The sequence below is a fragment of the Arthrobacter methylotrophus genome (assembly GCF_039539965.1).
Classification (GTDB): Bacteria; Actinomycetota; Actinomycetes; order Actinomycetales; family Micrococcaceae; genus Arthrobacter; species Arthrobacter methylotrophus.
Map to the genome: position 1 here is coordinate 2579750 of NZ_BAABED010000001.1, position 57099 is coordinate 2636848.

A 57099-nucleotide genomic window follows, 5' to 3' on the forward strand; every position below is an offset into this window, starting at 1 on the left:
TCATCGGCACCGGTGCCAGCACCCTGCAGTTCGCTCCCGCCATCTCGAAGGTTGCCGAGAAGGTAACGATTTTCCAGCGCAGCGCCCCGTGGCTGCGTCCCACCCCGGTGCTGCGCCAGGAGATCGAAACCGGCGAACGCTGGATGCTGAACAACCTGAACCAGTACCGCGCCTACTACCGCTTCTCCATTTTCCTGCCCCGGCTCATCGGCAACCTGCCAGCCGCGACTGTGGACCCGGACTTCCCGCCGACGGAGGTCTCGGTCTCCGCCGCCAACGAGGAGCTGCGCCAGGAGCTGACCGCATACCTTGAGGAGCAGGCCGGGGACGACGAGGAACTGCGCAAGCAGATCATCCCCGATTACCCACCGGCCGCCAAGCGGGTCATCTGCGACGACGGAACCTGGGTGAAGACGCTCAAGCGGGACAACGTCCGCTTGGTCAGTCAGGGAGTGAACCGCATCGACTCCGACGGCGTGTGGCTTGGCGACGAGCACGTTCCGGCCGACATCATCCTGCTCGGCACCGGCTTCAAGGCCTCCGACTTCCTGCTGCCTATGTCCGTATCCGGCATCGGAGGCAAGGACCTGCACGAGACCTGGGGCATCGACGCGAGCGCCTACCTGGGAGTGACACTGCCTGGCTACCCGAACTTCTTCTGCATGTACGGGCCCAACACAAACACTGTTGTCCACGGGAACCTGGTGTTCTTCCTCGAATGCCAGGCCAACTACATCATCGATGCAGTGAAGACGCTGGCCGCCGGCGGCTACCGTGCGATGTCCCTGCGCCCCGACGTGTTTGCCGAGTACGACAAGGAAATCACCGAAGCCAGCGCCAAGCGCACCTGGGGCTGGTCCAAGACCCACAGCTGGTACATGAACGCCGAGGGCCGTTCCACCATCATGTGGCCGCTTCCGGCCCGCGAATACTTCGAACGCACCAGCCATGTGCGCAGCGAAGACTACAACTTCGGCTGACCAGCTCCCCCTTTTACTTCCACCATCCGACCCACCTCACCGGAGACTCAATTGCTCACCGAGACATCCTTGATCACCGAGGCCACGACGATCGTCGCCAACCTCGAAACCCGCTACCTTGCTGGAGGCCCCGACGACGGCGTCCCCGTGGTTTTCCTGCATGACGGTGCCTGGGGCGGTGCCTCCGACGTGACATGGAGTCGCGTCCTTCCGCTGGCCGCGGAGAAATTCCGCGTCATCGCACCCGACTTCCTCGGCTACGGCGGATCGGCCAAGTCGATCCGCGTGGACGTCTCGCCGTTCGCCTTCCGCATCCGCCACGTCTTCTCCCTGCTCGATTCCCTGGGCATCAACGGGCCGGTGCACCTGGTTGGAAACTCCTTCGGCGGATCGATCGGCCTGCGCGCGCTGGCCGATGAGACCTACCGCGGACGGATCGCCTCCGTCACCACGATCAACGGTACCGGCGGCCCGTGGAAGGCTCCGGACATGGCCAAGATCGGCGACTTCGACGGCACCCGGACCCGCCTTGAGGAGATCCTCGACATCCTCTGCGACCCTTCGGACGGCCGGGAAGCCCAGCTCGATGCCCGATTTGGCTGGGCGGCCGCGCCCGGGCACTTCACGGCCATGCGGGGACCACACATGCCGGTACCCGAGGCGCTCAAAGTTGAGCGCCCGGCCGATCCCTACCCCGCGCAGCTTCAGGGGGTCGCCACACCTGTCCTACTCGTGGAGTGCACCGGGGACACGCTGCTGGAAAGCGGCTGGTCCAAGAATCTCCAGGCCGCGCTGCCCAACGCACAGGCCGAACTACTGCCGTACAAGCACTGCCCCAACATCACCCACCCGCAGGAGACCTGGGACCTGATCGGCGGATTCCTCAAATCGACCATCGAAGGCGGCAAGTAATGACGGATAACGGCACGTTCCCGGCCTTGGTCCTCAGCGGCGGGTCCTCCGGCATCGGCGAGGCGTTGGCTGCGGACCTGCGGAACGATTGGGCGGTCACGTCCGTCTCCCGTTCCTTGCCCAGCAACCCGCTTGACGGGGTGAACTACGTCGCCGGCGACGTCGCCGGCGACGCTCCGCAGGCCGTGCGTGAATCCCTGGCGGCACAGGGCCGCACCAGCATCCACTCACTGGTCCACTGTGCGGGCATCGGGGTGTTCGGCCCGTTCATGGAGATGCCCAAGGCAGAGTGGGAGCGTGTGCTGCTGCTGAACCTGCACGGCACGCTGAACTTCGTCCAGGGCGTTGCGGACCTGGTGGAGGACGGCGGCAGGATTGTCCTCTTCTCCTCCGGCACCGTGTTCAAGGCTCCCGCGGGCGCGGCAGCCTATGCGGCCTCCAAGGCCGGCATCATCGGCTTCTCCCGGAGCCTCGCCGCGGAAATGGGCGCACGGAATATCACTGTCAACGTGATTGCCCCCGGCTTGGTCATGACCCCGCTGGCCACCCAGCTCGCCGGCGGTGAGGCAAAGAACATCGAGACCAGGGCCATCAAGCGAGCCTCGGTGGTCGAAGACTATGTCGGCCCCACCCGTTTCTTCCTCTCACCCGGCGCCGGGTTCGTGACCGGGCAGACCCTGGTGGTCGACGGCGGCTCGATCCGCCGCTGACCGCCAAGGTCCACACCATAGCCCGAGCGGCACCGGCGCAGACCGGCTCAATACTGCATTTGAAAGGTTCAAAGATGACCACAACGGCCGACCGTCGAACAGCTACCTCCGACTACTTCCAGCTGGATGATGACCTCAGCCAGGAGGAGATCGGCATCCGGGACAAGGTCCGGACGTTCGCCGAGAATCAAGTTTTGCCTGTCATCAACGAGTACTGGGAGAGGGCCGAGTTCCCCGCTGTGCTGCTGCCGCCGCTGGCCGAGTTGGGTATCATAGGCACGATCATCCAGGGTTACGGCTGCCCGGGCATGAGCCGCAAGGCCGCCGGCATGGTGGCCCGTGAGATGGCCCGCGCAGACGGCAGCCTGAACACCTTCCTGGGTGTGCACTCCAATCTGTGCATGGGAGCACTGAATATCCTCGGCAGCGAGCAGCAAAAAGAACGCTGGCTTCCTGCCCTGGCACGGATTGAAAAAACAGGAGCCTTCGCCCTGACCGAACCGGACCACGGCTCGGACTCCGTCGCGCTGGAAACCCACGCCCGGCGCGACGGGGACCAGTGGGTGATCAGCGGGCACAAGCGGTGGATCGGCAATGGACATGTCGCGGACGTTATTGTCCTGTTCGCCCGCAACACCGAGGACGGGAACGTCAACGCGTTCGTTGTCGAAAAGGACTACGACGGCTGCTACCCGGCGGGCTACTCCCCCACCGTGATCACCGGCAAGGTGGGCAAGCGGGCCATCCTGCAGGCCGACATCGTCATCGAGGAAATGCGCCTGCCCGCGGCCAACAGGCTCGAAGGTTGCCACTCCTTCCGCGACGTATCCCGGGTCCTGCAGGCGACCCGTGGCGGGGCTGCCTGGGAAGCCGTCGGACATGCCATGGCAGTTTTCGAGATTGCCGCCGATTACGCCCAGACCCGCCACCAGTTCGGCAAGCCGATCGCCTCCTTCCAGCTGGTTCAATCCCGGCTGGCGAACATGCTCAGCGAACTGACCACCATGCAGCTGCTGTGCACCCGGATGGCCGAACTCGCCGACCGCGGCCAGCTCACCAACGCCCAGGCGTCCATGGTCAAAATGGCCACCGCCCAAAAAGGCAAGTGGATCTGCAACGAGGCACGCGAGCTGCTCGGCGGCAACGGCCTGCTCCTGGAGAACCACGTCATCCGCCACATGACCGACATGGAAGTCGTCTCCACCTATGAGGGAACGGACTCGATGCAGGCGCTCATCGTGGGCCGCGACATCACCGGCATCTCCGCCTTCAACTGACGCCCTTCAACTAAACCCTCGACCCTTACCGGATCGGGACAGCACGACACAGACACGAACTTAAGGACTGAAAAAGATATGGCTGAGGCCTTCCTGATTGGTGGCGCCCGCACGCCCGTGGGCCGCTACGGCGGCTCCCTCTCGTCGATGCGCCCTGACGACCTTGCGGCACTCACCGTACGCGCCGCCGTCGAACGCGCCGGTATTGATCCGGCGGTTGTGGATGAGGTGATCCTCGGCAACGCCAACGGCGCCGGTGCGGAGAACCGCAACGTGGCCCGCATGGCCTGGCTCCTGAACGGCTACCCGGACAGCGTCCCGGGAATCACCGTCAACCGCCTCTGCGCCTCCGGCCTGTCCGCCATCATCATGGCCTCCCACATGGTCAAGGCCGGCGCCGCGGACATCGTGGTAGCTGGCGGTGTGGAGTCGATGAGCCGTGCCCCCTGGGTCATGGAAAAACCTGACAAGGCCTTCGCCAAGCCCGGAGCCGTCTTTGACACGTCGATCGGCTGGCGCTTCACCAACCCGGCGTTCCTCTCCGGGCCGAACTCCCGCGACGGCAAGGCCGCGTTCTCCATGCCCGAGACCGCCGAGGAAGTGGCCCGCGTATACGGCACGTCGCGGGAGGACTGCGACGCCTTTGCCGTCCGCTCCCATGAACGGGCCCTGGCGGCCATCAACGCCGGCCGGTTCGCCGATGAGATCGTGCCCGTGGGCATCACCGGACGCAAGGGCGCCACCACCCTCGTGGACACCGATGAGGGACCCCGGCCCGGGACCAGCCTGGAGGTCCTCGCCGCGCTCCGACCCGTCGTCAGGGGCGGCTCCGTGGTCACCGCCGGCAATGCCTCCACCCTCAACGACGGATCGTCCGCCATCATCGTCGCCTCCGAGGCCGCTATCCAGAAATACGGGCTGACGCCCCGCGCAAGGATCCTCGAGGGCAGCTCCGCGGGAGTGGCCCCTGAAGTGATGGGCATCGGTCCCGTCCCCGCAACCCGGAAGGTACTGGATCGCGCCGGCCTCTCGGTCAGTGACCTGGGCGCCGTCGAACTCAACGAGGCCTTCGCCTCCCAGTCGCTCGCCGTCATGCGGGAGCTCAAGCTGGAAGAGGACATTGTGAATTCCGACGGCGGCGCCATCGCCCTCGGCCACCCGCTCGGCTCCTCCGGGTCCCGGCTCGTCGTGACCCTGCTCGGACGCATGGAACGCGAACTCACCGGCAACGCCCGCAAGCTCGGCCTCGCGACCATGTGCGTCGGCGTCGGCCAGGGAACAGCCCTGCTCATCGAGGGCGTCTGATGACGGCGGTGGTGAACGACGCCGGAACCTCCCTGGACGCATCGTCCATCACGGCGCTGCTGATTGACGAACGCGGGGACCGTTTGGCGGTCCGGCTGCACAGGCCGGAGGTGCGCAATGCAATTGACCAGACCATTGTCGATGAGCTCCATGCAGTCTGCGCGCACCTTGAACGGACACCCAAAGTCCTGATTCTCTCCGGCACTCCCGGTGAGCCGGCCACCGGAACAACGGCCATTTTTGCCTCCGGTGCGGACATCGCCCAATTGCGCGGACGTCGTCGGGATGATGCCCTGGCCGGGATCAACTCCGGCGTCTTCGACCGGATCGCGAGGCTTCCCATGCCCGTCATCGCGGCACTGGACGGCTTCGCGCTGGGTGGCGGGGCGGAACTGGCCTACGCGGCCGATTTCCGTATCGGCACGCCGGGCCTGCGGATGGGCAACCCGGAAACCGGGCTGGGCATCATGGCCGCCGCCGGGGCAACATGGCGACTGCGCGAGCTCGTCGGGGAACCCTTGGCCAAGGAAATCCTCCTCGCCGGACGCACCCTGACAGGCCAGGAATGCCTCAGCGCCGGCCTGATCACAGAACTCGTTGAACCCGGGCACCTCCTGGATGCCGCCCACGCCCTGGCCGACCGCATTGCCCGGCAGGACACCCTCGCCGTGCGCCTGACAAAAACCGTCTTCCACTCGCCGCGGGAGGTCCATCCACTCATCGACAACCTGGCCCAAGGCATCCTCTTCGAATCCGCGGCCAAATTCGACCGCATGCAGCAGTTCCTGGACAGGAAGAAGCAGTAATGACAAACACCATCGAAGCATCCTTCGGCACTCCTGCCGGGCTCCTGCCAGCCACCCTCGGGGTACTGGGCGGCGGCCGCATGGGTGCCGGCATCGCCCATGCCTTCCTCCTCAACGGTTCGAAAGTGACCGTCGTCGAGCGCGACGACGACTCCGCCCGCGGCGCCCAGGAGCGCGTCGCTGCTTCCATCGCTGCGTCGTTTGACCGCGGTGCCCTGTCGGGGGATTGCGGTGAGGTCCTGAAGAGGTTCGAAACGAGCACCGACTACGCCGCCTTCGCCTCCTGCGACCTCGTGGTCGAGGCCGTTCCCGAGGACGGAAAGCTGAAGGCGACCGCACTCAGCGCCGTGGCGGAACACCTTTCCCCGCATGCCTATCTCGCGACCAACACCTCGTCCCTGTCGGTCAGCAGGCTCGCCGAGGCGCTGCCTAAGCCTGAGTCGTTCCTGGGCCTGCATTTCTTCAACCCTGTCCCCACCTCCACGCTCATCGAGGTTGTAGTCGGTGAAAAAACCTCCGAAGAGACTCTCGCCGCAGCAAAACAGTGGGTGTCTGGGCTGGGCAAAACCGCCGTCGTGGTCCAGGACGCGCCCGGCTTTGCCTCCTCCCGCCTTGGCGTCGCCATCGCACTGGAGGCGATGCGCATGGTCGAGGCAGGCGTCGCTTCTGCCGAGGACATCGACAACGCCATGGTTTTGGGCTACAAACACCCCACCGGACCCCTGAAGACAACCGACATTGTGGGTCTTGACGTGCGCCTCAGCATCGCCGAGTACCTGCATGCCACCCTCGGCGAGCGTTTCGCACCGCCGCAGATCCTGCACGACATGGTTGCTGCCGGTGATCTGGGGCGCAAGACCGGCAAGGGCTTCTACAACTGGAACTGATCGGGCGGCGGGGCGCAGCGGCGCCGCTCCGCCCTCGTTCCCGGAACACCCGACCACCACCATGAAAGGCCCACAGATGTCTGACATCAGTGATTTGATTGACTTCGATTCCTTGCTCACCGCGGAAGAGCGTACGCTGCGCGATTCCGTGCGGTCCTTCGTTGACAGCGAGATCAAGCCGAACATCGCAGGCTGGTACGAAAATGGCCACTTCCCGGTGGAGATCGTCCCGGAACTGGCCAAGCTCGGCCTACTGGGCATGCACCTGAAAGGCTACGGCTGCGCCGGCCGTTCCGCCGTGGACTACGGCCTGGCGGGTGCGGAGCTGGAAGCCGGCGACTCGGGGACGCGGACCCTTGTTTCTGTGCAGGGATCGCTGGCCATGAGCGCCATCTACAAGCACGGCTCCGACGAGCAGAAGCAGGAATGGCTGCCGGCAATGGCCAAAGGCGAGGTGATCGGCTGCTTCGGCCTGACCGAACCCACTGCCGGATCGGATCCGGGCAGCATGACTACTTTCGCCCGCTGCGACGGCGGCGACTGGGTGCTCAACGGCGCCAAGCGCTGGATCGGATTGGCGTCCGTGGCCCAGATCGCCATCATCTGGGCCCAGACCGACGGCGGGGTGCGCGGCTTCCTGGTGCCCACTTCGACCCCGGGATTCACGGCCACGCCGATCGGAGCGAAGCTGTCCATGCGCTCCTCCATCCAGTGCGACATAGAACTCACAGACGTTCGCCTGCCCGAATCCGCGGTATTGCCGAACGTCGTCGGGCTCAAGGGCCCGTTCTCCTGCCTGAATGAGGCCCGCTACGGCATCATCTGGGGCGCCATGGGAGCGGCCCGCGACTCCTTCGAGGCCGCCCTGGACTATTCCAAGGGCCGTATGCAGTTCGGCAGACCACTGGCCGGCTACCAGCTGACCCAGCAGAAGCTGGTGGACATGGCTTTAGAGATCAACAAGGGCTTCCTGCTCGCCCTGCACCTGGGCCGGAAGAAGGACGCCGGAACGCTGCAGCCGGACCAGATCTCGGTTGGTAAACTGAACAATTGCCGTGAGGCCATCAAAATTGCCCGCGAAGCCCGCACCATCCTCGGGGGCAATGGCATCACCTTGGACTACTCACCGTTGCGGCACGCGAACAACCTCGAATCCGTGCGCACCTACGAGGGCACCGACGAAGTCCACACCCTCATTCTGGGCCAGCGACTCACCGGCGTCGCTGCCTTCCGCTAAACCCGGAGCAGCAGCACTTGATCCAAAAATTAGGTCCCTTGGGTAACAGCGACGTTACCGGGACCCACGCGAAGGAACTCGATTCATGCAAACGTTGAGGCGAAATAGACCGTATCTGATGACGCGGTGGAAGTACCTGTGGCGTGGGGAGTTCGTCGGGCTGCGCCGGGAGGGGCGGGAAATAGACTCCGGCTGGGTCGATGACGTCAGCCCTGATGGCACCATCATGTGGATCCACCTGACAAAAGGAAGAGGCCGCATGATGGTTCACGTCAGCGACGGACTCGACGTCTGGCGAGTGGATACCCGGATATTGCTGTTGGGCGACGGTGGGAACACTAGAAGGGTAATGACATGTCCAAAGTGACCACACGGCAGGCAGTGCCAGAAATGATGACGCCACCGGGTCAAGAGTCACGCGCAAAGGCGTGGGGCCTGACGTCAGTACTGGTTTTGCTGTACACCGTCAACTACAGCGACAAGATCCTGCTCGGACTTGTCGCCCAACCCCTCAAAGACGAATTCGGGCTCACGTCAGCTCAAATCGGGCTGGCCGCGAGCGTGTTCTTCTTCGCGTTCTCGGCCGGGGGGTTCTTTGCCGGACTCATCAACAAGTGGGCCACTCTTAAATGGTCCCTGATGGCATTGGCCGTCATTTGGGCGGCCTGCATGGTCCCCATGATCGTCGCAGGCAGCTTCGTGGTTCTCCTGGTCAGCCGATTCCTGCTCGGCCTGACAGAAGGCCCATCGGGTGCGCTCATCCATACGGCCGCGTATTCATGGCACCCCATCGAAAAGCGCTCCATGCCCGGGGCGTTCATCGCCTCTTCAAGTTCGCTGGCAAAGATCGCCGCCGCACCGGCATTGGCCTTCCTCATCGTGCAATTCGGCTGGCATTCGGCCTTCGTTGCCATGCTCGTCGTCGGCCTGGGCTGGTGCGCGCTGTGGTACTTCACCTGGCGTCCGGGACCCTACGGCGAAGTCCGGATCCCGGGTGTCAAGGGTTCGGCCACTACTCCAGCTCCCGCCGTTCCGTGGATGTCGATCTTCCGCACGCGGACCTTCCTGGGTGCACTTGCGGCCGTTATCCCCATGTACGCCCTGCTGACCGCTGTCCTCACGTGGTTGCCGTCGTACTTCGAAGTCGGACTGGGTTTCACCCGCTTCCAGGCCGGAGCCATGTTCGGGTTCCCCAGCATCGCGGCAATGCTCGCAATGTTCTCCAGCACGTACCTCAGTGACAAGTTCATGAGCCGGGGCGTGAGCTCGAGGATCATGAGGGGAATCGTCCCGGCAGCAGGACTCCTTGTGTGCGGCGTATCGATGGCGGTGCTGCCCTACATCGGCACACCGATCGTCGTCGTAGTAGTTGTCTCAATCGGCTACGGAATCGGCTGCATCCTCGCCCCGATCATGAACGCAGCCATTTCCCAGATCTGTCCCAAGAATCAAGTAGCTGGTTCATTGGGCATGTTCCTTGCCTTGATGGCCCTTGGTGGCATCGTCGCCCCGCCATTGACCGGAATGATCGTGGACCAGGCAGTTTCACCTGCCGTCGGGTACGCACAATCCTTCCAAATATTCGGCATTGTTTCGATCGTCGGCGCGATTTTGGCCATGATCCTGGTGGATCCCGACCGTGACTCGGCGCGAGTGATGGCACAGCTTAAGACTGCTGCCTGAGGAGAACCCGACCGTGACCACCGCTGTTGCAAGATCCGCCACCCCGGGCCTGATGCGCCTCGGCGTGGTCCTGACCCTGGCCACGGGAATCGGCCCGCTGCTCACCACGGGTGTGAGTGCCCTGGGTCCTTTGCTGGCACGTGACCTCCACCTGACGCGCCTGGAGTTTGGCTCCTTCGCCGTGGTGGCTTGTGTTTCCGCGGCGATCCTGTCCACACCGCTCGGCTGGGCTGCCGACCGGTTGTCACAACGCACCGGGATCCTGATGCTCCATGGCTTCGGCCTGTGCGCCATGGTCGCGGCAGCCTTGTCCCAGTCCATGGCCGGCCTGTGGGTCAGTGCTGTCTTCGGCGGCGCAGCCCTTGGCCTGGCCAATCCGCTGACCAATGGCATGGTGGCGTTGCGGGTGGAGCCGGGCCGCCGCGGCATGTTGGTGGGCGTGAAACAAACGGGCGTCCAGCTCATCCAGGTGTTCACCAGCCTGGCCTACCCGCTGGCTGCCACGCTGGTGTCCTGGCAAGCAGGGTTCCTGGTGGGCGCCGCGGTCACCCTCCTGTCGCTCTGGGTGGCCCTGCACTACCTCCACGTCCGTCCCCAATGCACCGCTCCACCACGCGCATCCCGGAACGGGCCGCGCCGCGTCAAGGCGATAGGACTCGCGTGGCTCGTGGCCTACGCTTTCCTGTCTGGCGTCCAGTACCAGACCTTGGCCACTTACCTGCCGCTCTTCGCCTTCGAGGGCCTCCACCTGCGGGCCGAAATCGCAGCCCTGTGCGGTGTGGTGCTGGGGGTGAGCGGCCTGGTGTCACGGTTGGTCTGGGGCCGGCTGACGGAACGGTTCAGGGCCCCCGGGGTGCCGCTGGCCTTGATTGCGGTCTTCAGCGCTGTGGCCGTAGGGCTGGTAGCCGGTTCATCGCTCTGGGGAACGCAAGTCCTCATGTGGACAGGAACCGCGCTCTATGGTTTGTCCGGGAACGCCGCCATGGTGATCCTGCTCACGGTGGTTATGCGCCTGGTCCCGGGGTCCCAGGCCGGCGCAGCGACGGGACGGATCTCCATGGGGTTGTTCGCCGGCTTCGCCGCAGGTCCGGTGCTTTTCGGACTGCTGACCGACCACAGTGGCTACGCCGCGGGTTGGGTAAGCCTGCTCGCGGCAAGCGTGATGATGATCCTGGCACCGCTTGGCCTGCGCAGGCTGGCTGTTCCCGATCAACCCAAAAAGCAGACTGCCACGGATCTACGGCCGGCTGATACCCACTGAGGTACCCGCCGGGCAATCCCGGCCTCGGAACCCCCGAAGCCGGCCCGGGCGCTCTACGGGTTGTGCAAGCATCCTGCTGGCACCCCGATAGCCAACGAGGGATGGTTCCCGACCGCCACGTTGGCTACGGTCGGGACTGTGAGTGTTCTCTATTTGGTCCGGCACGGACAAGCATCATTCGGCACCGAGGACTACGACCGGCTGTCAACACGCGGCAAAGACCAGAGTCACGCGCTCGGCACCTACATGATGCGGGCCGGGACAACTCCAACCCGCATCGTCAGCGGCGGTATGAAACGCCAGCGCCAGACGGCACAGGGACTCATCGAGGCTGCCGGCTGGGACACGACCCCCGTCGTCGATCCGGGCTGGGACGAATTCAACGCATCCGAGCTGCTGGACGCTTATCCGGAAGAAGACCCGAGCGCCAAAACCGACTCGCGAGCCTTCCAGCGACTGCTCGAGAAAGCCTCTGCCCGCTGGGCCTCCAACAACCACGACGCCGACTATCTGGAGTCGTTCTCCGCGTTCACCCAGCGGATCGACACGGCCCTGGATAGCGCCGTCGAAGGGCTCGGATCGGGTCAGGACGCAGTGGTCGTCTCAAGCTCAGGCGCCATCGCCTGGGCAGTGGCCCGGCTTGTCAACGGCGGCTTTCCACAATGGCTTGCACTAAACCGGGTCACCGTGAATTCAGGTGTCACCAAGATCGTCACGGGTTCATCCGGGAAGACGATGGTGACATTCAACGACCATGGCCACCTTCCGCGCTCCTGGGTCACGTACCGCTAGGCGGCCCGGGACAGGCACCGACTTCACCCAAGAGTAAGGAAACAGGATTCATCATGACTGAACAACAACGCACGGCACTGGTCACCGGAGCAGGCCGCGGCATCGGCGCCGAAATTGCCCGGCGCTTGGCGTCCGACGGATTCAACATCGCAGCGCTCGACCTCGACAAGGCAGGGCTTGAAGCCCTCACCGCCGAGCTGACCGCAGCCGGTCACCGGGCCGTCGGCATCGTCGCGGACATCTCGGACGAGACGGCGGTCGAGGCCGCCGTCGCCCGCACGGCAGACGAGCTTGGCCCTCCTGTCGTGGTGGTCAACAACGCAGGCATCATCCGTGACAACTTGCTCTTCAAGATGACTGTCTCCGACTGGGACCTGGTCATGAACGTGCACCTGCGCGGATCCTTCCTCGTCGCCCGCGCCGCCCAGAAGCACATGGTCGAGGCCAAGTGGGGCCGCATCGTCAACCTCTCCAGTACCTCGGCCCTGGGCAACCGTGGCCAGGCCAACTACTCGGCGGCCAAGGCCGGGCTGCAGGGCTTCACCAAGACCCTTGCCCTGGAACTGGGCCCGTTCGGCGTGACGGCCAACGCGATCGCCCCCGGCTTCATCGAAACCGAGATGACCGCCTCCACGGCCGAGCGGATGGGCATCACCTTCGAGGACTTCACTGCCAAGGCAGCCGCGGCGATTCCGGTCCGGCGCACGGGAAAGCCCGCGGACATCGCCAACGCCGTGTCCTTCTTCGCCTCCGAGAACGCAGGGTTCGTTTCCGGCCAGGTGCTGTACGTGGCAGGCGGCCCGAAGGCATGAGGATCTTCAACGGCATCGACGACTTCGCACAGCGTGTGGGGGAAGAAATCGGCGTCACAGAATGGCGCACCATCACCCAAGAAGACATCAATGCCTTCGCCAAGGTGACCAACGACTACCAGTGGATCCACGTCGACACCGAGCGTGCCGCCTCGGGCCCGTTTGGCACCACGCTGGTCCACGGCTACCTGACGCTCTCGCTGGTCTCCGGGTTCATGTTCGACACCTACCGCATCGACGGGCTGTCCATGGGCGTGAATTACGGATCGAACAAGGTCCGTTACCCGGCCCCGGTCCTGGTCGGCTCGCGCGTGCGTGGCCGGATCAAACTTGTGGCGCTTGACCGCGGGGACACGTGGGCACAGTCGACGGTCCAGGTCACCATCGAACAGGAGCTCAACGGGGAGGCGAAAAAGCCAGGCTGTGTCGCCGAGGTCGTCTCCCGGCTCTACGAAGCCCCTGCCGCCTGAACCCGCGGCGCGGTGCGCACACCCGGTTGGCCCGCATACGTCAAGGACCCCTCATATCAGGAGCACCATGACCAGAGCAGCTATCGTTGCCACCGCCCGTACCCCCATTGGGAAGGCGCACCGCGGGGCCTTCAACAACACTTCGGCTCCCGAGCTGGCCGGGCACGCGATTTCTGCAGCCGGTCACCGCCATCCCGAAGCTCCTGAAGCTCCATGGACTGGGCGTTGAGGACATCGGACTGTGGGAGCTAAACGAGGCCTTCGCTTCGCAGGCCGTCTACTGCCGGGGCGTCCTGGGGATCGACCCGGAGAAGCTGAATGTCAACGGCGGAGCGATCGCACTGGGTCACCCGTACGGGGTGACGGGTTCGCGGGCCGTGGCCAGCGCCCTGCTTGAGGCACAGCGCCGCGACCAACAATTCGTCGTGGTGTCAATGTGTGTCGGCGGTGGCATGGGGGCTGCGGGCCTCTTCGAAGTCGCACGCTAGACAGGACCCGTTAAATGCGGCGCGCCCGCGCCGGAACATGACTACCGGCGGTTCCCCTCCGCATCACGTCGAGGGGAACCCCCTGCCTCCCTAGATGAATTGCACGCCGACAAAAGCCAACGCCGCGATGAGACCCCAGGAGAGCATCGCTGCGATGATGGCCCTGCCACTGGTCTGGAGCAGAGACCGGACCTGCACTGACGCCCCAAGCCCGTACAGGGCTGCGGCAAGCAGCAGGTCCTGGACCGTGCCGGCAACCTCCAGGACAACGGGCGGCAGGATCCCCAGCGTCCGCATAACGATCATCGCCATGAACCCGGCCACGAAGAGCGGGATCAGCGGCGGGAGCTTGATGCCGGTGTCCTCAGCGCCGTTTGCCGTCCGCCGGTGGCGGCAGCGTTCCACCAGCGCGGCTCCGGTGACCATCGGCGCAAGCATCAGCACGCGGGTGAGCTTGATGATCAGCGCTCCGGCAAGGGCAGCCGCACCCGCCGTCTGCGCCGTTGCCACGACCTGCCCTACATCGTGGACACTGGCTCCCACCCAGTATCCGAACTGAACACTGTCCAGGCCAAGGGGCCCCTTGAGCGCGGGAAGGGCCCCGATCGCCAGCGTTCCGCACAGGGTCACAAGGGCGATCGGAACAACGGTGTCGCGGTGGTCCGTTTTGGTGACCCCGCTCATGGCCCCAATGGCGGAGGCGCCGCAGATGGAAAATCCTGTGGCGAGAAGCAAGGGCTGATCGCCCGGAAGTTTGAGTGCCTTGCCGAGGACCAGCGTTCCCATAAAGGTCAGCAGGACAATGCCAACCACGATCGCCAGCGTCTTCCAGCCCAGCGCGGCCACATCGATGAGGCTGAGTTTGAGTCCCAGCAGAACGATTCCCAGCCGCATGAACCGCTTGGCGGAAAGTACCAGCCCGGGCTGCAGGACTCCTTCTACGGAGGTACTAATCCCGGGCAGATTTGCTGAAAGAATTCCCAGCATTACCGCCGCTGTGAGGAAAGGTATCACCGGGACAGTCGTATGGATCAGCCAGGCGACGGCGACGGCGGCCGCTGCCGCCGCCAGCCCGGGCAACTGCTTGTTCCGCAAACTTCGGGGAAGCAACGCAATTTGCCGTACGTCTTTCTCGGGGGTGGCAACGTCTTGTCTCATGGCTGCCTGCAATCCTCTCGGAGTCGGCAAGCGCCAGGCACCGGCTGGATCTCCTTTTTTCTTGCCGAGGGCTCGAGCCCCAGCAAGGTTATGCCGGGGAGTCGGCCGACGATTACACCCCGAAGTCCTCCACGGTTTTCACTGTGGCTCGATCCTCGAGCGGTGTTCTTGAAAGGGCTAAGTCGGGGTCTGCTCATGTCCCAATTCTCGATCGAGGTTTAGTCTGGGGATAGCCGTTTTCTTGACATAGGGGTATATCAAAATCGCATCACATGTCGCATTGTTATATGCTTAGCGCATGGCACAGTGGCCGGACCTGACCGTACTGGAACTAGTGGTCGGGGTGGACGATTACGGAAGCCTCAGCGCTGCCAGCCGACGGGCGGGCCTAGCTCAACCCAATGCGAGCCGGTCGATAAGATTGATGGAGCGCCAGCTGGGCATGACCCTGCTGCAGCGCAGTCCAACAGGTTCCACCCTCACCCCTCAGGGCACGGTCGTGGCCCATTGGGCGCGAAGAATACTCGCCGAAACACGGGAGATGCTGGAAGCTACCGATTCCCTGCGCGCTGAGAGGCGCACGGCACTCACGGTAGCTGCCAGCATGACCGTCGCCGAGCACCTCGTGCCCGGTTGGCTTGGCAAATTTGGAAGACTGCACCCCGAAGTGCGAATACACCTGCTTGTGCATAATTCCGCGCAGGTTTTCGAGGATGTGACCAGCGGAACCTGCGATATAGGCTTCGTGGAATCTCCAACCATCCCTCGGACCTTAAACAGCCTCACCGTTGCCCGCGACGAACTCGTCGTTGTAGTTCATCCTAAACACCCGTGGACCCGGCGACGAGACCCGATCTCCATCGCCGAGCTAGCATCAACGTCCCTGCTGGTCCGCGAACCGGGGTCAGGCACCCGGATTACGCTCGACCTGGCATTGCTCGAGTACCCGCGCGCAGCTCCCTTGCTTGAACTTGGCAGCGCGGCCGCTATCCGTACAAGCGTTTTGGCCGGCATGGGTCCTTCGGTGATGAGCACCCTTGCAGTGGCAGACCAAGTAAGGACCGGCGAACTAAAGATCGTGCCAGTGCAGGATCTTGTCCTGCGTCGGGCGCTGCGTGCGGTGTGGGACGGTCCCCGTCAACTATCAGGTCCAGAAGCAGAGCTCGTGCGGCTTGTTCGTAGCCCGAGAACATCTCAAGACTAGACTTCACGACCAACGCCCGGCAGAGGAAGCGAAGGATCTCCATCTCCATACAGAGTCGCCATCATCGCGGGAGACTGCCAGTGACGCCGGGCGCCGAGACTAGGCGTTCTTCGCCGGCCACATGCTTGCGGATAAGCTCTTCCTCCGACAGGAGCGCGATCCGCAGGTGGGATCGTCTCTCCCATGGTGTGCACTGGGAGAATCACCCCAAGTCTTGACCGGAGCGAAATTTGGTCTCACGATGCTGAAGGAGCCCTCATGCCGGACACCGATTTTTCGGCCGATACCCTGGAGGCCGATACCTCGCGGGGTGTTCTGGTCCATAGCGCAGGAGCGGCCGAGAGTGCCAGGCTCGCGGCAACCCTGCGCAGTGCGGAAAACGCAGTGGCGGCCCTCCCTCGGGGCGTCCCGGTCGGGGTCGTTGTCCAGGGCCCGGGAGTGGGTCTGCTGGTCTCAGGGTCAACGCTGGGGAAGACCATCAGCGAAGCAATCGGTCAAGGCATCCGGATCCTTGCGTGCCGGAATAGCCTGCGTTCAGCGGAGCTTACACCGGGGCAGCTCCACGCCGGTGTCGGATCCGTGCCTGCGGCAATTGCCCATCTGGCGATGCGGCAGTGGGAAGGGTGGGCGTACATCCGCCTGTGATACCGGCTTTCACGCCCCCACAATTGCGCAGGACTACCGGGGCGAGAACAGCCGGGCACGCGAGTCGGCCGCGATGATGCGCCACGACGTCGAACGCGTTGCTCTGACCGGGAACCTTTACGTGCTGCGCCGCCACCACGGCAAATGGGCGCCTGTCTGAGGGCAGCGATAGGATTTCCGGGGACAGCTTCCCGAACGGTCCTGAAAGAATCACACCGCATGCCGCACCTTGACGCCGCCGTCCCGCTCCACACCTTGCCGCAGATGCTCCTGGACGTTGCCGCCGTCGAGCGCAATATCGGCATCAAAGAGGCCTGGACGCGGGAGCGCGGCATGGTGCTGGCCCCGCACATCAAGACCACCATGACCCGCGAGATTGTCTGCCGGCAGTTGCCCGGCTCCTGGGGCGTGACCGTGGCGACCACCGCGCAGGCCGCCCACGCCATCGAGTGGGGTGCCACCCGGATCCTCATCGCGAACGAGGTGCTGTTCCGCGGCCACCTTGAGCAGTTGCGTGCATGGCTGGCGGCCGCACCGGAACTGGATATCTACTGCCTGGCCGATTCGGCGGCGGGTGTCCGGGCCATGGCCGAAGTGTTCGAGGACTCGCCCCGGCCGCTGAACGTCCTGATCGACGTCGGAACCCCCGGCGGCCGCACCGGGATCCGCAGCGGCCCCGAGGCCGGGCCGCTGGCCGCGGAGATTCGTGCCGCCAGCGGGCTGCTGCTGGCCGGCGTCAGCGCCTACGAGGGAGTGGCACCGAACACCCGGACGGCTGAAAACCTGGCCGGGATCGATTCGCACTGCCGCCTGGCCCGCGACATTTTCGATGAACTGCACCCCGCCTTCGAGGTGGAACTGCCGGTCTTCAGCAACGGCGGCTCTGCGTTCCAGGACCGCGCAGCCGCGTTCCTGCCGCACAACGCCTCCGTCAACGTGCTCCGTTCAGGCTGCTACGTGGTGCACGACCACGGCACCTACCGGAGCGTCTCACCGGTCCCCGGCCTCACCGCCGCGGCCGTGGTGCGGGCGCTGGTCATCTCCGCCCCGGAAGCCGGGCGCGTGGTCCTGAACGCGGGCAAGCGCGAATTGGCGTACGACGCCGGCCTGCCGGTGATCGTCTCCCGGTACCGTAACGGGGCCCTCCTGCCTGTCGGCGCAGACGCCAGGCTGACCCGCCTCTTCGACCACCACGCCATCGTGGACGACGCCGAGGGCCTGCAGGTCGGCGACATCGTTGACCTGGGCATTTCCCACCCGTGCTCGGTGTTCGACCGCTGGCGCGAGGTAGTGGCAGTCAGCGACGACGCCGTCGAAACCTGGCGACCGATGTTCTAAACGGTGCCTCAGGCGGCAGAAATCCGGAAGTATGCAACTAGGCGAGGGACGACTGAGCACGTGAGGGCTCCACGCCGCCCGGGTTCCCTGACCGAGGTCTCTTCGTCATCCCGCACTACGGTCACTGACCGCTGCACCACGTTGTCGAAGTCGAGGCTGCCCTGGCCGTCCGCAATCCTTGGTGGGGAGCTTGAGCGAGTTCACCATGTTGGTCCCGTACAGCTGGGACGCCCGGGCGGCAGCCGGCCGGGCGGTCGGGGTATCCGAGAATCACCACACCGTCGTTGGTAACCACGCGTTGGCCGGCGACGGAACCTTCCACGTTGCCGCTCTGGGCCAGCCAAGGGTGTAACCCGGGGCTCTAGATGGCCCAAACCCCGCGAACGCAAAGGAAAGAGGCACCCGGCCACACCAGCTGATTTATGCACAGTTAGAGGGCCAAAGGCCCCTGACCTGCGAAGACACTGTGCCCGAGGTGGGACTCGAACCGCATTCCGGTGCTCCGCAAACACAGGGAGTTCCCTGAAATATCCGCAATACGTGTCAGTCCGACGGCGGTACGGCCGAGTCCAGGGGCTCGTGGGTGCACACCGCATTTATTGGCCTTCGAACTCCTCCACTGACCGCTCATCGGGAATTCCGGCACATTAGCCTGGGACCCCCTCCACCGGAGCTATCGTCGAATCAGATGTTTCTCGATCAGGATGGCGCTGCGCCGCAAATCGATGTCGCCGGCGGCCACTCCCACCACCAGGTCGAAGCCCTCTTCCGTGTTGAAGTCGTGCCGGAACCCGTTGATCCACAGCAGCAACACCATGAGCGTCCAGGCAGTGCGCTTGTTGCCGTCGATGAGCGGATGAAACCTCGCCACGGACTCGAGCAGGGCTGCCGCTTTCAGGGCCAGTTGAGGATAGGCTTCCGTGCCCATGACCGTCGTTGCCGGGCGCGCCAAGGCGGAAGCGAGCAGCCCAATGTCACGGATGTGGAACCCGTACCGGTCGATCACCTGCAGTGCGTCCTCAATTTCGAGGTACTGACTCATGCATCCTCAAGGCGTTTAAGCAGCGCCGCGTCATGGCTCACCACAAAATCCAGACCCTCATTGATCTCCCGGCGGCGGCCGTGCCGCTGCAGGACCAGCTCGGCCCCCTGGAGCAGCAGCGCCGACTTGGACGTGTGCTCCTCGGCCGCAAGTTCATCGAGACGGCGGTCGAGGTCTTCCGGAACACGCAGATTCATGGCCATAACTCATGGTACCAAAACAGTACCAGTCCTCAGTTGACATAACACCAACTCCCCTATGAGCGGTCGAGGATGCGGTTGCGGGCCCTGCCACTCGATTGACGTCTGCTCACCAGTCAGGAGTTGCTGCCTAACACGCTTTGGCAGCCCACCATTCCCAAATATCAATCCTCTAAATTGTCACCGAGGACACCCCCACCTTTCCCGAGTCGCCGTACGGCGAAACCAAGCTGATCGGAGGGCGGCTCATCCGAGACCAGGGCCGGCCAGCGGGCTCCAAAGCACGGCGCTGCGCAACTTCAAGGTCGTTGGGTCTGGCGACACCGGGATCTACGACTCCGGCCCCCGCAATCTCTTTCTCCTCGTGCTCGCGGCACTGAAGGCAGGCAAACGGCCAAAAGTATTCGGCACCGATTACGACACGCCCGACGGCACCTGCATCCGCGACTACATCCACGTCAGCGACCTCGCCCAGGCCCAGGTTGCAGCCGCTCAGGCTCTCGAGACCGGCGGCCATCTGGAAGCCAGATACAACCTCGGCTCCGGAACCGGAGTCTCCGTGCGGGAAATCATGGGCACCATGACTGCCAGTCACCGGCAAGGAGTTCCAACCGGAAATCTGCCCGCGCCGCCTCGGCGACCCTGCCCGGATCGTAGCCATGGGCGACCTCGGCGCCAGAGACCTCGGCTGGAAAATGCGCCACAGCCTCGAAGACATGGTGGCCGGCGCCTTCGCCGCAACTCCCTAGACCGGGCGACCCCGCAATCAGCATCCGGCCGTCATGACACTTCAGGGCACGTCAGAGGCATGCACGTCAACACGTTAAAGCAAAAACCCCTCCTCCGAAAGGGTTTGCTGTGCCCGAGGTGAGACTCGAACCGCATCCATCAAACGCGTCCGGTAGTTACCGACGGCATCCGGCGGCATCCCCGTACGCCTGCCAATATTGGTGGTCGATGACGGCCTGGGATCTTCGACCATAGCCTGCAGGAAACCACGGTCCCGGCCGGAAGTCGTCGACAGCGCGCTTCGATGACCACCCGCTCGTTCGGACGCCGGCGTCGCCACCGAGAACCCGACCACCGACACCCCCCGTCACCCGGCGGCCCGTCGGCCCATCCCCCAGTTCATTCGTCAGCCTGCGCATCGCCTCCCCGAGACGGCCCAGGAATTCGCCGGTCTCAGTCTCGGACACCACCGCCCAGCCACCGGCCACGGCAAGGTCCTCAGCGGCGCGGTGCACTAGGTGTGAGCATCAACTCGGCGCAATGGGCGATGCGCCCAGCGGCAGCAGGGCCTGAAATTCGTAGTCCGTGCTGCCGCTGGGCGTCCCACTAGACTTCCCCGGCGCGGTGCTGTGAGTTCGCCGTGGCGCCCACCCCGGCCTCGGCGGCCGTGCGAGCGAGCCGGAGCCAGGTATCCACCACGGTGTCAGGGTTTAGGGAGACGGAATCGATCCCTTCCTCGACCAGCCACTCGGCGAAGTCCGTGTGGTCACTGGGGCCCTGGCCGCAGATGCCCACATATTTGCCGCGCGCTTTGCAGGCTTTGATGGCCATGCTCAGGAGCTTTTTGATGGCAGGGTCGCGCTCATCGAATCCGCCCGCGACTATCGCGGAATCCCGGTCCAGGCCCAGGCCCAGCTGGGTCATGTCATTGGATCCGATGGAGAACCCGTCAAAGTAGTCCAGGAACTCGTCAGCGAGCAGCGCGTTGGACGGAATCTCACACATCATGATCACCTCCAGGCCGTTCTCACCACGGGTGAGGCCATTCTCGGCTAGGAGTTCAATGACACCGCGGGCCTCGTCCAGGGTCCGAACGAACGGGATCATCAGCTTGACGTTGGTCAACCCCATTTCGTTGCGGACGAAGGACAGGGCCTCGCACTCGAGGTCGAAGCAGTCGCGGAAGGACGGCTCCAGGTAGCGCGAGGCGCCGCGAAAGCCGATCATCGGGTTCTCTTCGTGCGGCTCGTAAGCAGGTCCACCAATCAGGTTGGCGTACTCGTTGGACTTGAAGTCGGACATGCGCACAATCACCGGCCGCGGCGCGAACGCCGCGGCGATCGTGGACACCCCTTCTGCGAGCCGCTTGATGTAGTAGTCGCGCGGGCTGCTGTACGCGGCAATCCGTTCCCGGATGTCCGCGGCCACGTCCGCCGGCTGGCTGTCCAGGTTCAGCAGTGCCTTGGGATGGATGCCGATCTGGCGGTTAATGATGAATTCCAGCCTGGCCAAGCCGACGCCGTGGTTGGGCAGCTGCGCGAAGGTGAACGCCTGCTCCGGCGTCCCGACATTCATCATGACCTTGACCGGGGCCTCGGGCAGCTGGGTGATCTCGGTTTCCTCGACACTGAAGTCCAGCAGACCCTCGTAGATGACACCGGTCTCGCCGTCGGCACAGGAGACGGTCACCTCGAGGCCGTCGGAGAGCACGTCGGTCGCCGCGCCGGTGCCGACGACGGCGGGAATCCCCAGTTCCCGGGCAATGATGGCCGCGTGGCAGGTGCGTCCGCCGCGATTGGTCACAATGGCCGAGGCCCGCTTCATGATCGGTTCCCAGTCCGGGTCCGTCATGTCGGCGACGAGGACGTCGCCGGTCTTGAACGCGGCCATCTGGTCGATCGAGGTAAGAATGCGGACGCTGCCGGCGCCGATGCGCTGGCCGATGGCGCGGCCCTCGACCAGCACCCGGCCGGTCCCGTTGAGCCGGAAACGGCTCAGGTTGCCGGAGGCCCGACGGGACTGCACGGTCTCCGGGCGTGCCTGCAGAATGTACAAGCCGCCGTCGATTCCGTCCTTGCCCCATTCGATGTCCATCGGCCGGCCGTAGTGTTTCTCGATCGCGACGGCGTGCCTGGCGAGCTGTTCGACGTCGTCGTCGCTGAGGCTGAAGCGGTTCCGCAAGGCGGCCTCAACCGGTACGAAGTCGATGGTGCGGCCGATTTCGCGGCTGGTCGTGTAGGTCATCTGGAGGGCCTTCTCGCCCAGTCCGCGCTTGAGGATTGCAGGCCTGCCAGCCTGCAGTGCGGGCTTGTATACATAGAACTCGTCGGGGTTGACCGCGCCTTGGACAACAGCCTCGCCGAGGCCGTAAGAGGACGTGACGAACACTGCGTCCTGGAACCCGGACTCCGTGTCCATGGTGAACATGACGCCCGAGGCCCCGACATCGGAGCGAACCATGCGCTGGATGCCGGCGGAGAGCGCCACCTCGGCGTGTTCGAATTTGTGGTGCACGCGGTAGGCGATCGCTCTGTCGTTGTAGAGGGAAGCGAACACGTCCTTGATGGCGAGCAGGATGTTCTCGATGCCGCGGACATTCAGGAAGGTTTCCTGCTGCCCGGCGAAGGAGGCATCGGGAAGGTCTTCCGCGGTCGCGCTGGAACGCACGGCCCAGGACAGGTCCTCAGAACCGCCGTGCTTGTCCACCAACTGCTGGTAGGAGTTCCGGATCTGCGCTTCAAAGTCCGGCAGGAACGGCGTCTCGCGCATCAAAGACCGGATCTCTTGCCCGGCCAAGGCGAGCGCGGTCACGTCGTCTGTATCCAGGCCGACCAGCCGGTCGGCAATCTTCTGGTCCAGGCCCGAATCGGCCAGGAAGTTGCGGTAGGCATCCGCGGTCGTGGCGAAACCGTCCGGGACATGGACCCCGGCAGAGGTCAGATTCTGCACCATCTCCCCGAGGGACGCGTTCTTTCCGCCCACCCGGTCCAGGTCCTTGAGTCCGAGCTCTGAGAACCACAGGATGTCTGTCGTCATAATTACTGCTCCTTTGCAGGTGATGGCGTGCAAGTGCGCCGCCTCGCTCGCCGCGGTGGCCGGTTGATGGGCACAAGCCCTGTCCACATTGACAGGTCTCCAGCGCACTTTCCACATGACGTGCGCCACACAGGCTTGTGAAACTAATGTTTGAGGTTCATCCGCTGCAGGATGGTGGCCGCCATTTCCTCAACGGACACTGTGGCTGAATTCAGGTACGGAATCCTATGGGACACGTATAACTGCTCGGCGCTGCGCAACTCGAAGCCACACTGCCGCAGCGAGGCGTATGGCGAACCGCGGCGTCGTTCGGTGCGGATCTGGCTCAGGCGCAGGGGGTTGGAGGAGAGGCCGAAACACTTCTCAGTGAAAGGCCTCAGCGGTTTGGGGAGCCCTTCCCGCTCAAAGTCCTCGTCCACGAGCGGGAAGTTTGCTGCGAAGATGCCGTGCTGCAGTGCCAAGTACATCGTGGTAGGCGTTTTGCCACAACGGGACGGCGCCACCAAGATGACCTGGGCCTTCTCGAGCGCCCGCAGGCTCTGGCCGTCGTCGTGTTCCATGGCATACTCCACGGCGGCCATCCGGGACTGATACCGCTCCGCGTTACCCAGGCCATGGGCCCTGCCGGGTTCGCCGCTGGCCGGGGAACCGAGGGCCTGCTCCAGCTGTCCGAGATGCGTTCCGATGAGATCCACAATGATCCCCCCGCACGTCGCCAGAACCTCGCGGATATCACTGCTGACGGCGGTGGAAAAGACGATCGGTCGCTGGCCGGTGATTGCCAGCTGGTCGATGGTTCGGACCACGGTCTTGGCCTGTTCGACAGTCGTGATGAATGGCACCGTGATGCGGTCAAAATTATTGGCAGGGAACTGCGTCAACAAAGTGTTGCCGAGCGTTTCCGCGGTGATGCCGGTGCTGTCCGAAAGGAAGTACACAGGCCGAAGATCGTCATTGGTCATGATGCATTCTCCAACAGGACGACCCCGGTCCGGTATCGGGCCCGGCGACTTGTGGGAAGACGCAGCACGGGCCCTTTGGGCTGTTGTCAACAACCTGGCCGAGCGGTCCCCACAAGGCCCCGCAGTGTCGCTTCGCGGACGGTGTTCTCAGGTTCTCGTCTATGCGTGCGGCAATCCCTGCCCGCTGCCCTACGGGTCGGGCCGGCACTTTCCTTGACCGAGGAGGGAGAGCCCGGTGAGGTCACCAGCACCGAACGACACCACGCCCGGAGTCTCGGAGGGATTCATGACGTGGCTCGGGTCATTGACGTGGTCCAGGCCCACCACGTGACCGACCTCGTGCTCGATCACCGCCCGGACCTGTTCCGTTCCGAGTTCCGCAGACATTCGTTGAAGGACAGGACCGTTCAGTTCCACCTGCCCGCTCACGTAGGTGAAACCGGTATTCCCGAAGCTGACAGCTTCACTGCAGCCCAGGCCCCTGACGGTTTCCCCTCGGGCAGGGTTCGTGAATTTCGCTTGTTCGGCGTGGGTTTCCCAGGCTGCGAATTCAGGTTGGCGAGTTCCGTTCCCGGACACCCGTCACCCATCAGCAAGTTCCACGAGTTGTTGCATCCCGCATTCACGAATCATGACCGGCCGGTTTCGTCCGGAGACGCTTCTCGGGCTCTCCTGTGGAGGGAGCTCCATCTCCGGCGGGCGTTCGATGCCGGCGATGTGGCACCGCTCACCTCAGTCGACACGAAGGGTAACCTCACGCCATTGTCAGAAGAACCCGCAGGTCCCGGCGCATATTCTGAGATCAGCCGTATCCGATCCTGAAGGAAGCCATGCCCGACACCTCACGTCCCTTACGCAAACTTGGATTCCTCACTATCGGCCTGTTCGATCCGGCGGATCCCGCCTCGGGCCACGAATCCACTTTGCAGATCATCGAACTTGGCGAACGGCTTGGGTTCGACAGCGCGTGGCTGCGGCACCGTCATCTGCAGTTCGGAATCTCCTCGCCCATCGCGATGATGGCCGCCGCCAGCCAACGCACCTCACGGATCGAGCTCGGAACCGCTGTAACTCCGCTGGGCTGGGAAAACCCCTTGCGCCTTGCCGAAGACCTGGCCACGGTGGATCTGCTCGCCGGGGGACGCATCAATCCGGGGCTGAGCGTGGGTGAACCGATGCATTACGACACAGTGAAGCATGAGCTGTACCCGGATTCCTCCGAGTTAGAGGATTTCAGCTACGGGCGCCTGAACCGATTTGCCCGTCTGATCGCGGGGGAAAAGGTGCGGGACTTTTCCGGCAGGCAGGGTGTAGTCGAGGAATTCTCCAACCGCGTCGAGCCGCACTCTGCCGGGCTCCGGGATCGCCTTTGGTATGGGGCGGCCAGCAGGAAGTCGGCCGTCTGGGCCGGGGCAAACGGCTTCAATCTGCTCTCCAGCAGCGTCATCTTTCCGGAAGCGGATCAGGAACCGGACTTTGCCCGAATCCAGCAGTCGCAGATTCGTGCCTTCCGTGAAGCCGCTGAAACGTCAGCCCAGGCGCACGGACAGGCCCGCGTGTCGCAGGGCCTGGTGGTGATCCCAACTGATTCGGCTTCGCCGGGTCAGCGGGAGAAATACCAGCGGTATGTTGATGAACGCACTCCCCGCACACGGGCGCCGCAGGGGGCAAGGGGCATGCTGTTCGCCGCGGACCTGATCGGTACCAGCGACGAGATCGCCGAACAGCTATACGCACACGCAGGATTTCAGGAAGTCGACGAGGTGGCGTTTGCGCTGCCCTTCAGCTTCGACCACGAGGATTACATCCAGATCCTCACCGACATCGCCAGCAAGCTCGGTCCAGCCCTGGGATGGACTCCAGCTGAAGTCCGGCGCGACCCGCAGTAGGCGTCACGGCCTACAATCGACCACACGTTGGGCATTCCTGGGCGGCTGTGCGCTGCAGAGTCGCGGTGCTCCCAGTTGTCAGAGCGGTCCCACGAGCTCGCGGCCTGGCTCCCACTCATATTGTGCTCTCAAGAAAATCGCCATCTCCCACTGCCCGGGGAAGAAGACGACGCGCAGGGACGCACCGCAGGGTGGAGATGAAACCACCCTTGCCCGACACCGGATCCCAAACACCGACACCCCGCGCCGGATTTTAAGCACTACGGACCCGAACTACGACAACCAGCCTAGGAGCTCAACTGTGCGGTAGCCTTTCGTCCCATGGTCGATGCGAAGCGGTTCCGAGTACTCCTTGAGGAGGAACGTGACCGCAAGGTTGCGCTCTTGAGAGCCCTCCTTGGGGACATCACTTCGGTAAACGTCGCCAGGCAGGACGCGAACGTCGACGACGAACACGATCCGGAAGGGAGCACGATCGCCTTCGAACTTTCCCAGGCTTCCGCACTCATGGAGCAGAGCCGGGTGGGCCTGGAACAGATCGAGGCCGCTTTGCTGCGGATTGCCAACGGGAGTTACGGACTGTGCGCCGTGTGCGGCAAGCCCATCGCGGAGGGTCGCCTGGAGGCAAGGCCTTGGACTCCGTATTGCATAGAGCACGCATCCGGTCGGAGCTAAGCCAAGGCGAATACCCCTCCCGCCGCTGGTTGCCAACGATCTACGATCCGGCGTGAGGGCCCATCTGAAGCATCCCTCCGTCGACGACGCCCGTAAGCCGGGAAGGCAATCACCGCTGCGACCTCGCCGGCACCCCCGGCCGACCCAACGGCACCCCGGACGCTCGATGGATGTGGGGTCCTTGTCGCTGTTGCCCGTCATCGGCATCGCAATTTTACCCGGAGCAACGCTGTGGGTAGCGCGCGTGCACAACGGACTGTGGAAGCACTAGCGCTGCCAGTGGACTGTCGCTTCTGCCTCCTCGGATGGCCTGTTTCCCTGTCCACAGCCGGGGACCAATTTCCGCGGCTCAAAGGACAGTTAGCAAGACTGCGGGTCCGTGACAACGGTTGTTGCCGCCTCTCTTCGGTCTTCGCACTCTCCAGACCTCCATTGCCTCGACCCAGCTTCCTACGATGGCAGCATCGGTTCGGGGAGACGAGCCACGGGTACCGGGGGTGGCTGGTGCAGAAGGTGCGGGAATGGTTCGCGAGGCGATCGTGGTGGACAAGGCGGCCCGCATGGCCATCGTGTTGACTACGCGGCTTCGGCTGTCTCCCCAGCGCGGCTTCGTGGACGCCCCTGCCCCATCGGCCACCTGATAACCTCTGGAAATAGCCTTGTATCCATTGAAGTGACCCTGACCGCGAGCACCAATCAACGCCTTGGGAGGGCCCTCAGGAACAGGCCAGCCGCTTGATGGCGGAGGCAAAGGCGCGCAGGCGATGGTTGCGGTCGAGGACCCCGAGGGTCGATGCCGGACACCCATAGTGATCAAGCCCATCGGCACGCAGCAATCGTTCGAGTATGTGAAGCTCTGACTCGAAACGGTCTCGAAGCAGACTCCCCCGACTTCGCTGCGGGACCGTGACCCGGCTTTACTCCTGAGCTCCGATAGTGTGGGCCCATGCCAATCGAAATCCCTGCCGCTGAAGGCACTGCTGAGGCCCTCGTGGCCCGCCCTTCCACTGCAATCGGCCCTCTTCCCGGCGTCATCCTCTACATGGACGCCTTCGGCCTGCGTCCCCGAATCCAGGAGATTGTCCAGCGCATCGCCGACTGGGGCTACGTGGTGCTGGCGCCGAACGTTTTCTACCGTGAAGGATCAATGGCCGAGCTCGCCCCGGCCGTGGACATGTCCGCCCAGGAAGGCAGGGAAGCGGCAGGCAAGGCTGCCTTCCCCCGGGTTGGCCGCCTGACACCGGAAAAGGCGCTGCAGGACATCAACGCGTGGGTGTCCGCACTTGCAGGGCTCAACGGCGTAGCTCCCGGCCCCATCGGGACCACCGGTTACTGCATGGGCGCCCGGCTGGCCGTCCGCACCGCCACGTCCCACGCGGACGTGGTGGCAGCGTGCGGCGGCTTCCACGGCGGCGGCCTCGCCACCGACGGGCCAGACAGCCCGCATCTGAAGCTTGGCAATGCACGGGCCCGGTTCGTATTCGGCCACGCGGACAATGACCGCAGCATGGCACCGGACGCCGTCGCTCGGCTCGGCGAAGCCTTACAGGCCGCAGGGCTTGAGGCGTCCAACGAAATCTATGCAGGGGCGCCGCACGGCTACACCATGGCGGACACCTCCGCCTTCAACCCGGCGGCCACCGAGCGGCACTTCCAGGAGCTGCAGGCTCTACTCGACACAACGCTGAAAGGCTGACCCCGGTCACCGCCCGAAGCCGGATTGCCACTTCGCATCGCCTGCCGGTCAGGCGACAGACACGGCTGCCAGCCGCCCAATGAACAAGCGTGAAAAACGACCAAGCAGCAGGCGTCCCAGCGCAGGACAGTGCGATGAAAATTTACGCACTACACAGTCGACGCTGACAGCAACCATGGACAGCTGCATACAGAACGATCCCTGGGTTCGGACGGGAATGGCACTGGGCATCGTGGGCTGCACGGTGGGACAGCCTGTGGACGTTCGGCGGCACAGGTTTTCCACCGGTTGGGCACAAGTCACGGCGCCTTCCCGGACCAACCATCATCAAGCAGAACAGCCAACCAAGAGCCGAACAGCACTAAGAACCTGATGAGCACCCAACGATGCACTAAGGAAACTTCCACCGAATCTTCCCGAATTCATGTTGCTCAGGCCATAAGCATCCATGAACAGGTACCGAACGCCAACTGGTCGATCAGCGAAGCACGCAAGGAGGCAACCGGCCACACCACCGGCCACCTATGAAGAAGGGCCCCTTCACAACGAAACCTGCGCACACTCAGGGCCCAAATAGGCCCCTGAGCTGCTAAAACACTGTGCCCCAGGTGAGACTCGAACCGCATTCCAGGCCTTGTGAACACTGGGAAGTCCAGAAAACCTGCCGAGTACGGGCCAGTCCGGCCGATGTGTGGCCCAGACCGACGGCAAAAGTGTTGACACTGTCAACACACCGGGAATGCCAACTTATGGACTAGGAGATCCGAACTTCTGCCGGCCGCGCGGCTTATTTCCTGGCCGGACCGGCGGTCATGTATTCGCGCAGCCCTGGGATTGCGAACTCCACGAGCCCGTAACCTGCAGGTTCGATCAGACCCGCATCCATCAAACGCGTCCGGTAGTTACCGACGGCATTCGGCCGCATCCCGGTACGCCTGCCGATGTCCGCGGTCGACGACGGCCCGGGATCTTCGGCCATGGCCTGCAGGAAATCACGGTCACGCCCGGACGTCGTGGACAGCGCCGCTTCAATGACCACCCGCTCGTTCCGACGCCGGCCCGCCGTCACCGCGCGGCCGACGGCGGCGGCATCCAGACCGCCCGCGACCTTTTCTGCTTCTTGCCAAAGGTAGTATCCGATCAACTGGATCAGAAACGGATAACCGCCCGTGCCCTCCGCCGCGACCCTGGCCAGCTCACCGTCCAGGGCCACGCCCCCCGCGGCGAAAGTTTCCGCGAACGAACGCTCCACCTCTGCGATCGAGGCCGCATGCAGATCGATTCGGTCAGCGCGCCGCAGGAACGTGGCCACTCCCTCGTTCAGCAAATCGGAAACAGCCGCAGGTAAACCCGCGAAAATCAGCCCGATCGGCAGGCCCTCGCGAATGAAATGCTGGACATCCGCGGCAAGCTGGGACAACTCCACCCGGTCCGCCGCATGAATCTCATCAACCGTGATGACCAACCCCGTCCCCCGCTCCGCCAGCAAACGCAAAAGCACCGCTCCGCGCGCCCGCCAATCGACCTGCTCCTCCGGGGCAAGCTGGGTCGTGACCGAGAAGCCGGCCACCGACACCCCCGTCACCCGGCGGCCCGTCGGCCCATCCCCCAGTTCATTCGTCAGCCTGCACATCGCCTCCCCGATACGGCCTAGGAACCCGCCGGTCGCGGTCTCGGACACCACCGCCCAGCCACCCGCCACGGCCAGGTCCTCGGCGGCACCGAGCATGACGGTCTTGCCGATCCCCCTCGCCCCGGTAAAGATCGTCAGAAGCCCCGGCGCCCCCGACCCGATCCGCAGACCATAAGCGAACTCGTCCAGCACTCCGCCGCGCCCGATAAGATCCGGCGGCGTCGCCCCGGCCGTCGGCCGAAAAGGGTTCTCCACACCTACTCCTGTGAATGTCGATGAATCTTATGAATCCTGTGAATCTCACCCTACCAACCCGCCCGCAGATTACAGGACGCAAAGCCCAATCCCGCTTGCCAGGTGGGGTCCGATCGGAGGGTTGCATGCGGCAGCAGTTGCGGATGGTCTTGCAAGGGCCGACAAAGACTAGGCTACTTTCTCGTCGGTAGGCCTCCCATTTTCCGCGTCTGCCGCGGAGATTGCGCTTCTCCAGTACGCAGCCATGGCTGCCTAGAAGGCGCAATTGCTAGCGCGGACTTGGATTGGACGGGTCCGGCGACCGGCTAGATGAATCCGGGATAGCTGCTTTTTTTCGTCAGCTCATGCAAACGAGACCTTATTCGATTTGGTTCTGATGCATCGCCAGCACAAAGTCTGCAGATTGTCTGGCGTCGACAATCCGCCTCTAGCAGCGCTACCTCTACCAGTTGACCTTGTCCCGGTCAGCGATCTCCAAGACAGGCGGTTTCGCCGCCGTTTCGCCGTACAAGTACCAGCACCAGAACCCGTACCCGTACCCGTACCCGTACCGGTACCGGTACCCAGCCTGGGTATTGACCCCCACTCAACAACCAACCGGCCAACCGGAAGAGACAGGAAATTACTCGGGCGCAAGTCGAAATGGATTTCAGCGTCCGTACGCTGGACCTCACCAGAATTCTCGAAGACCCCGAATACGCGCGAGTGGCGCCCACCGTCGGCAACCCGTATCACCCAATACCGCGGCGGCTTCTTGGCGAACTGCCCAGGGCCACTGGACCCGGGGTGTATTCGAGGACACCCTCCCGGGGCAGAGCCTCCGGCGCGTGGAGGTGGACCGGATCGCCCGGCTTGAAGGCGTGGCGGACAACGAGGATGTCCTTCAGCTGGATCGGCTCCACACGATCTGCACCCATACTCGCCAGAACATGGCCAAGGGTGAGGGGCGCGCTCGTGGCAAGGGCGGTTCCCTCGGGTACGTCGAGGACAACGGATTGGAGATCAGCCATGGAGTCGTCGGCGTCCTGCTCGGGCAAGCCATGGGCCTCTCAAAATCCTTTCACGAGCATCCGCTCGCTTGGTCAAGTAGCCAACTGAACCCCGGGCCAGCCCCCTTGTGGCACCTGGATAGACCACTGTCTGAAGGCAAGTCATGCAGCCCCGCATGCGCCGCACCATGAAGAAACAAGAACACAGACCTACCGCCCAACACAATGGAAGAGGCACCCGGCCGCACCAACGGCCACCAACAAAAAAGGCCCCGAAGGGGCCCATAAAAAGCTGATTTGTGCACAGTCAGAGGGCCAAAGGCCCCCTGACCTGCGAAAACACTGTGCCCGAGGTGGGACTCGAACCGGGTTCTAGACCCCGCAAACACAGGGAACTTCTGAAAACATGCCGAGTACGAGCCAGTCCGGCTTATGTACGGCTCAATCCGAAGCCCAAAGTGTTGACACTGTCAACACACCCTCTTTCCCACTTCTGAACCGGTCCCAACAGGACCAAGGTGTTCAAACGTTCAGGAACGGGTTGTCGGGTCAGGCGATCTGGATCCGTTCGTCGCCGAGTTCAACCTCGACACGAAGCCGGCCACCGACCGCTTCAACGTATTTCCGCAGCGTGTCGACCTGGGCACGGTCAATGTCGCCGTGCTCGATCCGGGACACCCTGTTCTGGCTGACGTGCAGACGTGCAGCCAGCTCGACCTGCGTCAGGTCGGAGGCCTCGCGGAGCTCCCGAAGCCGGTAGGCCCGGACCTCATCGAGCAGATGCTTCTTGTGGGCGTCCACAGCAACCCGGTCAACAGGCCGCTTGGCCAACATCTCTTCGATAGTCTTTGCCATTACGATCCTCCTTTCAGAATCCTCAGATGATCATCGAACAGCCCATCCGCAATCGGGATGTTCGTTTTGTACCACTTGGTCCAGTTGCCGGCCTTGTCGCCTGCAACCAGCAAAATAGCATGCCGTTCCGGATCGAAGGCGAACAAGATCCGCAACTCCGACCGACCGCTCGATCCAGGCCGAAGTTCCTTCATGTTCTTATGCCGCGAACGAACCACCGTGTCGACAAGCGGCCTACCAAGCTGCGGCCCGCGCTCGGCAAGAAGCTCCAACGCAGCGATCACCTGCTCGTACGAGTCCTGATCGAGCCCTAACAGCCACGGCTCGACTAGCTCCACGTCAATATTCCACACCGACTCCATGATACAACCCACAGGTTCTACAACTCAAGAGCTATATCCGAAAGGAGCAGACACAACAAGGCCAGCCGGCCCTGCCGGAGCGTCTTGCCAGGGGCAGAACGATCCGCGATCGTGTTGCCGATCGGGTCCCTGGCCGCGGCCGAGACAACTACCTCAACGTTGTCAGCGACACCCTCGACGCAGCCGCCACGCTCGAGCCCAATGCCGAGGAATGACTCATCGGCCGTACAGGATCGAAGCTCGATGTACGGTGCGCTTCCCGGCGGATGATGGCCGTTAGGATGAGCCGGTGAGCATTCTCCGCCCCGCGCTCGAGGCCAGCCGGCTCCAGGAGTCCGATCCTGCTTGGGCCATGTTGCGTGCGCGCAACGCTCCGGTCGCGATCTCGATCCTCGACAAGCATCTGGGCGGCGAGGCCCGCCGCGTAGCTGCCCCGGTCCTTTTCGAGAGGATCGAGGACGACCTCGAAGAACTCCGCTCCCACGGCTTCGAGCTGCCCCAAACGGCCCAGCAGTACTGCGCCGAATGGCGCTCATCGGGAATCCTCATCCGTCGTGCAGCGGAAGACGCCCGCGAGGAGACGCTTGAGCTTTCCCAAGGGGCGCTCACCGCGATCCGGTTTGCGTCGCAATTATCCGCACCTCGTGCTTCCGTCACCGAATCGCGCCTCGCAACGGTCATTGAGCGACTTCGGGCGCTTGCGCGAGACACCGACCCAGACATCAGCTCGCGCCTCGCTGGCCTCCAGGCCGAGCGGGCTCGCCTGGATGCACAGATCGAGCGCGTGGCAGCTGGTGACGTGGACATTCCCGCGCCAGAGCACGCCGCCGAGCGGCTACGTGATGTTCTCGCACTTGTTGATGAGGTGCCCGCTGACTTCGCACGGGTCCGTTCCGACTTCGAGCGGCTCAACCGGGACCTCCGCGAGAAGCTCATCGACCAAGAGGGCAGCCGTGGCGCCGTCCTAGACGACATCTTTCTTGGGGTGGACCTCCTCGCTTCCTCGGACGCCGGCCGTAGCTTCACAGGTTTCTACTCCCTCCTGCTCGATCCCGAACGTGGCATCGAGTTTGAGGAGAGCATCCAGGACGTGCTTGGCCGTGACTTCATGGACACGGTGACGGTCCAGCAAGCGAAAAGCCTGCGCCGTATTCTCCCGACCCTCCAAGACCGCAGCTCCGAGATCCACGGTGTCATGACGGCTTTTAGCCGCAGCCTGCGTCGCTTTGTCCAGTCGCAGGAGTTTCTTGAGGACCGCGTTATCAACCACGAGCTCCGTTCGGCTTTGCGCCTTGCCCTTGACATATCGGAAAGCGTCAAACCGTATGCCAAGACGGCCCTCGCGCTCAACCTCTCAAGCGCACCTTTGGACTCCGTTGCCGCGCTAAGCCTTCACAACCCCGGCGATTTTGAGGCGTCAGAGCACGTTGTGACGCACGATCCCGAACCCGTCGACATCGAGCAACTTCGCGAGCTGGCCCGCGCCTCCGATGTCGACATGGAGGAGTTGCGTGGGAGCGTCAACGCTGCCCTTGCCGCGCTCAGTGCCGCGACGATCGCAGAGGTCCTTGCGGTACGGCCCGCCACACAGGGAGTTGCGAGCGTGGTGGGCTTGCTCGTTCTGGCGGATGAACATGCCAGCCCACTCATAGGTCGCGAGGACGTCGTTTGGGAGTCGTCCAGCGGTACCGCTCGACGTGGGACCGTCGGACGCTACCTTTTCACCGAGCCGATCGGCGCTCGACCGGTCAGAAGGACCGCCCCATGACAGACACGACTCCGAACAGTGCGAGCCCCGCCCCGTTCCCGGGAACCCATGACCCGGCGGTTTCCGCCAGACTTTGGGACGGCGACGTGGGCCAGCTCCGCGATGGTTCACGCCGGGCTCTGGTCCAGTTGCTCAGGGGCCCCTATCTCTCCTCGAACCGGCACGCGAACCTCTGGTCTGCTCTCCTGGCGGACGAGGCCCCCATCCGCTCTCGCCTTGCGGATCTGTACCTTGATCTCGTTCTGGACCTCGAAGCGGAGGTAGCCTTCGTGCGGAACGTTGGTGCCGCCGTCGACCGCCCTGACGTACCCAAGGTCCTGCGCACTGCCCCACTCACGTTCCTCGACACGGCGCTCCTCCTGCACCTCCGTCAACAGCTCCTGCACGACGCCGGCGGGTCCAAAACGATCGTGGGACGGGACGAAGTCGCCGACCAACTCAGGGTCTACCAGGGCCACGACAAGGCGGATCCTGCCGGATTCGCCAAGCGCATCGAAGCTTCGTGGAAGAAGATGGTCCGCTACGGCCTTCTAGCGCCGACTAGCACAGAGGGACGCTTCGAGGTTTCGCCGGTGCTGCGACTTGTCTTCGGGGCGGAGGAGATTCGCGCAGTCCAAGAGGAGTACCGGCGGCTCGTCGGCGCGGGCGACGAGGACTCCCAAGGCACGGCAGACGAAGTCGAGGAGGAGGATGCATGAGTCAGGACCGGTCTGGGCAGTGGCGGCTCGAACGTCTTGAAGTGCTCAACTGGGGCACTTTCGGCGGCCACCACACCGTCGACATAGCGAGGCGCGGGTTCCTCCTCACTGGACATTCGGGGTCAGGGAAGTCCTCTCTAGTTGATGCCGTCGCCGCGGTCCTGACCCCGCGCGGAAAGCTGAGGTTTAACGCCGCCGCGCAGGACACGAGCACACGCGGAGACGATCGCTCTCTTGTGACGTACGTGCGCGGAGCTTGGCGGCGGAGCGCCGACGAGGAGACGGGCGAGGTCGCGAGCGACTACCTCCGAAAGGGAGCGACGTTGAGTGGGGTCTTGCTCAGCTACCGGAACGGGCGGGATACGGACGACGACCTCGAAATTGGCAGCAGGAAAGCGCCCCGGCGTGTGGTTCTCGTCAAGCTGTACCATCTCAAGCGGGGTGCCAGCGCGCCCGCCGACATCTCTGAGCTGAGCCTCATGCTCAACGAGGACGTCGCTCTGACAGACTTCGTCCCTTACCTCACCAAGGGGATCGACAAACGTAATATCAAGGCGGCGTGGCCCGAGGCCATGGTCACAGACCAGCACTCACGTTTCGCCGAACGCTTCTCGCGGGCGCTGGGGATCCGCGGGGACAATGCGCTTGTCCTCCTGCACAAGACCCAATCGGCCAAGTCCCTTGGCACACTGGATGACTTGTTCCGCACGTTCATGCTCGATCGGCCGAAGACCTTTGACCTCGCCGAGACGGCCGTGGACCAGTTCGTGGAGCTCTCGGAGGCGCACCGCTCGGTGGTTGAGGCACGCGAGCAGGTCGCGGCCCTGGGCCGCCTGCGTGATCCAGCCGCCCGGTTCGAGGACGCTAGCACCCGCGCGGATGCGGCCGAACGGCTGTTCGGGGCACTCAACTCGTTCACAGACGCATGGAAGCTCGAGCTCGCCCGGAATGCGCACCGTGAATCGGAGACCGCCGTCGACCAGGCCGAACACGAGGTCAGGAAGGCGGCGACCACGACGGCGGAGCGGGCCGCCGAGCTCCAGTTCAGCCAGACCCAGATCGAGCAGCGCGGCGGTGCGGCCCTGGCCCAGCAACGCGAGGCGATCGGCAACGCCGAGGAACGCGAGCGGATGGTCCGTGCGTCGCGCGCCGCGCTCGAGCAGAAGCTCGCGGCCGCTTCGATAGACTGCCCGACGTCGTTCGCGGAGTTCGCAGAACTGCGCGGGGCAGCCGAGCGGGAACGCGCCGAATCGGATGCCGCCGAAGCTGCCGGCAAGGATGCTCGGTTAGCACTGTTCGATGACCTCGCCGCAGCCAAGCGGAAGGTCGCCGACATCGACGCCGAAGTTGCCTCCCTTCGACGGCGTCGATCGAACATTGAGGACCGGCTGGTGCGGGCACGCGAACTCGTCGCGGACGCTGCAGGCCTGCCGCCAGCCACATTCCCGTTTGCGGCGGAGCTTCTGCAGGTTCGGACCGAGCATGCGGGCTGGAGGGGCGCGATCGAGCGGGTGCTGAGGCCTCTGGCAACCGTCATGCTCGTTCCGGAGGCGCACATCGTGAAGGTGCGCGCCGCTGTCGACTCCCGGCACCTCGACACGCGGCTCGTGTTCGAGTCGGTCCAATCCCGACCCGAGCCGGCCCGCAGCCCACGCTCGGAGCGCTCGCTCGTGCACCGCGTCGAGGTAAAGGAAGGGCCGACGGCGGATTGGCTGCGCTCGGTGCTGACTCGCCAGTATGACTATGAGTGCGTCGATTCGCCTGGCGAGCTCGCGACCCTCGATACGGCGGTGACGCGCGCGGGCCAGGTCAAGCGCTCCCGCACGCGTCACGAGAAGGACGACCGTGCCGCGGTTAATGACCGGTCCCGGTGGGTTCTCGGATTCGACAACCACGAAAAGATTGAACATCTCCTCAATCTTCGTAGCTCAGCCGTCGCGGCGGTTGCCGAGGCGGAGGCGGTTCTCAGCGGGGCCGAGGTCCGCCGTGACGCGCGACGCCGGAGAGTCGATGCCTTGGAGGCCCTCGCCTCGGTCGACTGGGACCTTGTCGACGTCGATGCCGCCGCGCAGGTCACAGCTGAGCGTAGGGCCAGGCTGGACGATCACCTCGCCGCGAGCCACGACCTCCGCGTGGCCGAGGCCGCCGCCTCCGAAGCGCTGAAGCGACTCAACGCGGCCAAGGCCGCCGAGGCCACCGCCAACGACGAGGCGTCCGGGTTGAGGGCCCGCCGTACGCAGATCGCAAAGGAGATCCGCAAGCTCGAGGACACCGCGGACCGCGAACATCCCGTCCCCGGTGAGTTGGCGGGCGATCTCGAGCGCCGTTTTCTCAAGCACCGGCGCAGCATCACCTTCGACACCGTCAGCGACGTAGCCCTCGCCGTCTCGCGCGCCCTCTCGACCGAAGAGAAGGAATCCCGCACGGCGGCCGAGTCCGCACGGCGTGAGTTCGAAAAGTTGGCCGGGGACGTGTGCCGCATGTGGTCCGCGCTGACTGCGGATCTGCGACCGGATGTCGCCGACCGGGGCGGGTTCCTGGCGATCCTTGAACGGCTCCAGGTCGATCGGCTGCCTGATTTTGAAAATCGCTTCTTCGATCTCCTTGAGAAGCAGTCGCAGCAGAACGTCGCTCAGCTCGCTGCCGAGATCCGGGGTGCAATCCGCGAGGTACATGAGCGGATCGATCCCGTGAACCGCTCGCTACGCCGGTCAGAATTCGATGCCGGCAAGTACCTCAAGATCCGGGTCCGCGAGTCCCGCGGCGAGCTCGCGAAGCAGTTCCTGGCGGACTTGCAGACCATCAGCACCGGCTCGTGGGGCCTTGAGGACCGGACTGACGCCGAGCGGCGATTCAACGTCATGCGGGCGCTCATGTCCAAGCTCGCGTCGAGCGAGTCGGCCGACGCGAACTGGCGCGGGCACGTGCTCGACACACGCCTTCATGTCCGCTTCATCGCTGCCGAGGTTGATGCCCGGAACCGCGAGCTCGCGGTCCACGACACGGGTGCAGGCCTGTCCGGTGGACAGCGGCAGAAGCTTGTGACGTTCTGCCTTGCGGCGGCGCTCCGCTACCAGCTTGCCGGCGACGATGAGGACATCCCGTCGTACGGAACTGTGATCATGGATGAGGCCTTCGACAAGGCAGATTCGAATTTCACACGCATGGCCATGGACGTGTTCCATGAATTCGGCTTCCACATGGTTCTGGCGACGCCGCTCAAGTTACTGCAGACGCTTGAGGACTACATTGGCGGAATTGCGGCCGTGCGATGTATCGATTTCCGCGACTCACGCGTGGGCCTCGTAACGATCGAGCATCTCGCCGATGAAGGCACCGACGACGGTGAGAGGGCGCCTGCGGTGATGGTCGAAACAGAAACCGCGGGTCAGCTGTTCTAATGCCGGTTCCAGTGACGGTCGCCGCCGCACGCGCCGCGGCTGCAAAGAAATACGAAAAATACGCGGCTGCCTGGGCCGTCGAACGTCCGTTCGCACCGGCCCTTGCGCTGCCACTGCATCCACCAACCGAAAGAACGGCCCTGTCCGACCAGGTAACCGCCGTTGCCTGGGTGCGCTCGTGGGCGGGGCAGGAAGGCGTCGAGTGGGGTGAGAGAGCGTGGGCATCGCTCGGGCGGCAGAGGGTCCCCGTCAGACTCGTCCTCGCGAACCCCGACGAACTCGCTTCTTTCGCGGGCTGCCTTCCGAACTGGCGTCAGGCAAGGTCGAGGGCGGCGGCTCTCATGGCTCGTGCAAATGGCGGCGAGCCCGGCAGCATGCCCGAGCTGCGCGACGCCCTCATACGTTCGATGCGTGCGATCACTCTCCTCGACGAGGCGGACTTTGCCAGGCTCGTGGACGTCCTGGAATGGCTTTCTTCGCATCCCGACTCCGGCCTCTACATCCGACAGTTACCGATCCGGGGTGTGGACACAAAGTGGGTGGGCAGGCACGAGCCGCTCGTCGCCAAATTGTACTCTGCCGCGACGGGCAGGACGGGCCTCGGGCTGGCGCCCAAACCGGATCTCATCCGATTGCGGTTCCTCGACTCATCACTTGCCCCAGGTGGTCTCTCCGATGTGGCTGCCCCACTCTCAGAGGTGGCCTCTCTCGCGATCCGCCCACGGACCGTGTTCGTGTTCGAGAACCTCGAATCAGTCCTGGCGATGCCCCCATGGCCAGGCGCCGTCGTCCTGCACGGCTCAGGCTACGCCGTGGACCGCGTCAGTAAGCTGCCGTGGGCCGCTTCCGCGCCACTTATATATTGGGGCGATCTGGATACCCATGGTCTCGCGATACTCAACCGCCTCCGAGCCCAGGCGCTCGCGCCCAATACGGTTCTCATGGACCTCGCGACGCTCGACGCGTTCTCCGACCTCTGGGTACCTGAGCCGGTCCCCGCGACGGGCGCATTTGCGTATCTGGAGCCTGACGAAAAGGCGGTCGTCGAAGGTCTCCGTGAACGCGGCGGAATTCGACTCGAGCAGGAACGCATTCCCTGGGCCCACGCTCTCGCGGTCCTCCGAGTCGTCTCAGAAGCGTGACGAGACCCGGAAGCGGATCCGTAAGCTGGCGTGTAGATTCCCCGCCGGACCTGGGATTTCTGGACTTGACTCCAAGTGCAGCGACCGAACTGAATATTTCCTGGGCGGACCGGCGGCCATGTATTCGCGCAGCCCTAGGATGGCGAAGTCCACGAGCCCGTAACCTGTTAGCTCAACTCTTCCGCCCGGAAGATCTCTCGACCTGAAACGTGTCGCCAGATCACGTGGTCGAGTCTCCTCGGCTGGGTTGGATATAGCTCGGCGACTTTTTTGATTAGCTCTGCCGTCTGCATGGACGTGAGTCTCTTCCCTTCAAGACCGGCGTGTTCTTCCACGAAACGGATCACCATGCGGTCAGGCTTCACGGACTGGAATCCGGCCAGGATGAGCAAGTAGTTGAACGTGACTCCCGAGGACTGGCTTGGTAAATGCAGCCAAGCTTCTTTCACTCGACTCAAGCGCTCATCCGCGAAGTGCTCAGCATGCAGCTCGGCCCTGGTAGTGATTTCAAGCGCCTTGAGCGCCTCAGCGGCCTGACGAACCACTTCAGCCTTTAGCAAGGCCTTCGCACCGGTGTGTGCGGGCTTGTGGTTATTGACCAGAACTGCCCAACCTTTGCTATCGCCGACTTCCTCGAAGGTACGCAGCAGCTCACCAGTACCGTCTTGATCAGCGTCTGCACCCTGGCTGCGCCGGTAAGCCCGGTACTCGTTGACGACATTTATGACGCTCTGGTAATGCGATCCAGTTGAGAATATTGAATCGATAATGGCAAGAGCCAGACTGTGGGGATAGCCATCTGCCTTTATCCAATTAGCTTCATCACCAAAAATGGTGCGGCACACGTCAGTCAGTTTGGTCGCTTCTGGGGCGAGCTCGTTCGTCATAGCCGGACCGTAACAAGGTTTCACGATAATAACGGTAGTAACCCGTTCATGTTTACCCTGCAAACCTAAACTGAACCATGATCAAACTAGCGCTGGGCGCCTCACCTGACCGCCTCCGAGCCGTTCTTGGCGACGCTGCCCGCGAAATCGAAAACGTCCGGGGAAGCACCCAAGCAGAGTATGCCATCGGCTTATACAACGCGTACCTTGAGTGGGCCAGCCACCAGGTTCGACTCATGGCTGGTCTCCTACCTGACGAAGAAATCGACCGGTTGATCACGACCCGGCGATACTGGACGCTTCTTTCGCTTGAGCCGAGTGCCGTTACCGAGCGCACACTGAGGCTTCTCGTAGATGGCGAGATCAGTCAGAGAATTGAGTACCTCAAAGCTGTCCAGGAAGGGATAACGGCAGATCTGGAGCGTTGGGACAGCGGGGCCGCTGTTGCTGTAGTGCTCGATACCGGGGTCTGGTTGAGGCATCACGAAAATATAGCTGAAGTTGATTGGAATACTGTCTTGAACATTCGTCACGACGTTCCTCTCGTGATTACGGTCCCAACGAAGGTTATCGACGAGCTCGACGGCCACAAACGCAACAGACAGCAGGTAGCCAAGGGACAGCTATCAATCCGCAACCGAGCGGGTAAGGCTCTTAGGTTTCTCGAACTTCAATTCCGAGCGCCCGGGCATCGACCCAAACTAAGTGCCGGCTCCATCGCAAGTACTGCTCCGTCATCCGCGCTTTACCTTGGTTTGATACCTCAAGAGTTAAGCCATTCTTCCCTGCCTGATGCCGACCTAGAGATCATCGACCGAGCCCTAACCACGAGTCCCTACGCCAAAAGCGTTCACGTCGTGACAACGGACTACGGGATGGTGTTCAGGGCCAGACAATCCGGGCTCGATGTGACGAGGGTGGACGACTTCGAAGAGGCACTGGAGAAGCCTACTGACGGCGAGTAGCCAACCGCGGGTGGGGGGGCGTGTACGTCGACGCTCAAACGTAGGGCGCAATAGGTTTGACGCCTCATCGGGTACCTCATCGGGTAACAGAACCCCGCACGGGGCCGTCGAGGAAACTTTCGCTCAAAGGAGTCCGCACGATGGCCGGACTAGTGCAGTCGCTGATGGCCGGCAACGACTTTGGCCACCTTGTCGACAGTAACGCTAAACGAAGAGGGCGTATGTCGAGTTCCATGTGAGACAAGCTGGGCGAAATGCAGCGCGCCATTACACCCAGACAATTGAAAATGTCAAGTTTTGTACACAGTCAGGGGCCAAATAGGCCCCTGACCTGCGACAACATTGTGCCCGAGGTGGGACTCGAACCCACACACCTTTCGATACCGCATTTTGAGTGCGGCGCGTCTGCCAATTCCGCCACTCGGGCGCGGAAACACCAAAACAAGACTAACCGACGTCGAGGCCTTCTCAGATCCCAACGCTCCCTGTTGCAGTGCGCGAAACTACTCTACATGCAGATGGGCTATTTTCCAGAACCGGCTCGCCCGGGCAACAAATCAGAAGCAGGGACCGGGTGCAACTAAGATAGTTGAGAACCCGCCGTACGTCTTGAAGGAGATCCTGTGTCAGAACAGACGGAGTCCAAGCCCGCATCCCAGCCGGCACGCCGCGTAGTTGTCGCAGAAGATGAGACCCTTATCCGCCTGGACATTATCGAGATCCTGAAGGGCGAAGGCTACGACGTCGTCGGCGAGGCCGACAACGGTGAGAAGGCTGTTCAGCTGGCTGAGGAGCTGAAGCCGGACCTGGTCCTTATGGACGTCAAGATGCCCGTGATGGACGGCATCTCGGCGGCGGAGAAAATCGTCAAAGCAAGGATCGCGCCTGTCGTCCTCTTGACGGCCTTCAGCCAGAAGGAACTCGTGGAGCGCGCCCGCGACGCCGGGGCCATGGCCTATGTCGTCAAGCCCTTCACTCCGGCGGACCTGATCCCGGCCATCGAGATCGCGCTGTCCCGCCACGAGGAGATCAAGGCCCTCGAAAACGAGGTTTCCGATCTGCAGGAGCAGTTCGCCACCCGCAAGCTCGTAGAGCGCGCTAAGAGCCTCCTGACCACCAAGATGGGACTCACTGAGCCGGAAGCGTTCCGGTGGATCCAGAAGACATCCATGGACCGCCGCCTCAGTATGCGCGAGGTCGCCGAGACCATCATCAACCAGGTCAACTAGCACTCCCCCACGAAGGGCGCCGTCGTCCCCGGACCCGGCGCCCTTTGTCGTCCCCGGACGGGGCTCCACTGCACGGATTCAGGCCAAGACAAGGCAAGGGAGGCCCCGCCAACGGCAGGGCCTCCCTTGCTGATCCAAGAAGTTGATGCGTAAAAAATCAGATCTTGGATTTGATCTTCTTCTTCTTTTCCGGCCACGGTCCGAGCTTTTCCTTGCGGGATGCGGCCTCTTCCAACTGGGACGTGTCTGCGAGGTCGCCCACCCTGTGGACCTTGAGCGAGTTCGTGGAGCCGGCTTGTCCGGGAGGGGACCCGGCCGCGATGACCACGAGGTCGCCGTTCTCGACGATCTTCATCTCGAGGAGGCTGCGGTCCACCTGTGCCGTCATGGCGTCAGTGTGGCCAACCATGGGAACCAGAACGGGCTGGATGCCCCAAGTGAGCGCCAACTGGTTCCAGACGTGCTCCAACGGAGTGAAGGCGAATACCGGCTTGACCGGACGCAGACGGGATAGACGGCGGGCCGAGTCACCGGACTGGGTGAACGTACAGATGTACTTTGCATCCAGCTGGTCGGCGATTTCGACGGCGGCACGCGTGATGGCGCCACCGCGGGTCTTGGGCTTGGTACCCAGCGGAGGAACGCGTTCGAGGCCGTGCTCTTCCGTGGACTCGATGATCCGGGCCATGGTCTTGACCGTCTCGATCGGGAACTTGCCCACGCTGGTTTCGCCGGAGAGCATGACTGCGTCGGCGCCGTCGAGCACTGCGTTGGCGCAGTCCGAAGCCTCCGCGCGGGTGGGGCGCGGGTTGTCGATCATGGACTCGAGGACCTGGGTAGCCACGATGACAGGCTTTGCCCAGCGGCGGGCCAGTTCAATGGCGCGCTTCTGGACGATCGGTACTTCCTCGAGCGGGAGTTCCACGCCGAGGTCGCCACGGGCAACCATGATGGCGTCGAAGGCGTCGATGATTTCGTGGAGCTGTTCCACGGCCTGCGGCTTCTCGATCTTGGCGATCACCGGCACGCGGCGGCCTTCTTCGTCCATGATTTCGTGGACGCGCTTGATGTCGGAGGCGTCACGAACGAAGGACAGGGCGATAAGGTCGACACCGCGCTTCATGGCCCAGCGGAGATCGTCCTCGTCCTTTTCGCTCAGTGCGGGAACGTTGACAGCAACACCAGGCAGGTTGATGCCCTTGTTGTTGGAGACCCAGCCGCCAACGGTCACGGTGGCGACCACCTTGACGTCGTCGACTTCGATGGCACGCAAGGCAACCTTGCCGTCGTCGATCAGCAGTGCGTCGCCGACGTTGACGTCTCCGGTAAGGCTTTTGAGCGTGGTGGAGCAGATGTCCTTGGTGCCCGGGACGTCCTCGGTGGTGATGGTGAAAGTGTCGCCGACAGCGAGTTCGTGGGGGCCATCGACAAAGCGGCCCAGACGGATCTTGGGCCCCTGCAGGTCAGCCATGATGGCGACCGGCTTGTGCAGGTGGGCAGCAGCTTTGCGGACGTTCTCGTACGTGTTGTCGTGTACCGAGTAGTCGCCGTGGCTCATGTTCATGCGGGCGACGTCGACGCCGGCTTCCAGCACCGCGAGGGTGTTGTCAAAGCTGGAAATTGCCGGTCCGAACGTTGCCACGATTTTTGCGCGTCTCATATACCTACCCTAGTAGTGTGCTGCAGTTGGAGTTGGGAAAGCGTCGTACGCCGGTCCTTACAAGACCGCCATAGCCCGGTCGGTGGGAGCCACCGGCGCGGGAAGAATGGTGCTGCCCATGAGGTATTTGTCGACGGCGGCAGCACAGGCGCGGCCTTCGGCGATGGCCCAGACAATCAAGGACTGCCCGCGGCCGGCATCGCCTGCCACGAAAACGCCCTCGGTGTTGGTCATGTAGTACCCGTCCCGCGCCACGTTGCCGCGACCGTCGAATTCTGCACTGACCTGTTCTGTGATACCGGCGGGTTCTGCGCCCGTAAAGCCGAGTGACAGGAAGACCAAGTCGGCCGGAATGATGTGTTCCGTGCCGGCCTTAGGCAGTCGCTTGCCGTCCACGAACTCGGTCTCGGCAACCTTGACGCCGGTGAGCTTGCCGTTTTCCCCGACAAATTCAACGGTGGAGGCGAGGTAGGTACGTTCGCCGCCCTCTTCGTGCGCACTGGCAACCTCAAACAGCGTGGGGAACGTCGGCCACGGCTGGTGCGAGGCACGCTCCAGCGGCGGCTGCTTGCCGATCGCGAGCGTAGTGACGGAGGCGGCTCCGTGTCGGTGTGCCGTGCCGAGGCAGTCCGCGCCGGTGTCGCCACCGCCGAGGATCACTACATGCTTACCCTTCGCATTAATCTGGTCTTCCACAATCTCACCGGCAACCACGCGGTTGGCAGGCACCAGGTAATCCATGGCGTAGTGGATACCTTCGAGTCCGCGGCCGGGGATGGGAAGGTCGCGCGGGACCGTAGCACCAGTGGCGATCACCACGGAGTCGTAACGGCGGCGCAGCTGCTCCCAGGTCACGTCGCTTCCGACCGCGACACCGGTACGGAAACGGGTACCCTCGGCCTTCATCTGCTCGACGCGGCGGTCGACCTGTTCCTTCTCCATCTTGAAGTCGGGGATACCGTAACGCAGCAGTCCACCGATCTTGTCATCGCGCTCGTAGACGGCCACCGTATGTCCCACGCGGGTCAATTGCTGCGCAACCGCAAGCCCTGCCGGGCCGGAGCCGACGACGGCGACCGTCTTACCGGAGAGGCGCGCTGGCGGAAGCGGCTGCACCCAGCCGTTTTCGAAGGCATCGTCGACGATGGAAACTTCCACCTGCTTGATGGTCACGGCGGGCTGGTTGATGCCCAAGACGCAGGACGCTTCACAGGGCGCAGGACACAACCGTCCGGTGAACTCCGGGAAGTTGTTGGTCGCGTGCAGGCGCTCAATCGCTTCCTCGCCTTTTCCGCGCCACATGAGGTCGTTCCACTCGGGAATGAGGTTGCCCAAGGGGCAGCCTTGGTGGCAGAACGGAACGCCACAATCCATGCAGCGGCCGGCCTGGCTCTTGAGCACGTCCTTGTCCTGGGCTTCGTAGACTTCCTTCCAGTCCATGATGCGGACGGGAACAGGACGGCGTGGCTGCGTCTCGCGCTGCCGGACTTTCAGAAATCCGCGTGGATCAGCCACCGGTTACCTCCAGGATTCGAGACCATACTTCTTCACCGTCGGGGTCAAGGCCCTCTTCGATGGCGTCGAGACGGGTTTGCAGGACCGCCGCGTAGTCACGTGGCAGTACTTTGGTGATGCGGGCGGCGGTGTCGTCGAAGTTTCCGAGCAGGCGGCCCGCGAGGACGGATTCGGTTTCTTCCAGGTGCTTGACCAGGAGGCCGTGGACAATGTCCCGGTCCTCCGCGTCGAGCTCGAGCAACTGGAGTTCCCCGGAATCCAGGGCTTCCTTGTTGACCCGGGCGGGCTGGAGGTCCAGCACATAGGCCGTGCCACCGGACATGCCGGCACCGAAGTTGCGGCCGGTGCGGCCGATGATCAGTGTCTGGCCGCCGGTCATGTATTCGCAGCCGTGGTCACCGATGCCTTCGACGACGGCGGTGGCACCGGAGTTGCGTACCAGGAAGCGTTCGCCCACCTGGCCGCGCAGGAACATTTCACCACTCGTGGCGCCGTAGCCGATCACGTTGCCGGCGATGACGTTCCGTTCGGCCTGGAAAACGTTGGTGCGGTCCGGGCGGACGATGATGCGCCCACCCGAAAGGCCCTTGCCGACGTAGTCGTTGGAGTCACCGTACATGCGCAGTGTGATGCCCGCCGGGAGGAAAGCACCCAGCGACTGCCCGGCCGTGCCCTTCAACGTGATGTCGATCGTGTCAGTGGCGAGCACATCAATGCCAAAGGTCTTGGTCACGACGTGGCCGAGCATAGTGCCGACGGAACGGTCCGTATTGATGACGTCGACGGCGATCTTCACCGGTGTGCGGTCACTCAGTGCTTCGGCGGCCATGCCAATGAGGCGCTGGTCGAAGTGCTTGTCCAGCTCGTGGTTCTGGCCTGTGAGGTTTCGCAGGGGAACGTCGTCGTCGAATTCGAGGCCGTGCAGGATCGGGTCGAGGTCCAGGCCCTCGGCCTTCCAGTGGTCGATCGCTTCGCGGGTATCGAGGACCTCGGCGTGGCCGATGGCCTCCACGAGACTGCGGAAACCGAGCTCGGCCAGCAATTCACGGACTTCCTCGGCAAGGAATTCGAAGAAGTTGACCACGAATTCGGGCTTGCCGTTGAAGCGCGCACGAAGCTCCGGGTTCTGGGTAGCGACGCCGACCGGGCAGGTGTCGAGGTGACAGACGCGCATCATGATGCAGCCGGAGACCACGAGCGGGGCGGTCGCGAAGCCGAACTCTTCAGCACCCAGCAGGGCAGCGATGACCACGTCGCGGCCGGTCTTGAGCTGGCCATCCACCTGCACCACTACGCGGTCGCGGAGCCCGTTGAGCATGAGGGTCTGCTGGGTTTCGGCGAGACCGAGCTCCCACGGAACACCCGCATGCTTGAGCGAGTTCAGCGGCGAGGCGCCGGTTCCGCCGTCGTGCCCGGAGACGAGCACGACGTCGGCTTTCGCCTTGGTGACGCCGGACGCCACCGTGCCGATCCCGACTTCGGAAACAAGCTTCACGTGCACGCGTGCCGAAGGGTTGGCCCGCTTGGCATCGTAGATGAGCTGCGCGAGGTCCTCGATCGAGTAGATGTCGTGATGCGGGGGCGGGGAAATGAGCCCGACGCCGGGGGTTGAGTGACGGGTCCGGGCTACCCAGGGGTAGACCTTCTGCGCCATCAGCTGGCCACCTTCACCGGGCTTTGCGCCCTGTGCCATCTTGATCTGGATGTCCTCGGCGTTGGTCAGGTACAGGCTGGTCACGCCGAAACGGCCGGAGGCAATCTGCTTGATGGCCGAGCGCCGCTCGGGGTCCAGCAGGCGGTCCACGTCTTCGCCGCCTTCGCCGGTGTTGGACTTGGCGCCCAGCCGGTTCATGGCAATCGCTAGGGTTTCGTGGGCTTCCTTGGAGATGGAGCCGTAGCTCATCGCTCCGGTGGAGAAGCGCTTCACGATGCTGGAGACCGGCTCGACTTCTTCGAGCGGCACAGGAGCGCGCAGGGTGTCCTTGAACTTCAAGAGCCCGCGGAGGGTCATGAGGTTCTCGGACTGATCGTCAATGCCCTTGGTGTACGACTTGAAGATGTCGTAGCGGCGTTCGCGGGTGGCGTGCTGCAGGCGGAAGATCGTCTCCGGGTTGAACAGGTGCGGTTCGCCGTCGCGCCGCCACTGGTATTCGCCACCGCCGAGCAGCGGCCGGTGCGGCTGCTCGATGCCGCCTTCCGGGTAGGCCATCTCGTGGCGTGCTGAAACTTCCGCGGCGATGACGTCCAGGCCGACACCCCCGAGCTGGGAGTGCGTGCCGGAGAAGAATTCGTCCACGAGGTCCTGGGACAGTCCCAAGGCTTCGAATGTTTGCGCTCCGGTGTACGAGGCCACCGTCGAAATGCCCATCTTGGACATGATCTTCAGCACGCCCTTGCCGAGGCCTTTGATGAGGTTGTAGACGCCGTCTTCCGGAGTCACACCAACCACCTCGCCGGTGCTGATCAGCTGCTCCACGGATTCCATGGCCAAGTATGGGTTCACGGCAGAAGCACCGAAGCCCACCAACACAGCCACATGGTGCGTTTCACGAACGTCGCCCGCCTCGACCACCAAGGCGGTCTTCGTGCGGTTGGCGCTGCGGAGCAAGTGATGGTGCACAGCGCTGACCAGCAGAAGCGACGGGATAGGCGCCCACTGCGCGTTGGAGTCGCGGTCGGACAGGACAATGTACTGCACGCCGCGGTTGATCGCGCCGGAGACCTGTTCGCAGATTTCGGTCAAGCGACCGCGGAGGGCCGCTTCGCCGCCCTCCGGACGGTACAGTCCCCGGACCTTCATGGCGACCTTGTCACCGCTCGCATTCTCGATGTTCGCGATCTTGGCGAGCTGGTCGTTGTTGATTACCGGGAACGGCAGGGAAACCTGCGGCTGGCGCACCTGCCCGACGTCGAGAAGGTTGCCGTTGGGACCGATGGCGCACTTCAGCGAGGTGACCAGCTCTTCGCGGATGGCGTCAAGGGGCGGGTTGGTGACCTGGGCAAAGGACTGCACGAAGTAGTCGAACAGCAAGCGCGGACGCTTGGACAGCACGGCGACAGGCGTGTCGGAGCCCATGGCACCCAGCGGTTCGGCGCCAGTGCGGGCCATGGGTCCGAGGAGGATTTTCAGCTCTTCGGTGGTGTACCCAAAAGTCCGCTGGCGGATGTTGACGGACGCTGCAGTGTGCAGCACGTGCTCGCGCTCGGGAAGATCGTTGAGGTCGATCAGGTTGTCCTTGACCCATTCGGCCCAAGGGTTGGCGGCGGCAACCTCGGCTTTGACCTCAGCGTCGTCGATGATTCGGCCGGCCTCGGTGTCAACCAGGAACATCTTGCCGGGCGAGACGCGGCCCTTCTTGACCACCTTGGCGGGCTCGACGTTGATCACGCCGACCTCGGAGGCAAAAACGATCAGTCCATCTTCGGTGATCCAGTAGCGGCCAGGGCGCAGGCCGTTGCGGTCCAGGGTGGCACCAACCAGGTTGCCGTCGGTGAAGGACACTGCTGCGGGCCCATCCCACGGCTCCATGAGCATGGAGTGGTACTCGTAGAAGGCTCGGCGTGCCGGATCCATCGTGGCATGGTTTTCCCACGCCTCGGGGATCATCATCATGATCGAGTGCGTGATGGGACGGCCGGAGAGCCAGAGCAGCTCGGCAACCTCGTCGAAGGACGCAGAGTCCGATGCCCCCGGGGTGCAAATGGGGTACAGCTCCTCGGGGGAATCACCCAGAAGGGGATTCGCGAGCTGGGACTGGCGGGCCCGCATCCAGTTCCGGTTGCCCTTGACCGTGTTGATTTCGCCGTTGTGGGCGATGGTACGGAACGGCTGGGCCAGCGGCCACGACGGGAAAGTGTTCGTGGAGAAGCGGGAGTGCACGATGGCCAGCTTGGTCTTGAAGCGCTTGTCCGAGAGGTCCGGGTAAAACGGTTCGAGCTGGGCGGTGGTCAGCATGCCCTTGTACACGATGGTGCGCGAAGACAGCGAGGGGAAGTAGACGCCGAACTTGTTCTGGGCACGCTTGCGGATACGCCAGGCCCGGGAGTCCAGTTCATTCCGGTCCAGCACTTCGCCCGTGGCCGAGGCGAAGAAGGGTTGCGCGAAGTAGGGCATGCAAGCGCGGGCCATGGCACCGACAAGGTCACCGACTACTGGAACTTCACGCCAGCCAAGAACCGTCAGGCCCTCATCGACGGCAAGTGCTTCAATCCCGTGCTTTGCCGTCTCGGCTTCGCGGGTTTCGGCCGGCAGGAAGGCTGTACCAACCACATACTGGCCGGGTGCGGGCAGCTCAAACTCGGTGACGGCCCGGAAGAACTCGTCCGGAACCTGCATCAGGAGGCCGGCCCCGTCGCCGGTCCCTTCGTCGGCGCCCACGGCCCCGCGGTGTTCGAGGTTGCGCAGGGCAGTCAGGGCCGCTTCCACGATGTCATAGCCGGGTTCACCACGCAGGGTGGCGATAATGGCCAAGCCGCAAGCGTCCTTCTCCAGCTCCGGGTTGTAGAGACCCTGGGCTTCCGGGAGCGCAGCGAAACGCTTGAAGGGCGACAAGGCACCCTGCGGTTCGACTGCTTCGGACCAACTTGGGTTATGAAGATGGGTCATTGAAGACGTCCTTCCTCGAGATCGTGCGAATGGAAGGGACAACGCTGGCCCCACCTTGCCTGCCGTGTGACGGGCATAACAAAGCGCTAGTTACTTGAAATTGTAGGCCACCGAACAAGACGCAACGAACAGTTACGAATGTCCCTGGCCCAAGCTTGACCGCGGGAGCAACTGTGTGCTGCCGGGTTATCGCAAGGCTGCCACGACGCTGTGGCCGGGGGCCTCTGGGCGGTAGCCCGGTGCCCCTGTGCCGTAGCACTGGCTACTTGGTGCTGCCAGCTTCCGGCCCGGATCCGGGGACGCTGCTGGCAGTGGTTCCGGTGGACTCGGAGCCTGCACCCGGCGTGACGCCGACGTGTGACTCCTCGGCCGATCCCGATGGCTCAACAGTATGGCCCAGATCGCTTTGGTTATTCCGGAGATTATCATGAGCTCCGGTCTCTGAGACAGATACGTCCGTATCATGACCCGTCGGCTCGGTCACAATTGTGCTGTTTGTCTCATCATCCACGGGCCTGGAGTCGCCAGTAACGGAGTCATCGGCTTCGTTGGCCAGCACCGCAGGCTCCTTGCCGGGAAGGTATGCCGTATCCGGTACCGGCCTGCCGCGGAGGCTCAAGGCAATGAAGATAAGGAGCGCCGCGACGAAGACGAAAATACTGGTCCACACGTTCAGCCGTGTGGTGACACCGAAGAGGCTGATCTGTTCGGCATCGTCAATCCGCAACGCTTCGATCCAGACGCGACCAAGGGTGTAGTAGATGGCGTAGAGCCAGAAAAGCCTGCCCCGTCTGAAGTGGAAGCGGCGGTCCAGGACGAGCAGGATCGCGACGCCGAGGAGGTTCCAGAGTGATTCATAAAGGAACGTCGGGTGGAACAGTGTGTCGCTAGGCATTCCGGCCGGGAAATTCGGGCTGTTGGGATCGATCTGCAGGCCCCAGGGCAAGGTGGTGGGTCCGCCGAAAAGCTCCTGGTTGAACCAGTTCCCCCAACGACCTATCGCTTGGGCCAGCAGGAGGCCGGGGGCCGCGGCGTCGAGGAAAGCGGTGAGCTTGACCCCGGAGCGCCGGCAGCCCAGCCAGGCACCGACGACGCCGAGAACAACGGCACCCCAGATGCCCAAGCCGCCCCGCCAGATTTGCGGAATCAGGGAAAGGTCTCCGGTGCCGTTGAAGCCCGGGCCGAAGTACGCATCCGGAGAGGAGATCACATGGTAGAGCCGGCCGCCCACGATGCCGAAGGGGATCGCCCAGATGGCGATGTCCCACAGGCTGCCTTCGGGGGTGCCGCGCCGCTTCCAGCGCACGGCCGTGACCCACAGGCCCAGGATGATCCCCAGCAGAATGCACAAAGCGTAAGCATGGATGCGGAGGGTCCCCCACGGCAGCGGTATATCAAATCCGGACCATGAGGGGCTCGGAATGCTCATGGGAGCCATTGCCGCGACGTGGAGGAGACTCTGCATTGTCTACGCTTTTCCCTTTTTCTAGGCCTGCGCTGTTGCCCGGCCGAGGCCGGCGCTGAGGTTCTTGGTGAGTTGCGCGACGGCTTCAACGCCGCCGTCGCGGATCGCCGCAACCAGCGCAGTACCGACGATCACACCGTCTGCGTATGCCGCAATCTCCCGGACCTGGTCCGCGTTGGAGACTCCCAGCCCGACGCAGACGCGTTCGGCACCGGCCGCATGCGCATCGGCCACCACCTTTTCCGCGGTGCTGCTGACGGACTGCCGTGTTCCGGTGACGCCCATGATGGAGACTGCGTAAACAAAGCCACGGCTTGCTTCCACGGTCATGGCCACGCGTTCCGGTGTGGACGAGGGCGCCACGAGGAAGACCCGATCGAGTCCGTATTTGTCGGAGGCGGCAAACCATTCGGCGGCCTCGTCCGGAATGAGGTCCGGAGTAATGAGTCCGGCGCCCCCGGCTTCGGCCAGCCTGCGGGAGAATTCGTCGACGCCCATGCGCATCACCGGGTTCCAGTAGGTCATGACCAGCACGGCGACGTCGGTGGCGGCGGTGATGCCGGCCACGACGTCGAAGACACTGGCCACGTGGAAACCGTTGGCGATGGCTTCTGTGGTGGCAGCCTGGATGACCGAGCCGTCCATGACGGGGTCCGAATACGGGATACCGATCTCTATGAGGTCTGCGCCGTTGCGGGCCATGGCGATTCCCGCGTCGATGCTTGACTGCACGTCAGGGTAGCCTGCGGGCAGGTATCCGATCAACGCGGCCCGGCCCTGTGCCCTGGCGCGGTCGATGGCGGCTGCGGACTTGCTCGTGATCTGCTCAGTCATCAGTTCTGGTCCTTGTTTGCTTCTTCAGTGCTGATCTCGAGATTGCTCCGTCCAGCCGGGCCCTTGGGCTTGCGTGTGGAGAGCGTGGTGCCCTTGACGTTGCCGTCTTCATCCAGCATGTCGAACCACTCCGCTGCCGTTTCCACGTCCTTGTCACCGCGCCCGGACAGGTTCACGATGATGATCGTGTCGGACGGGTTTTCCTTGCCTTCGGTGAGCTTCTTGCCCACCTTGATGGCACCTGCCAGGGCGTGCGCGGACTCGATGGCCGGAATAATGCCTTCTGTCCGGCACAGCAAGCGGAAGGCGTCCATGGCCTCGGTGTCCGTGATGGGCTCGTAGGTGACGCGGCCGATGTCCGCGAGGTAGGAGTGCTCGGGACCGACGCTCGGGTAGTCCAAACCGGCGGAAATCGAGTGCGATTCGATGGTCTGGCCGTCTTCGTCCTGCATGAGGTAGGACCGGGCACCGTGCAGCACGCCGGGGCGTCCAAGGGTAATAGCGGCCGCGTGACGGCCGGTTTCGACGCCGTCGCCACCGGCTTCAAAGCCGTAGATTTTCACGGACGCGTCGTCCAGGAAGCTGTGGAAGATGCCGATGGCATTGGAACCGCCGCCGACGCAGGCACAGACGGCGTCGGGCAGCCTGCCGGTCTGCTCCAGGATCTGGGCGCGTGCTTCCTCTCCGATGACCTCGTGGAAGAAGCGGACCATGGCCGGGAACGGGTGCGCGCCAGCTGCGGTGCCGAGCAGGTAGTGGGTGGTGTCCACGTTGGAAACCCAGTCGCGAAGGGCGTCGTTAATGGCGTCTTTGAGGGTCTGTGAGCCATTGGTCACGGGAACCACCGTGGCGCCCAGGAGCTGCATGCGGGCCACGTTGAGTGCCTGGCGGCGGCAATCCTCAGCGCCCATGTAGACAACGCATTCCAGCCCGAGCAAGGCCGCAGCGGTAGCACTGGCGACACCATGCTGGCCGGCGCCAGTCTCCGCAATGACCCGGGTCTTGCCCATCCGCTTCGCGAGCAACGCTTGGCCGAGGACGTTGTTGATCTTGTGGGATCCGGTGTGGTTCAGGTCTTCGCGCTTGAGGAAGATGCGCGCCCCGCCGGCGTGTTCGGAGAAACGCTTGGCCTCCGTGAGCAGTGACGGCCGGCCCGAGTAGTTCTTGTTGAGGTCCTTCAACTGGGCCAGGAACTCGGGATCGGCTTTGGCTTTCTCGAACGTGTCCTGTACTTCATCCAGGGCGGCGATGAGGGACTCGGGCATCCAGCGCCCGCCATAAGAGCCGAAGTACGGCCCCGTGGCGTTGCGCAGCGATGCTCCGCCTTGCAGGAATGCGTCGGCCGCATTCTGTTCCGAGTTGGCTGTTGATGCGTCCACCATCAGTCTCACCGTCCTGTTCAGTTGGTAGTTGAGTTTTTCCAGGAGCCGCAGGACAGCAACCAGCCGCGTTGTCCGCTACTGTCCGGGTCCACGCCGCAAATCAGGCCTGTCTTAGGTCCTGACAGCGATGGCGGCAGCTCCGGCCGCCTTGAATTCATTGATTCGCTCCCGCGGGGTGGAGTCGCTCACAAGAGCCTCGCCCACCAGAATCGCGTGGGCACCGTTCCCTGCGTAGTGCGCGACGTCGGCAGCGTTCCGTACACCGGATTCCGCCACCACAACTGCTCCCGGGGGAATGCTTCCGGCGAGGGAGGCAAACAGCGAGCGGTCGACGTCGAGCGTCTTGAGGTTGCGCACGTTCACGCCGATGATCCGCGCCCCGGCAGCAGCCGCACGCTCGATTTCCTCCGGTGTGTGGGTTTCCACCAGGACGTTCATGCCAAGCTCGTGGCTCAACGCACTGAATTCCCGCAGCTCTGCGTCGGAAAGCGCGGCGACGATCAGCAGGATGAGGTCCGCACCGTGGGCACGGGCTTCCCAGATCTGATACTCGTCGACCGTGAAATCCTTGCGAAGCAACGGGATGTTTACGGCGGCACGGACGGCGTCCAAGTCCGCCAGGGAACCGTTGAAGCGCCGCTGTTCGGTGAGGACGCTGATAACGGAGGCACCGCCGTCGGCGTATTGCCGTGCAAGTGCCGCCGGGTCGAGGATGCTCGCGAGGTCACCCTTGGAGGGGCTGCGGCGCTTGATTTCCGCGATGACCTTCAGTTCGTCACGACTGTCCGCCGGACCACCCAGGGCAGCCCACGCGTCGAGCGCAGGCGCAGCGACAGCGGCGCGCTCCTTCAGCTCCTCAAGACCGACGAGGCGACGGCGGGCCTCCATGTCCTCCCTGACACCGACGATGATGTCATCAAGAACCGTCACAGTCAGTGGCCGGCGTTCTTCAGTTTGCTGCCATCGACGCCGTAGCCCGCCTTGCGCATGGCCCAGCCCGCAATCAAGCCGACCACCATCACGACGATGCCGGCAATGAAGATGGGGGTGCTGGCAATTACAAAGGCGACGGAGGACACGAGTGCCCCGACCAGCATGACAATCACGCATGTCCACGCGGCCGGGCTGTTGCCGTGGCCGATGGCGTCGCTGTGGCTCGCAGCGGTCACAGGGGCCTTGCTAGCGGACACTGTGGTTTTGCTCATGTGAAAATCTCCTCAGGATGAATACTGCTTACATTCTGCCATTTATTGGCGGCGCCCGGGACATCGTCCGAGCTCCGGACAGCCGGCCCTACGTGGGGTCTTCTCCGCGTGAGAGGCTGTCCCAGCTGTCGATCTCATCAACGGGTCCGGAACCCGCACTGACCGCACTGCTGGCGACGTCGTACTTGGTGCGCGTCTTCCAGCGACGGCCTGCCAGTGGCAGCAAAGCGCCACACAATGCCAGCAGGCCGGCAGCCACGACGGCGAGGACGGGAAATACGGTGGACGACGCAGCCGCCCGTCCGCCGGAAATGCCGGTGGTAGCCGCAATGGTTCCTTGCGCCGCGCCGAGGGGGTCGGCGAGGACCGTCACAGCGGCGATAATGATGCCTGCCGAGGCAGACACAAGAATCGTCGCAATAGTCCAGCGCGAAATCCTGCCGGCGATAGACGACGCGAGCCCTCCGGCGAGGGCGACGAGGGCGAGTGCGGTCACCGCAGTCGCCGCTTTGCTTCCCTGAACGTGAAGATCGGCATTCGCCGCCGCAGCGGGATCGAGCCGGACGTTGATCCAGCTCTGGGTCGTCGTACCGAAAACGGCCAGCGCGAGGATTGCCATGGCGAGAACGACGTTGGCCTTGCGCGCCCACACGGGAGTCTTTGTGGTGGCCGTCTGCGGCCTGGCGGCGCTCACGGCGTGGGCGTCCCGTCGTCGACGGTCCCTGCGGAAACGGCATCCGGGGAAATGTTGTGGAGCGATCCGGCGGTGTGCACGGCTCGCAGCGGGGCCGCGGCCTTGTTGACTGTCTCCAGCGCTTCGGACGGCTTGTGGGAATCGGCCACGATCCCTCCGCCGGCCTGGACGTAGGCCCGGCCCTCGCGCAGCAACGCCGAGCGGATAGCAATCGCCATGTCCATGTCTCCTGCGAAATCCAGGTAACCCACGACGCCCCCGTAGATGCCCCGGCGGTGCGGTTCAAGTTCGTCCAGTAGCCGGAGTGCGCGCGGCTTCGGAGCACCGGAAAGCGTGCCGGCGGGGAAAGTCGCCTTCAGCACGTCGTAAGCCTTGGCGCCGGGAGCCAATTCGCCAACCACGGTGGACACCAGATGCATGATGTGGCTGAAGCGTTCAACCTCCATGAACTGCGTGACGTCGACGGTTCCTGCGACGCAGACCTTGGAAAGGTCGTTGCGGGACAGATCCACGAGCATCAAGTGTTCGGCGCGTTCCTTCCGGTCCGCGAGCAGCTCGGCGGCCAGGGCCTTGTCGGCCTCAACAGTCTTGCCACGGGGCCTCGAACCGGCAATCGGGTGCGTGATGACCTCGCTGCCCGTCACTGTCACGAGTGCCTCCGGGGAAGAGCCGACGATCGTGTATTCGCGGCCGTCGGGATCCTCGAGGCTGAAGAGGTACATGTAAGGGCTCGGGTTGGTGTTGCGCAGCACGCGGTATACGTCCAGCGGGTCCGCGGCGCACTCCATTTCAAATCGGCGCGAGATGACCACCTGGAACACCTCACCGTCGACGATCGCTTCCTTGCCGCGATCGATGGCGTTCAGGTACTCCTGCTCGTCCCAGCGTTCCTGAACGCTTGAGGCAAAGTCGAGTGCTTCGGAATGCAGCACGGACACGGGCTGCCTCACGGGCGTGCTGATCTGGTCGAGCAGTCGCTTCACCCGGGCGACGGCGTCGTGCCAGGCTTCGTCGACGCGTTCGGAGCTGTTGTCGAAGTTGATCGCGTTGGCAATCAGGAGGACCGTGCCGTCCATGTTGTCGTGGACAGCCATGTCCGTGACGAGGTTCAGGGCCAGTTCGGGCAGGTGGAGGTCATCCTCCGGGGGGCTGGTCAGCTTCTCCCAGTGCCGAACGGTTTCCCAACCGAGGAAGCCGACAAGACCAGAGGTGAAAGGAGGAAGGTCCGGGAAGCGGTCGGTTTGCAGGGCCGCAATGGTGTCGCGGACGGCGTCGACGGGGCTGCCGTCGACCGGCACGCCGACGGGAGGCTCGCCGATCCAGTAGGCCTGCCCGTCTTTGCTCGTCAAAGTGGCCCGTG

Annotated in this window: 56 protein-coding genes, 1 tRNA gene and 1 pseudogene (2 of these 58 only partly in view); 34 read left to right on the plus strand and 24 right to left on the minus strand. The window is 63.7% G+C overall.

Annotated features, from left to right (window positions below; translation table 11 throughout):
* From ABD884_RS13705 to ABD884_RS13775, 15 genes are all read left to right on the plus strand, one after another.
* Positions 1-980, plus strand: partial view of a flavin-containing monooxygenase gene (locus ABD884_RS13705; RefSeq protein ID WP_345046571.1) — the 3' portion only. The gene continues 934 nt to the left of window position 1, outside the view; 980 of the gene's 1914 nt are visible here — the last part of the coding sequence; the start codon falls outside the window, past its left edge; the stop codon is at positions 978-980.
* 51 nt (positions 981-1031) lie between these two features.
* Entirely contained in the window at positions 1032-1892 is an 861-nt protein-coding gene (locus ABD884_RS13710) for an alpha/beta fold hydrolase (RefSeq protein WP_345046575.1), read from the plus strand.
* The gene (locus ABD884_RS13715) at positions 1892-2602 is read left to right on the plus strand and encodes an SDR family NAD(P)-dependent oxidoreductase (RefSeq protein WP_345046578.1); all 711 of its coding nucleotides are present in this window, start codon (positions 1892-1894) and stop codon (positions 2600-2602) included. The genes ABD884_RS13710 and ABD884_RS13715 overlap by 1 nt, the downstream gene beginning before the upstream one ends.
* A 74-nt stretch (positions 2603-2676) precedes the next feature.
* Complete coding sequence (locus ABD884_RS13720) at positions 2677-3879, plus strand: acyl-CoA dehydrogenase family protein (protein WP_345046583.1); 1203 nt, start codon at positions 2677-2679, stop codon at positions 3877-3879.
* Between the two features lie 78 nt (positions 3880-3957).
* Entirely contained in the window at positions 3958-5184 is a 1227-nt protein-coding gene (locus ABD884_RS13725; protein WP_345046586.1) for an acetyl-CoA C-acyltransferase, read from the plus strand.
* Entirely contained in the window at positions 5184-5990 is an 807-nt protein-coding gene (locus ABD884_RS13730) for an enoyl-CoA hydratase/isomerase family protein (protein WP_345046590.1), read from the plus strand. The genes ABD884_RS13725 and ABD884_RS13730 overlap by 1 nt, the downstream gene beginning before the upstream one ends.
* Positions 5990-6877, plus strand: coding sequence for a 3-hydroxyacyl-CoA dehydrogenase family protein (locus ABD884_RS13735; RefSeq protein ID WP_345046593.1), 888 nt, complete (start codon positions 5990-5992; stop codon positions 6875-6877). Before ABD884_RS13730 ends, ABD884_RS13735 begins: the two co-directional genes overlap by 1 nt.
* A gap of 76 nt (positions 6878-6953) precedes the next feature.
* On the plus strand, positions 6954-8114 hold the full coding sequence (locus ABD884_RS13740) for an acyl-CoA dehydrogenase family protein (RefSeq protein ID WP_345046596.1): 1161 nt from the start codon (positions 6954-6956) through the stop codon (positions 8112-8114).
* A gap of 118 nt (positions 8115-8232) precedes the next feature.
* Positions 8233-8481 (plus strand): hypothetical protein, encoded by a 249-nt coding sequence (locus ABD884_RS13745; RefSeq protein WP_345046599.1) that lies wholly within the window; start codon positions 8233-8235, stop codon positions 8479-8481.
* Positions 8469-9797: an MFS transporter gene (locus tag ABD884_RS13750; protein WP_345046602.1), complete on the plus strand. Its 1329-nt coding sequence runs from the start codon at positions 8469-8471 to the stop codon at positions 9795-9797. The genes ABD884_RS13745 and ABD884_RS13750 overlap by 13 nt, the downstream gene beginning before the upstream one ends.
* Positions 9798-9810: 13 nt before the next feature.
* Positions 9811-11058 (plus strand): MFS transporter, encoded by a 1248-nt coding sequence (locus ABD884_RS13755; protein WP_345046605.1) that lies wholly within the window; start codon positions 9811-9813, stop codon positions 11056-11058.
* Positions 11059-11196: 138 nt separating this feature from the next.
* On the plus strand, positions 11197-11850 hold the full coding sequence (locus ABD884_RS13760; RefSeq protein WP_345046608.1) for a histidine phosphatase family protein: 654 nt from the start codon (positions 11197-11199) through the stop codon (positions 11848-11850).
* A 53-nt stretch (positions 11851-11903) separates the two neighbouring features.
* A complete protein-coding gene (locus ABD884_RS13765) occupies positions 11904-12662 on the plus strand; it encodes an SDR family oxidoreductase (RefSeq protein WP_345046611.1) in 759 nt (252 codons plus the stop codon).
* Complete coding sequence (locus ABD884_RS13770) at positions 12659-13132, plus strand: MaoC family dehydratase (protein ID WP_345046614.1); 474 nt, start codon at positions 12659-12661, stop codon at positions 13130-13132. Before ABD884_RS13765 ends, ABD884_RS13770 begins: the two co-directional genes overlap by 4 nt.
* Positions 13133-13218: 86 nt before the next feature.
* Positions 13219-13620, plus strand: a complete 402-nt coding sequence (locus ABD884_RS13775; RefSeq protein WP_345046616.1) for a thiolase family protein — start codon at positions 13219-13221, stop codon at positions 13618-13620.
* Between the two features lie 90 nt (positions 13621-13710).
* Here ABD884_RS13775 and ABD884_RS13780 read toward each other — a convergent pair whose 3' ends face one another.
* Positions 13711-14778 carry a YeiH family protein gene (locus tag ABD884_RS13780; protein WP_345046619.1) on the minus strand — a complete coding sequence of 356 codons (1068 nt, stop codon included), beginning with the start codon at positions 14776-14778 and terminating at the stop codon, positions 13711-13713.
* Positions 14779-15076: 298 nt separating this feature from the next.
* Here ABD884_RS13780 and ABD884_RS13785 point away from each other — a divergent pair, with 298 nt between their 5' ends.
* The 4 genes from ABD884_RS13785 to ABD884_RS13800 all read left to right on the plus strand — a co-directional run bounded on the left by ABD884_RS13785 (position 15077) and on the right by ABD884_RS13800 (position 18317).
* Positions 15077-15982 (plus strand): LysR family transcriptional regulator, encoded by a 906-nt coding sequence (locus ABD884_RS13785; RefSeq protein WP_345046620.1) that lies wholly within the window; start codon positions 15077-15079, stop codon positions 15980-15982.
* 258 nt (positions 15983-16240) lie between these two features.
* Entirely contained in the window at positions 16241-16627 is a 387-nt protein-coding gene (locus ABD884_RS13790; RefSeq protein ID WP_345046622.1) for a DsrE family protein, read from the plus strand.
* A gap of 219 nt (positions 16628-16846) precedes the next feature.
* Positions 16847-17965, plus strand: a complete 1119-nt coding sequence (locus ABD884_RS13795; protein ID WP_345046625.1) for an alanine racemase — start codon at positions 16847-16849, stop codon at positions 17963-17965.
* Positions 17966-18155: 190 nt separating this feature from the next.
* The gene (locus tag ABD884_RS13800) at positions 18156-18317 is read left to right on the plus strand and encodes a hypothetical protein (RefSeq protein ID WP_345046628.1); all 162 of its coding nucleotides are present in this window, start codon (positions 18156-18158) and stop codon (positions 18315-18317) included.
* A 321-nt stretch (positions 18318-18638) separates the two neighbouring features.
* Here the strand turns inward: ABD884_RS13800 and ABD884_RS13805 are convergent, their stop codons facing one another.
* Positions 18639-19007, minus strand: a complete 369-nt coding sequence (locus tag ABD884_RS13805) for a type II toxin-antitoxin system death-on-curing family toxin (RefSeq protein WP_345046632.1) — start codon at positions 19005-19007, stop codon at positions 18639-18641.
* Positions 19004-19204 carry a ribbon-helix-helix protein, CopG family gene (locus tag ABD884_RS13810; RefSeq protein ID WP_345046635.1) on the minus strand — a complete coding sequence of 67 codons (201 nt, stop codon included), beginning with the start codon at positions 19202-19204 and terminating at the stop codon, positions 19004-19006. Before ABD884_RS13810 ends, ABD884_RS13805 begins: the two co-directional genes overlap by 4 nt.
* Positions 19205-19383: 179 nt before the next feature.
* Between ABD884_RS13810 and ABD884_RS13815 the strand changes: the two are divergent.
* Positions 19384-19956 (plus strand): annotated as a pseudogene (locus tag ABD884_RS13815) (NAD-dependent epimerase/dehydratase family protein); the annotation flags it as partial.
* A gap of 156 nt (positions 19957-20112) precedes the next feature.
* Here the strand turns inward: ABD884_RS13815 and ABD884_RS13820 are convergent.
* The 4 genes from ABD884_RS13820 to ABD884_RS13835 form a co-directional block, all read right to left on the minus strand.
* Complete coding sequence (locus tag ABD884_RS13820) at positions 20113-20451, minus strand: hypothetical protein (RefSeq protein ID WP_345046637.1); 339 nt, start codon at positions 20449-20451, stop codon at positions 20113-20115.
* Positions 20452-20542: 91 nt separating this feature from the next.
* Positions 20543-22972, minus strand: a complete 2430-nt coding sequence (gene ppsA / locus ABD884_RS13825; RefSeq protein ID WP_345046641.1) for a phosphoenolpyruvate synthase — start codon at positions 22970-22972, stop codon at positions 20543-20545.
* 143 nt (positions 22973-23115) lie between these two features.
* Positions 23116-23934: a pyruvate, water dikinase regulatory protein gene (locus tag ABD884_RS13830; protein ID WP_028266852.1), complete on the minus strand. Its 819-nt coding sequence runs from the start codon at positions 23932-23934 to the stop codon at positions 23116-23118.
* Positions 23935-24123: 189 nt separating this feature from the next.
* Positions 24124-24513, minus strand: coding sequence for a matrixin family metalloprotease (locus ABD884_RS13835; RefSeq protein WP_345046648.1), 390 nt, complete (start codon positions 24511-24513; stop codon positions 24124-24126).
* A gap of 251 nt (positions 24514-24764) precedes the next feature.
* Here ABD884_RS13835 and ABD884_RS13840 point away from each other — a divergent pair, with 251 nt between their 5' ends.
* The 8 genes from ABD884_RS13840 to ABD884_RS13875 all read left to right on the plus strand — a co-directional run bounded on the left by ABD884_RS13840 (position 24765) and on the right by ABD884_RS13875 (position 28722).
* Positions 24765-25823 carry an LLM class flavin-dependent oxidoreductase gene (locus ABD884_RS13840; RefSeq protein WP_345046653.1) on the plus strand — a complete coding sequence of 353 codons (1059 nt, stop codon included), beginning with the start codon at positions 24765-24767 and terminating at the stop codon, positions 25821-25823.
* 321 nt (positions 25824-26144) lie between these two features.
* Positions 26145-26498, plus strand: coding sequence for a TraR/DksA family transcriptional regulator (locus ABD884_RS13845; protein WP_345046656.1), 354 nt, complete (start codon positions 26145-26147; stop codon positions 26496-26498).
* Between the two features lie 52 nt (positions 26499-26550).
* Complete coding sequence (locus ABD884_RS13850) at positions 26551-26769, plus strand: hypothetical protein (RefSeq protein ID WP_345046659.1); 219 nt, start codon at positions 26551-26553, stop codon at positions 26767-26769.
* 184 nt (positions 26770-26953) lie between these two features.
* A complete protein-coding gene (locus ABD884_RS13855; protein ID WP_345046661.1) occupies positions 26954-27139 on the plus strand; it encodes a hypothetical protein in 186 nt (61 codons plus the stop codon).
* Positions 27140-27202: 63 nt separating this feature from the next.
* A complete protein-coding gene (locus ABD884_RS13860; RefSeq protein ID WP_345046663.1) occupies positions 27203-27358 on the plus strand; it encodes a hypothetical protein in 156 nt (51 codons plus the stop codon).
* Between the two features lie 86 nt (positions 27359-27444).
* Positions 27445-28194 (plus strand): dienelactone hydrolase family protein, encoded by a 750-nt coding sequence (locus tag ABD884_RS13865; RefSeq protein WP_345046666.1) that lies wholly within the window; start codon positions 27445-27447, stop codon positions 28192-28194.
* 175 nt (positions 28195-28369) lie between these two features.
* Positions 28370-28567 (plus strand): hypothetical protein, encoded by a 198-nt coding sequence (locus ABD884_RS13870; RefSeq protein ID WP_345046669.1) that lies wholly within the window; start codon positions 28370-28372, stop codon positions 28565-28567.
* Entirely contained in the window at positions 28567-28722 is a 156-nt protein-coding gene (locus ABD884_RS13875; RefSeq protein ID WP_345046671.1) for a hypothetical protein, read from the plus strand. Before ABD884_RS13870 ends, ABD884_RS13875 begins: the two co-directional genes overlap by 1 nt.
* Positions 28723-28981: 259 nt before the next feature.
* On the opposite strand, the gene ABD884_RS13880 is transcribed toward ABD884_RS13875, so the two are convergent.
* From ABD884_RS13880 to ABD884_RS13900, 5 genes are all read right to left on the minus strand, one after another.
* Positions 28982-30082, minus strand: coding sequence for an ATP-binding protein (locus ABD884_RS13880; RefSeq protein ID WP_345046675.1), 1101 nt, complete (start codon positions 30080-30082; stop codon positions 28982-28984).
* A gap of 442 nt (positions 30083-30524) precedes the next feature.
* Positions 30525-30668, minus strand: coding sequence for a hypothetical protein (locus ABD884_RS13885; protein ID WP_345046677.1), 144 nt, complete (start codon positions 30666-30668; stop codon positions 30525-30527).
* A 145-nt stretch (positions 30669-30813) separates the two neighbouring features.
* Complete coding sequence (locus tag ABD884_RS13890) at positions 30814-31119, minus strand: hypothetical protein (RefSeq protein WP_345046680.1); 306 nt, start codon at positions 31117-31119, stop codon at positions 30814-30816.
* A 501-nt stretch (positions 31120-31620) separates the two neighbouring features.
* A complete protein-coding gene (locus tag ABD884_RS13895) occupies positions 31621-31926 on the minus strand; it encodes a helix-turn-helix domain-containing protein (protein WP_345046683.1) in 306 nt (101 codons plus the stop codon).
* Positions 31926-32279 carry a type II toxin-antitoxin system RelE/ParE family toxin gene (locus tag ABD884_RS13900; RefSeq protein WP_345046685.1) on the minus strand — a complete coding sequence of 118 codons (354 nt, stop codon included), beginning with the start codon at positions 32277-32279 and terminating at the stop codon, positions 31926-31928. The genes ABD884_RS13895 and ABD884_RS13900 overlap by 1 nt, the downstream gene beginning before the upstream one ends.
* A 298-nt stretch (positions 32280-32577) precedes the next feature.
* Here ABD884_RS13900 and ABD884_RS13905 point away from each other — a divergent pair, with 298 nt between their 5' ends.
* The 4 genes from ABD884_RS13905 to ABD884_RS13920 are packed head-to-tail and all read left to right on the plus strand — an operon-like array spanning position 32578 to position 39297.
* A complete protein-coding gene (locus tag ABD884_RS13905) occupies positions 32578-34056 on the plus strand; it encodes a DUF3375 domain-containing protein (RefSeq protein ID WP_345046689.1) in 1479 nt (492 codons plus the stop codon).
* Positions 34053-34754, plus strand: coding sequence for a DUF4194 domain-containing protein (locus ABD884_RS13910; protein WP_345046691.1), 702 nt, complete (start codon positions 34053-34055; stop codon positions 34752-34754). The genes ABD884_RS13905 and ABD884_RS13910 overlap by 4 nt, the downstream gene beginning before the upstream one ends.
* Positions 34751-38155 carry an ATP-binding protein gene (locus ABD884_RS13915; protein WP_345046694.1) on the plus strand — a complete coding sequence of 1135 codons (3405 nt, stop codon included), beginning with the start codon at positions 34751-34753 and terminating at the stop codon, positions 38153-38155. Before ABD884_RS13910 ends, ABD884_RS13915 begins: the two co-directional genes overlap by 4 nt.
* Positions 38155-39297 carry a Wadjet anti-phage system protein JetD domain-containing protein gene (locus ABD884_RS13920; RefSeq protein WP_345046698.1) on the plus strand — a complete coding sequence of 381 codons (1143 nt, stop codon included), beginning with the start codon at positions 38155-38157 and terminating at the stop codon, positions 39295-39297. The genes ABD884_RS13915 and ABD884_RS13920 overlap by 1 nt, the downstream gene beginning before the upstream one ends.
* Positions 39298-39464: 167 nt before the next feature.
* Here the strand turns inward: ABD884_RS13920 and ABD884_RS13925 are convergent, their stop codons facing one another.
* On the minus strand, positions 39465-40184 hold the full coding sequence (locus tag ABD884_RS13925; RefSeq protein ID WP_345046700.1) for a hypothetical protein: 720 nt from the start codon (positions 40182-40184) through the stop codon (positions 39465-39467).
* Positions 40185-40261: 77 nt separating this feature from the next.
* On the opposite strand from ABD884_RS13925, the gene ABD884_RS13930 reads away from it, so the two are divergent.
* Complete coding sequence (locus tag ABD884_RS13930) at positions 40262-41149, plus strand: PIN domain-containing protein (RefSeq protein WP_345046702.1); 888 nt, start codon at positions 40262-40264, stop codon at positions 41147-41149.
* A 345-nt stretch (positions 41150-41494) separates the two neighbouring features.
* Here ABD884_RS13930 and ABD884_RS13935 read toward each other — a convergent pair.
* A tRNA-Leu gene (locus ABD884_RS13935) sits at positions 41495-41576 on the minus strand.
* 196 nt (positions 41577-41772) lie between these two features.
* On the opposite strand from ABD884_RS13935, the gene ABD884_RS13940 reads away from it, so the two are divergent.
* Positions 41773-42378, plus strand: a complete 606-nt coding sequence (locus tag ABD884_RS13940; RefSeq protein WP_028266834.1) for an ANTAR domain-containing response regulator — start codon at positions 41773-41775, stop codon at positions 42376-42378.
* Between the two features lie 157 nt (positions 42379-42535).
* Here ABD884_RS13940 and pyk read toward each other — a convergent pair whose 3' ends face one another.
* The 10 genes from pyk to ABD884_RS13990 form a co-directional block, all read right to left on the minus strand.
* Entirely contained in the window at positions 42536-44038 is a 1503-nt protein-coding gene (pyk, locus tag ABD884_RS13945; protein WP_345046708.1) for a pyruvate kinase, read from the minus strand.
* A gap of 57 nt (positions 44039-44095) precedes the next feature.
* A complete protein-coding gene (locus ABD884_RS13950) occupies positions 44096-45553 on the minus strand; it encodes a glutamate synthase subunit beta (protein ID WP_345046711.1) in 1458 nt (485 codons plus the stop codon).
* Positions 45546-50159, minus strand: a complete 4614-nt coding sequence (gene gltB / locus ABD884_RS13955; protein WP_345046714.1) for a glutamate synthase large subunit — start codon at positions 50157-50159, stop codon at positions 45546-45548. Before gltB ends, ABD884_RS13950 begins: the two co-directional genes overlap by 8 nt.
* A gap of 262 nt (positions 50160-50421) precedes the next feature.
* Entirely contained in the window at positions 50422-51624 is a 1203-nt protein-coding gene (gene lgt / locus ABD884_RS13960) for a prolipoprotein diacylglyceryl transferase (protein WP_345046724.1), read from the minus strand.
* Positions 51625-51645: 21 nt separating this feature from the next.
* On the minus strand, positions 51646-52458 hold the full coding sequence (trpA, locus tag ABD884_RS13965; protein ID WP_345046728.1) for a tryptophan synthase subunit alpha: 813 nt from the start codon (positions 52456-52458) through the stop codon (positions 51646-51648).
* Complete coding sequence (gene trpB, locus ABD884_RS13970) at positions 52458-53840, minus strand: tryptophan synthase subunit beta (protein ID WP_028266828.1); 1383 nt, start codon at positions 53838-53840, stop codon at positions 52458-52460. The genes trpA and trpB overlap by 1 nt, the downstream gene beginning before the upstream one ends.
* A gap of 111 nt (positions 53841-53951) precedes the next feature.
* The gene (trpC, locus tag ABD884_RS13975) at positions 53952-54770 is read right to left on the minus strand and encodes an indole-3-glycerol phosphate synthase TrpC (RefSeq protein WP_345046733.1); all 819 of its coding nucleotides are present in this window, start codon (positions 54768-54770) and stop codon (positions 53952-53954) included.
* Positions 54771-54772: 2 nt separating this feature from the next.
* A complete protein-coding gene (locus ABD884_RS13980; protein ID WP_028266826.1) occupies positions 54773-55045 on the minus strand; it encodes an HGxxPAAW family protein in 273 nt (90 codons plus the stop codon).
* 88 nt (positions 55046-55133) lie between these two features.
* A complete protein-coding gene (locus ABD884_RS13985; protein ID WP_345046738.1) occupies positions 55134-55739 on the minus strand; it encodes a Trp biosynthesis-associated membrane protein in 606 nt (201 codons plus the stop codon).
* Positions 55736-57099, minus strand: the 3' portion of a protein-coding gene (locus tag ABD884_RS13990; protein WP_345046742.1) for an anthranilate synthase component I. 217 nt of this gene lie beyond the right edge of the window; 1364 of the gene's 1581 nt are visible here — the last part of the coding sequence; the start codon falls outside the window, past its right edge — the gene reads right to left on this strand; it ends in the stop codon at positions 55736-55738. The genes ABD884_RS13985 and ABD884_RS13990 overlap by 4 nt, the downstream gene beginning before the upstream one ends.

Bases quoted from the DNA above. Each gene is read 5' to 3' on its own strand.
- ABD884_RS13715 (WP_345046578.1), top strand. From the start codon at position 1,892: ATGACGGATAACGGCACGTTCCCGGCCTTGGTCCTCAGCGGCGGGTCC.
- ABD884_RS13720 (WP_345046583.1), top strand. From the start codon at position 2,677: ATGACCACAACGGCCGACCGTCGAACAGCTACCTCCGACTACTTCCAG.
- ABD884_RS13725 (WP_345046586.1), top strand. From the start codon at position 3,958: ATGGCTGAGGCCTTCCTGATTGGTGGCGCCCGCACGCCCGTGGGCCGC.
- ABD884_RS13730 (WP_345046590.1), top strand. From the start codon at position 5,184: ATGACGGCGGTGGTGAACGACGCCGGAACCTCCCTGGACGCATCGTCC.
- ABD884_RS13735 (WP_345046593.1), top strand. From the start codon at position 5,990: ATGACAAACACCATCGAAGCATCCTTCGGCACTCCTGCCGGGCTCCTG.
- ABD884_RS13740 (WP_345046596.1), top strand. From the start codon at position 6,954: ATGTCTGACATCAGTGATTTGATTGACTTCGATTCCTTGCTCACCGCG.
- ABD884_RS13745 (WP_345046599.1), top strand. From the start codon at position 8,233: ATGACGCGGTGGAAGTACCTGTGGCGTGGGGAGTTCGTCGGGCTGCGC.
- ABD884_RS13750 (WP_345046602.1), top strand. From the start codon at position 8,469: ATGTCCAAAGTGACCACACGGCAGGCAGTGCCAGAAATGATGACGCCA.
- ABD884_RS13765 (WP_345046611.1), top strand. From the start codon at position 11,904: ATGACTGAACAACAACGCACGGCACTGGTCACCGGAGCAGGCCGCGGC.
- ABD884_RS13770 (WP_345046614.1), top strand. From the start codon at position 12,659: ATGAGGATCTTCAACGGCATCGACGACTTCGCACAGCGTGTGGGGGAA.
- ABD884_RS13780 (WP_345046619.1), bottom strand. From the start codon at position 14,778: ATGAGACAAGACGTTGCCACCCCCGAGAAAGACGTACGGCAAATTGCG.
- ABD884_RS13785 (WP_345046620.1), top strand. From the start codon at position 15,077: ATGGCACAGTGGCCGGACCTGACCGTACTGGAACTAGTGGTCGGGGTG.
- ABD884_RS13790 (WP_345046622.1), top strand. From the start codon at position 16,241: ATGCCGGACACCGATTTTTCGGCCGATACCCTGGAGGCCGATACCTCG.
- ABD884_RS13795 (WP_345046625.1), top strand. From the start codon at position 16,847: ATGCCGCACCTTGACGCCGCCGTCCCGCTCCACACCTTGCCGCAGATG.
- ABD884_RS13805 (WP_345046632.1), bottom strand. From the start codon at position 19,007: ATGAGTCAGTACCTCGAAATTGAGGACGCACTGCAGGTGATCGACCGG.
- ABD884_RS13810 (WP_345046635.1), bottom strand. From the start codon at position 19,204: ATGAATCTGCGTGTTCCGGAAGACCTCGACCGCCGTCTCGATGAACTT.
- ppsA (WP_345046641.1), bottom strand. From the start codon at position 22,972: ATGACGACAGACATCCTGTGGTTCTCAGAGCTCGGACTCAAGGACCTG.
- ABD884_RS13830 (WP_028266852.1), bottom strand. From the start codon at position 23,934: ATGACCAATGACGATCTTCGGCCTGTGTACTTCCTTTCGGACAGCACC.
- ABD884_RS13840 (WP_345046653.1), top strand. From the start codon at position 24,765: ATGCCCGACACCTCACGTCCCTTACGCAAACTTGGATTCCTCACTATC.
- ABD884_RS13845 (WP_345046656.1), top strand. From the start codon at position 26,145: ATGGTCGATGCGAAGCGGTTCCGAGTACTCCTTGAGGAGGAACGTGAC.
- ABD884_RS13855 (WP_345046661.1), top strand. From the start codon at position 26,954: ATGGCAGCATCGGTTCGGGGAGACGAGCCACGGGTACCGGGGGTGGCT.
- ABD884_RS13865 (WP_345046666.1), top strand. From the start codon at position 27,445: ATGCCAATCGAAATCCCTGCCGCTGAAGGCACTGCTGAGGCCCTCGTG.
- ABD884_RS13870 (WP_345046669.1), top strand. From the start codon at position 28,370: ATGGACAGCTGCATACAGAACGATCCCTGGGTTCGGACGGGAATGGCA.
- ABD884_RS13875 (WP_345046671.1), top strand. From the start codon at position 28,567: ATGAGCACCCAACGATGCACTAAGGAAACTTCCACCGAATCTTCCCGA.
- ABD884_RS13895 (WP_345046683.1), bottom strand. From the start codon at position 31,926: ATGGCAAAGACTATCGAAGAGATGTTGGCCAAGCGGCCTGTTGACCGG.
- ABD884_RS13910 (WP_345046691.1), top strand. From the start codon at position 34,053: ATGACAGACACGACTCCGAACAGTGCGAGCCCCGCCCCGTTCCCGGGA.
- ABD884_RS13915 (WP_345046694.1), top strand. From the start codon at position 34,751: ATGAGTCAGGACCGGTCTGGGCAGTGGCGGCTCGAACGTCTTGAAGTG.
- ABD884_RS13920 (WP_345046698.1), top strand. From the start codon at position 38,155: ATGCCGGTTCCAGTGACGGTCGCCGCCGCACGCGCCGCGGCTGCAAAG.
- ABD884_RS13925 (WP_345046700.1), bottom strand. From the start codon at position 40,184: ATGACGAACGAGCTCGCCCCAGAAGCGACCAAACTGACTGACGTGTGC.
- ABD884_RS13930 (WP_345046702.1), top strand. From the start codon at position 40,262: ATGATCAAACTAGCGCTGGGCGCCTCACCTGACCGCCTCCGAGCCGTT.
- pyk (WP_345046708.1), bottom strand. From the start codon at position 44,038: ATGAGACGCGCAAAAATCGTGGCAACGTTCGGACCGGCAATTTCCAGC.
- gltB (WP_345046714.1), bottom strand. From the start codon at position 50,159: ATGACCCATCTTCATAACCCAAGTTGGTCCGAAGCAGTCGAACCGCAG.
- lgt (WP_345046724.1), bottom strand. From the start codon at position 51,624: ATGCAGAGTCTCCTCCACGTCGCGGCAATGGCTCCCATGAGCATTCCG.
- trpA (WP_345046728.1), bottom strand. From the start codon at position 52,458: ATGACTGAGCAGATCACGAGCAAGTCCGCAGCCGCCATCGACCGCGCC.
- trpB (WP_028266828.1), bottom strand. From the start codon at position 53,840: ATGGTGGACGCATCAACAGCCAACTCGGAACAGAATGCGGCCGACGCA.
- ABD884_RS13980 (WP_028266826.1), bottom strand. From the start codon at position 55,045: ATGAGCAAAACCACAGTGTCCGCTAGCAAGGCCCCTGTGACCGCTGCG.